General features: G+C 71.1%; 62 protein-coding genes, 1 tRNA gene, 2 pseudogenes and 2 riboswitches (2 of these 67 cut by a window edge). Of the genes and pseudogenes, 38 read left to right on the top strand and 27 right to left on the bottom strand.

Annotation, left to right across the window (positions count from 1 at the left end; genetic code table 11):
• A protein-coding gene (locus NE234_RS12000; RefSeq protein WP_252779019.1) for an ATP-dependent DNA ligase crosses the window boundary here: on the top strand, positions 1-889 show its 3' portion. The gene continues 638 nt to the left of window position 1, outside the view; only the last 889 of its 1,527 coding nucleotides appear in the window; its start codon lies off the left edge, out of view; it ends in the stop codon at positions 887-889.
• A 54-nt stretch (positions 890-943) separates the two neighbouring features.
• Positions 944-1,303 (top strand): annotated as a pseudogene (locus NE234_RS11995) (IS5 family transposase); the annotation flags it as partial.
• Here the strand turns inward: NE234_RS11995 and NE234_RS45890 are convergent.
• From NE234_RS45890 to NE234_RS11985, 3 genes are read right to left on the bottom strand one after another with little or no spacing between them, the layout of a single operon-like run.
• The gene (locus NE234_RS45890; protein WP_406566990.1) at positions 1,187-1,447 is read right to left on the bottom strand and encodes a hypothetical protein; all 261 of its coding nucleotides are present in this window, start codon (positions 1,445-1,447) and stop codon (positions 1,187-1,189) included. The pseudogene NE234_RS11995 and the gene NE234_RS45890 sit on opposite strands and share 117 nt — an antisense overlap.
• Positions 1,444-1,749, bottom strand: a complete 306-nt coding sequence (locus tag NE234_RS11990) for a DUF6192 family protein (RefSeq protein WP_256528669.1) — start codon at positions 1,747-1,749, stop codon at positions 1,444-1,446. The genes NE234_RS45890 and NE234_RS11990 overlap by 4 nt, the downstream gene beginning before the upstream one ends.
• A 58-nt stretch (positions 1,750-1,807) precedes the next feature.
• Positions 1,808-2,512 (bottom strand): GntR family transcriptional regulator, encoded by a 705-nt coding sequence (locus NE234_RS11985; protein WP_252779017.1) that lies wholly within the window; start codon positions 2,510-2,512, stop codon positions 1,808-1,810.
• Between the two features lie 134 nt (positions 2,513-2,646).
• Here NE234_RS11985 and NE234_RS11980 point away from each other — a divergent pair, with 134 nt between their 5' ends.
• The 5 genes from NE234_RS11980 (at position 2,647) to NE234_RS11960 (ending at position 7,244) form a co-directional block, all read left to right on the top strand.
• Entirely contained in the window at positions 2,647-3,069 is a 423-nt protein-coding gene (locus NE234_RS11980) for a VOC family protein (protein WP_252779016.1), read from the top strand.
• Positions 3,066-3,827, top strand: coding sequence for an SDR family NAD(P)-dependent oxidoreductase (locus NE234_RS11975; RefSeq protein WP_252779015.1), 762 nt, complete (start codon positions 3,066-3,068; stop codon positions 3,825-3,827). The genes NE234_RS11980 and NE234_RS11975 overlap by 4 nt, the downstream gene beginning before the upstream one ends.
• A gap of 12 nt (positions 3,828-3,839) precedes the next feature.
• Positions 3,840-4,541 (top strand): glutamine amidotransferase, encoded by a 702-nt coding sequence (locus NE234_RS11970; RefSeq protein ID WP_252779014.1) that lies wholly within the window; start codon positions 3,840-3,842, stop codon positions 4,539-4,541.
• Positions 4,542-4,791: 250 nt separating this feature from the next.
• Positions 4,792-6,471 carry an NAD-dependent malic enzyme gene (locus tag NE234_RS11965; protein WP_252779013.1) on the top strand — a complete coding sequence of 560 codons (1,680 nt, stop codon included), beginning with the start codon at positions 4,792-4,794 and terminating at the stop codon, positions 6,469-6,471.
• Positions 6,468-7,244 (top strand): lyase family protein, encoded by a 777-nt coding sequence (locus NE234_RS11960; protein WP_252779012.1) that lies wholly within the window; start codon positions 6,468-6,470, stop codon positions 7,242-7,244. Before NE234_RS11965 ends, NE234_RS11960 begins: the two co-directional genes overlap by 4 nt.
• A gap of 549 nt (positions 7,245-7,793) precedes the next feature.
• Here the strand turns inward: NE234_RS11960 and NE234_RS11955 are convergent.
• A complete protein-coding gene (locus tag NE234_RS11955) occupies positions 7,794-8,540 on the bottom strand; it encodes an SDR family NAD(P)-dependent oxidoreductase (protein ID WP_252779011.1) in 747 nt (248 codons plus the stop codon).
• A 92-nt stretch (positions 8,541-8,632) separates the two neighbouring features.
• Here NE234_RS11955 and NE234_RS11950 point away from each other — a divergent pair, with 92 nt between their 5' ends.
• Positions 8,633-9,241 (top strand): TetR/AcrR family transcriptional regulator, encoded by a 609-nt coding sequence (locus NE234_RS11950; protein WP_252779010.1) that lies wholly within the window; start codon positions 8,633-8,635, stop codon positions 9,239-9,241.
• 75 nt (positions 9,242-9,316) lie between these two features.
• On the opposite strand, the pseudogene NE234_RS45885 reads toward NE234_RS11950, so the two are convergent.
• Positions 9,317-9,574: pseudogene (locus tag NE234_RS45885) on the bottom strand (transposase family protein); the annotation flags it as partial.
• Between the two features lie 41 nt (positions 9,575-9,615).
• On the opposite strand from NE234_RS45885, the gene NE234_RS11945 reads away from it, so the two are divergent.
• Both NE234_RS11945 and NE234_RS11940 read left to right on the top strand, forming a co-directional pair.
• On the top strand, positions 9,616-9,813 hold the full coding sequence (locus NE234_RS11945; RefSeq protein WP_252779009.1) for a hypothetical protein: 198 nt from the start codon (positions 9,616-9,618) through the stop codon (positions 9,811-9,813).
• 9 nt (positions 9,814-9,822) lie between these two features.
• Positions 9,823-10,479 (top strand): class I SAM-dependent methyltransferase, encoded by a 657-nt coding sequence (locus tag NE234_RS11940; protein WP_252779008.1) that lies wholly within the window; start codon positions 9,823-9,825, stop codon positions 10,477-10,479.
• 610 nt (positions 10,480-11,089) lie between these two features.
• On the opposite strand, the gene NE234_RS11935 is transcribed toward NE234_RS11940, so the two are convergent.
• From NE234_RS11935 to NE234_RS11925, 3 genes are all read right to left on the bottom strand, one after another.
• The gene (locus tag NE234_RS11935; RefSeq protein WP_252779309.1) at positions 11,090-11,290 is read right to left on the bottom strand and encodes a hypothetical protein; all 201 of its coding nucleotides are present in this window, start codon (positions 11,288-11,290) and stop codon (positions 11,090-11,092) included.
• Positions 11,291-11,355: 65 nt separating this feature from the next.
• Entirely contained in the window at positions 11,356-12,192 is an 837-nt protein-coding gene (locus NE234_RS11930) for a hypothetical protein (protein WP_252779007.1), read from the bottom strand.
• A gap of 82 nt (positions 12,193-12,274) precedes the next feature.
• The gene (locus tag NE234_RS11925) at positions 12,275-13,573 is read right to left on the bottom strand and encodes a M50 family metallopeptidase (RefSeq protein ID WP_252779006.1); all 1,299 of its coding nucleotides are present in this window, start codon (positions 13,571-13,573) and stop codon (positions 12,275-12,277) included.
• A 212-nt stretch (positions 13,574-13,785) separates the two neighbouring features.
• Positions 13,786-13,883, top strand: a riboswitch (glycine riboswitch).
• A 1-nt stretch (position 13,884) separates the two neighbouring features.
• A riboswitch (glycine riboswitch) is annotated at positions 13,885-13,977 on the top strand.
• 73 nt (positions 13,978-14,050) lie between these two features.
• Here NE234_RS11925 and gcvT point away from each other — a divergent pair.
• From gcvT to NE234_RS11900, 5 genes are read left to right on the top strand one after another with little or no spacing between them, the layout of a single operon-like run.
• On the top strand, positions 14,051-15,157 hold the full coding sequence (gcvT, locus tag NE234_RS11920) for a glycine cleavage system aminomethyltransferase GcvT (RefSeq protein WP_252779005.1): 1,107 nt from the start codon (positions 14,051-14,053) through the stop codon (positions 15,155-15,157).
• The gene (gene gcvH / locus NE234_RS11915; protein ID WP_252779004.1) at positions 15,154-15,537 is read left to right on the top strand and encodes a glycine cleavage system protein GcvH; all 384 of its coding nucleotides are present in this window, start codon (positions 15,154-15,156) and stop codon (positions 15,535-15,537) included. Before gcvT ends, gcvH begins: the two co-directional genes overlap by 4 nt.
• Positions 15,537-16,793: a serine hydroxymethyltransferase gene (locus NE234_RS11910; protein ID WP_252779003.1), complete on the top strand. Its 1,257-nt coding sequence runs from the start codon at positions 15,537-15,539 to the stop codon at positions 16,791-16,793. The genes gcvH and NE234_RS11910 overlap by 1 nt, the downstream gene beginning before the upstream one ends.
• Before the next feature lie 13 nt (positions 16,794-16,806).
• Positions 16,807-17,736, top strand: coding sequence for a lipoyl synthase (gene lipA, locus NE234_RS11905; protein ID WP_252779002.1), 930 nt, complete (start codon positions 16,807-16,809; stop codon positions 17,734-17,736).
• A gap of 6 nt (positions 17,737-17,742) precedes the next feature.
• On the top strand, positions 17,743-19,116 hold the full coding sequence (locus NE234_RS11900; protein ID WP_252779001.1) for an L-serine ammonia-lyase: 1,374 nt from the start codon (positions 17,743-17,745) through the stop codon (positions 19,114-19,116).
• 25 nt (positions 19,117-19,141) lie between these two features.
• Here the strand turns inward: NE234_RS11900 and NE234_RS11895 are convergent, their stop codons facing one another.
• The 3 genes from NE234_RS11895 to purU all read right to left on the bottom strand — a co-directional run bounded on the left by NE234_RS11895 (position 19,142) and on the right by purU (position 21,880).
• A complete protein-coding gene (locus NE234_RS11895) occupies positions 19,142-19,708 on the bottom strand; it encodes a DUF4352 domain-containing protein (protein WP_252779000.1) in 567 nt (188 codons plus the stop codon).
• 108 nt (positions 19,709-19,816) lie between these two features.
• Entirely contained in the window at positions 19,817-21,004 is a 1,188-nt protein-coding gene (locus NE234_RS11890) for a M20 metallopeptidase family protein (RefSeq protein WP_252778999.1), read from the bottom strand.
• A gap of 30 nt (positions 21,005-21,034) precedes the next feature.
• Positions 21,035-21,880: a formyltetrahydrofolate deformylase gene (gene purU, locus NE234_RS11885; RefSeq protein WP_252778998.1), complete on the bottom strand. Its 846-nt coding sequence runs from the start codon at positions 21,878-21,880 to the stop codon at positions 21,035-21,037.
• A gap of 364 nt (positions 21,881-22,244) precedes the next feature.
• Between purU and NE234_RS11880 the strand changes: the two genes are divergently transcribed.
• The 9 genes from NE234_RS11880 (at position 22,245) to NE234_RS11840 (ending at position 32,873) form a co-directional block, all read left to right on the top strand.
• Complete coding sequence (locus tag NE234_RS11880) at positions 22,245-22,526, top strand: type II toxin-antitoxin system TacA family antitoxin (RefSeq protein ID WP_252779303.1); 282 nt, start codon at positions 22,245-22,247, stop codon at positions 22,524-22,526.
• 434 nt (positions 22,527-22,960) lie between these two features.
• Positions 22,961-23,734, top strand: coding sequence for an alpha/beta hydrolase family esterase (locus NE234_RS11875; RefSeq protein ID WP_252778997.1), 774 nt, complete (start codon positions 22,961-22,963; stop codon positions 23,732-23,734).
• 40 nt (positions 23,735-23,774) lie between these two features.
• Complete coding sequence (locus NE234_RS11870) at positions 23,775-24,962, top strand: amino acid deaminase/aldolase (protein WP_252778996.1); 1,188 nt, start codon at positions 23,775-23,777, stop codon at positions 24,960-24,962.
• Between the two features lie 106 nt (positions 24,963-25,068).
• Complete coding sequence (locus NE234_RS11865) at positions 25,069-26,187, top strand: carbohydrate kinase family protein (RefSeq protein ID WP_252778995.1); 1,119 nt, start codon at positions 25,069-25,071, stop codon at positions 26,185-26,187.
• Between the two features lie 75 nt (positions 26,188-26,262).
• Positions 26,263-27,606 (top strand): ABC transporter substrate-binding protein, encoded by a 1,344-nt coding sequence (locus NE234_RS11860; RefSeq protein WP_252778994.1) that lies wholly within the window; start codon positions 26,263-26,265, stop codon positions 27,604-27,606.
• Positions 27,603-28,538 (top strand): carbohydrate ABC transporter permease, encoded by a 936-nt coding sequence (locus NE234_RS45285; protein WP_252778993.1) that lies wholly within the window; start codon positions 27,603-27,605, stop codon positions 28,536-28,538. Before NE234_RS11860 ends, NE234_RS45285 begins: the two co-directional genes overlap by 4 nt.
• On the top strand, positions 28,535-29,335 hold the full coding sequence (locus NE234_RS11850) for a carbohydrate ABC transporter permease (protein ID WP_252778992.1): 801 nt from the start codon (positions 28,535-28,537) through the stop codon (positions 29,333-29,335). Before NE234_RS45285 ends, NE234_RS11850 begins: the two co-directional genes overlap by 4 nt.
• 136 nt (positions 29,336-29,471) lie before the next feature.
• Entirely contained in the window at positions 29,472-30,101 is a 630-nt protein-coding gene (locus tag NE234_RS11845) for an LUD domain-containing protein (protein WP_252778991.1), read from the top strand.
• 144 nt (positions 30,102-30,245) lie between these two features.
• Positions 30,246-32,873 carry a sugar-binding protein gene (locus NE234_RS11840; protein WP_252778990.1) on the top strand — a complete coding sequence of 876 codons (2,628 nt, stop codon included), beginning with the start codon at positions 30,246-30,248 and terminating at the stop codon, positions 32,871-32,873.
• A gap of 57 nt (positions 32,874-32,930) precedes the next feature.
• On the opposite strand, the gene NE234_RS11835 is transcribed toward NE234_RS11840, so the two are convergent.
• Positions 32,931-33,230 (bottom strand): DUF3618 domain-containing protein, encoded by a 300-nt coding sequence (locus tag NE234_RS11835; protein WP_252778989.1) that lies wholly within the window; start codon positions 33,228-33,230, stop codon positions 32,931-32,933.
• A gap of 167 nt (positions 33,231-33,397) precedes the next feature.
• On the opposite strand from NE234_RS11835, the gene bcp reads away from it, so the two are divergent.
• The 3 genes from bcp (at position 33,398) to NE234_RS11820 (ending at position 34,480) form a co-directional block, all read left to right on the top strand.
• A complete protein-coding gene (gene bcp / locus NE234_RS11830; RefSeq protein ID WP_252778988.1) occupies positions 33,398-33,868 on the top strand; it encodes a thioredoxin-dependent thiol peroxidase in 471 nt (156 codons plus the stop codon).
• Between the two features lie 47 nt (positions 33,869-33,915).
• On the top strand, positions 33,916-34,416 hold the full coding sequence (locus NE234_RS11825) for an HNH endonuclease signature motif containing protein (protein WP_252778987.1): 501 nt from the start codon (positions 33,916-33,918) through the stop codon (positions 34,414-34,416).
• Positions 34,407-34,480, top strand: a tRNA-Leu gene (locus tag NE234_RS11820). Before NE234_RS11825 ends, NE234_RS11820 begins: the two co-directional genes overlap by 10 nt.
• A gap of 48 nt (positions 34,481-34,528) precedes the next feature.
• Here NE234_RS11820 and NE234_RS11815 read toward each other — a convergent pair.
• Positions 34,529-35,047 carry a MerR family transcriptional regulator gene (locus tag NE234_RS11815; protein WP_252778986.1) on the bottom strand — a complete coding sequence of 173 codons (519 nt, stop codon included), beginning with the start codon at positions 35,045-35,047 and terminating at the stop codon, positions 34,529-34,531.
• A gap of 24 nt (positions 35,048-35,071) precedes the next feature.
• On the opposite strand from NE234_RS11815, the gene NE234_RS11810 reads away from it, so the two are divergent.
• The gene (locus NE234_RS11810; RefSeq protein WP_252778985.1) at positions 35,072-35,791 is read left to right on the top strand and encodes an SDR family NAD(P)-dependent oxidoreductase; all 720 of its coding nucleotides are present in this window, start codon (positions 35,072-35,074) and stop codon (positions 35,789-35,791) included.
• Positions 35,792-35,819: 28 nt separating this feature from the next.
• Here the strand turns inward: NE234_RS11810 and NE234_RS11805 are convergent, their stop codons facing one another.
• The 4 genes from NE234_RS11805 to NE234_RS11790 all read right to left on the bottom strand — a co-directional run bounded on the left by NE234_RS11805 (position 35,820) and on the right by NE234_RS11790 (position 39,475).
• Positions 35,820-36,656, bottom strand: coding sequence for an SAM-dependent methyltransferase (locus NE234_RS11805; protein ID WP_252778984.1), 837 nt, complete (start codon positions 36,654-36,656; stop codon positions 35,820-35,822).
• A gap of 204 nt (positions 36,657-36,860) precedes the next feature.
• Positions 36,861-38,078, bottom strand: coding sequence for a S53 family peptidase (locus NE234_RS11800; protein WP_252778983.1), 1,218 nt, complete (start codon positions 38,076-38,078; stop codon positions 36,861-36,863).
• 243 nt (positions 38,079-38,321) lie between these two features.
• On the bottom strand, positions 38,322-38,717 hold the full coding sequence (locus NE234_RS11795) for a RidA family protein (RefSeq protein ID WP_252778982.1): 396 nt from the start codon (positions 38,715-38,717) through the stop codon (positions 38,322-38,324).
• The gene (locus tag NE234_RS11790; RefSeq protein WP_252778981.1) at positions 38,714-39,475 is read right to left on the bottom strand and encodes an NAD(P)-dependent oxidoreductase; all 762 of its coding nucleotides are present in this window, start codon (positions 39,473-39,475) and stop codon (positions 38,714-38,716) included. Before NE234_RS11790 ends, NE234_RS11795 begins: the two co-directional genes overlap by 4 nt.
• A 79-nt stretch (positions 39,476-39,554) precedes the next feature.
• On the opposite strand from NE234_RS11790, the gene NE234_RS11785 reads away from it, so the two are divergent.
• The 5 genes from NE234_RS11785 (at position 39,555) to NE234_RS11765 (ending at position 44,141) form a co-directional block, all read left to right on the top strand.
• Positions 39,555-40,475, top strand: coding sequence for a LysR family transcriptional regulator (locus NE234_RS11785; RefSeq protein WP_252778980.1), 921 nt, complete (start codon positions 39,555-39,557; stop codon positions 40,473-40,475).
• 63 nt (positions 40,476-40,538) lie between these two features.
• Entirely contained in the window at positions 40,539-41,645 is a 1,107-nt protein-coding gene (locus tag NE234_RS11780) for an LLM class flavin-dependent oxidoreductase (RefSeq protein WP_252778979.1), read from the top strand.
• Positions 41,646-41,728: 83 nt separating this feature from the next.
• Complete coding sequence (locus tag NE234_RS11775; protein WP_252779302.1) at positions 41,729-42,196, top strand: NAD(P)H-dependent oxidoreductase; 468 nt, start codon at positions 41,729-41,731, stop codon at positions 42,194-42,196.
• Positions 42,197-42,345: 149 nt separating this feature from the next.
• Complete coding sequence (locus tag NE234_RS11770) at positions 42,346-43,221, top strand: MEDS domain-containing protein (RefSeq protein ID WP_252778978.1); 876 nt, start codon at positions 42,346-42,348, stop codon at positions 43,219-43,221.
• Positions 43,218-44,141, top strand: coding sequence for a sensor histidine kinase (locus NE234_RS11765; protein ID WP_252778977.1), 924 nt, complete (start codon positions 43,218-43,220; stop codon positions 44,139-44,141). Before NE234_RS11770 ends, NE234_RS11765 begins: the two co-directional genes overlap by 4 nt.
• Positions 44,142-44,167: 26 nt before the next feature.
• On the opposite strand, the gene NE234_RS11760 is transcribed toward NE234_RS11765, so the two are convergent.
• From NE234_RS11760 to NE234_RS11750, 3 genes are read right to left on the bottom strand one after another with little or no spacing between them, the layout of a single operon-like run.
• The gene (locus tag NE234_RS11760; RefSeq protein ID WP_252778976.1) at positions 44,168-44,587 is read right to left on the bottom strand and encodes a ribosomal protein L7/L12; all 420 of its coding nucleotides are present in this window, start codon (positions 44,585-44,587) and stop codon (positions 44,168-44,170) included.
• Between the two features lie 19 nt (positions 44,588-44,606).
• Entirely contained in the window at positions 44,607-45,059 is a 453-nt protein-coding gene (locus NE234_RS11755; protein WP_252778975.1) for a hypothetical protein, read from the bottom strand.
• A complete protein-coding gene (locus tag NE234_RS11750; protein WP_252778974.1) occupies positions 45,049-45,564 on the bottom strand; it encodes a SigE family RNA polymerase sigma factor in 516 nt (171 codons plus the stop codon). The genes NE234_RS11755 and NE234_RS11750 overlap by 11 nt, the downstream gene beginning before the upstream one ends.
• A gap of 32 nt (positions 45,565-45,596) precedes the next feature.
• On the opposite strand from NE234_RS11750, the gene NE234_RS11745 reads away from it, so the two are divergent.
• From NE234_RS11745 to NE234_RS11730, 4 genes are all read left to right on the top strand, one after another.
• Positions 45,597-46,142, top strand: coding sequence for a hypothetical protein (locus tag NE234_RS11745; RefSeq protein WP_252778973.1), 546 nt, complete (start codon positions 45,597-45,599; stop codon positions 46,140-46,142).
• A gap of 72 nt (positions 46,143-46,214) precedes the next feature.
• On the top strand, positions 46,215-46,949 hold the full coding sequence (locus tag NE234_RS11740; protein ID WP_252778972.1) for a maleylpyruvate isomerase family mycothiol-dependent enzyme: 735 nt from the start codon (positions 46,215-46,217) through the stop codon (positions 46,947-46,949).
• A gap of 43 nt (positions 46,950-46,992) precedes the next feature.
• Complete coding sequence (locus tag NE234_RS11735) at positions 46,993-48,195, top strand: carboxylate-amine ligase (protein WP_252778971.1); 1,203 nt, start codon at positions 46,993-46,995, stop codon at positions 48,193-48,195.
• Entirely contained in the window at positions 48,192-49,178 is a 987-nt protein-coding gene (locus NE234_RS11730) for an iron-containing redox enzyme family protein (protein ID WP_252778970.1), read from the top strand. The genes NE234_RS11735 and NE234_RS11730 overlap by 4 nt, the downstream gene beginning before the upstream one ends.
• Here the strand turns inward: NE234_RS11730 and NE234_RS11725 are convergent.
• From NE234_RS11725 to NE234_RS11715, 3 genes are all read right to left on the bottom strand, one after another.
• On the bottom strand, positions 49,175-49,399 hold the full coding sequence (locus NE234_RS11725; protein WP_252778969.1) for a CDGSH iron-sulfur domain-containing protein: 225 nt from the start codon (positions 49,397-49,399) through the stop codon (positions 49,175-49,177). The genes NE234_RS11730 and NE234_RS11725 overlap by 4 nt on opposite strands.
• Entirely contained in the window at positions 49,383-50,021 is a 639-nt protein-coding gene (locus NE234_RS11720; RefSeq protein ID WP_308206883.1) for a HemK2/MTQ2 family protein methyltransferase, read from the bottom strand. Before NE234_RS11720 ends, NE234_RS11725 begins: the two co-directional genes overlap by 17 nt.
• A gap of 331 nt (positions 50,022-50,352) precedes the next feature.
• Positions 50,353-50,922: a dihydrofolate reductase family protein gene (locus tag NE234_RS11715; RefSeq protein WP_252778967.1), complete on the bottom strand. Its 570-nt coding sequence runs from the start codon at positions 50,920-50,922 to the stop codon at positions 50,353-50,355.
• Positions 50,923-51,004: 82 nt separating this feature from the next.
• Between NE234_RS11715 and NE234_RS11710 the strand changes: the two genes are divergently transcribed.
• On the top strand, positions 51,005-51,598 hold the full coding sequence (locus NE234_RS11710; protein WP_252778966.1) for a TetR/AcrR family transcriptional regulator: 594 nt from the start codon (positions 51,005-51,007) through the stop codon (positions 51,596-51,598).
• A 100-nt stretch (positions 51,599-51,698) separates the two neighbouring features.
• Here NE234_RS11710 and rdgB read toward each other — a convergent pair whose 3' ends face one another.
• From rdgB to murI, 4 genes are all read right to left on the bottom strand, one after another.
• Positions 51,699-52,295 carry an RdgB/HAM1 family non-canonical purine NTP pyrophosphatase gene (gene rdgB / locus NE234_RS11705; protein ID WP_252778965.1) on the bottom strand — a complete coding sequence of 199 codons (597 nt, stop codon included), beginning with the start codon at positions 52,293-52,295 and terminating at the stop codon, positions 51,699-51,701.
• Positions 52,292-53,011 carry a ribonuclease PH gene (rph, locus tag NE234_RS11700; RefSeq protein WP_252778964.1) on the bottom strand — a complete coding sequence of 240 codons (720 nt, stop codon included), beginning with the start codon at positions 53,009-53,011 and terminating at the stop codon, positions 52,292-52,294. The genes rdgB and rph overlap by 4 nt, the downstream gene beginning before the upstream one ends.
• 91 nt (positions 53,012-53,102) lie before the next feature.
• A complete protein-coding gene (locus NE234_RS11695; RefSeq protein ID WP_252778963.1) occupies positions 53,103-53,852 on the bottom strand; it encodes an MBL fold metallo-hydrolase in 750 nt (249 codons plus the stop codon).
• Positions 53,853-53,863: 11 nt separating this feature from the next.
• On the bottom strand, positions 53,864-54,172 hold the 3' portion of the coding sequence (murI, locus tag NE234_RS11690) for a glutamate racemase (protein ID WP_252778962.1). 510 nt of this gene lie beyond the right edge of the window; 309 of the gene's 819 nt are visible here — the last part of the coding sequence; its start codon lies beyond the right edge, outside the window; it ends in the stop codon at positions 53,864-53,866.

Here is a 54,172-nt window from a genome sequence, read left to right as displayed (position 1 = left end):
CATCCGACTCCAGGCGCACGTGTCCGGAGGCGAGGTGCGCCTGTTCACCCGCACCCTCGACGAGATCACCGGCCGGCTGCCGGAGATCGTCACCGCGCTCGGCGCGCTGCCCGTGGACACGGCCGTCCTCGACGGGGAGCTGATCGCGCTGCGCGACGACGGCCGGCCCCACCCCTTCCAGGTCACCTCCGCCCGCGTCGCCAGCCACGGCGTGCGACCGGGCGGTGGGCAGGACGTGCCGCTGTCGGTGTTCCTGTTCGACGTGCTGCACCTCGACGGCGGGGACCTGATCGACCTGCCGGGCGCCGAGCGCAACGAGGCGCTGGTCCGGGTCGTCCCCGAGGCCCTGCGCATGCCACGGGTCGTCACCGCCTCGGTCGACGACGCCCGCGCGTTCTTCGACGACGCCCTCGCGCACGGTCACGAGGGAGTGCTGGTCAAGTCCCTGGACACGCCCTACACCGCCGGCCGGCGCGGCGCCGGGTGGATCAAGGTCAAGCCCCGTCACACGCTCGACCTGGTCGTCCTGGCCGTCGAGTGGGGGAACGGACGCCGCCGGGGCAAGCTGTCCAACCTGCACCTCGGGGCCCGCGACCCGGAGACCGGCGGGTTCGTGATGCTGGGCAAGACGTTCAAGGGCCTGACCGACGAGATGCTCGCCTGGCAGACCGAGCGCCTGCTCGCGCTGGAGACGCACCGCGACGACCACACCGTGTACGTACGGCCCGAGCTCGTCGTCGAGATCGCCTTCGACGGCGTCCAGCGCAGCCCGCGCTATCCCGGCGGGCTGGCGCTGCGGTTCGCGCGGGTCCTCCGGTACCGCCCGGACAAGACCGCCGCCGAGGCCGACACCTTCGCCAGCGTGCGCGCCGTCGCCGCCCTCACCTAGGGCCCTAGGGCGTGTCTGACAAAGCGATCACTGGCTCGGCGGCGGTTCGGTTGAATGATCGGCGTGGTGAGGCGCGGCGAGCTGACTGATTCGGCGTGGGCGCAGATCGAGCCGTTGTTGCCGCAGGTCGATGGTCGTGGCCGGCGGTAACGGGATCACCGGCAGGTGATCAACGGGATCTTGTGGCGGTTGCGGACCGGTGCGCCGTGGCGGGACATCCCCGAACGCTACGGGCCCTTGCAGACCTGTTATGAGCGCTACAAACGCTGGGACGAGGACGGCGCCTGGGCCCGGCTGCTATAGCAGATGTAGGTCAAAGACGACGCCGTCGGCAACATCGAGTGGACCTTCGGCATCGATTCCTCCATCGCCCGCGCTCACCAGCACGCCGCTGGAGCACGGAAAAAGGGGGAGCCAGGCGGGGACGATCGGACAGGCTGAGACGCAAACCGGGCAGGTTTCGTCGATCTTCCACCACAGGTCTTCGGCGAGCTTGTTCGTCGCCGTTCGCTTGCCGCAGATGGGCGGCCTTGGTCCGTTGCCGCCGGGTGTGGTCATGGCGAGTCATCGCCTTCTGAAAGCAGGCGGGCCAATTGCTCCTCCATGGTGGTGTCGCCGGTGGCGATCACGGTGTCGCACCAGTCCACGGCGGCTCGCACGCGCCGATGATTGTCTTCGATGGCCCGGCGCGCCCGGTGGGTGAGCTCGGCCACCCGCAGTTCGGGGACCAGGTCTTGCACGCCAACGTAGAAAGCGACGCCCAGGCCCAACAGCTGCAGCACCTGCCGGGAGACGATGATGTCATCGGCCAGTGGCTCACGCAGCGGGTGCGGCTGGCTCCGTGGTGCTTCCCGGCCCATCCCGCCGCTGGGCACAGGCAGGGCTCAAGGCTGTCGGCTCGGCTTCCACCGAGCACGATCAAGGTGATGTAGGCGACGCGTTCGGCAGATCCGCCAGTAGCGAGCGGCGAGCGGAGTCGACGTGTTCCTCAGCCTTTCGTGCCAAGGTCCGTACGTCGCCATCGCGCAAAAGGGCTGCCAGTTCCCGATGTTCTTCGACGACCCGGGCGCGGTAGTGGTCATAGCCGGACTCGACCCGGCGTAGCTGGAACAGATGGATCTGAGATCGGATGGCGTGCCACGCCGTAGTGAGGCGCCCGTTGCCGGCGGCCGCATAGATCTGGTCGTGAAACGCGATGTCCAGTGCCACCAGGCGACGGCTGTCGGCGGTGGCACGGGATTCAGTGTCCATTGCGTCGACGAGGCGGTCGAGCTCGGCGAAGTCGGCGGCGCCGGCCGACCGCCGCGCGGTCGTCGCGGCGAGGCGGTCGAGCGCGGCGCGCAGGGCGTAGACCTCCTCGACGTCTTCAGTTCGCACCTCGATGACGGTGGTCGCCCGGTGCCAGCCTGTGCGGATGAGGCCTTCGTGTTCCAGCTCGGCGAGGCCCTGACGGACCGAGCCGCGGCTGATGCCGAGGTGCGTTGCGAGTTCAACCTCCCGCAGCGGCGCTCCAGGCGGGAAATGGCCGGCGAGGATCGCCTCGCGGACCAGGTCGGCTGCCTCGTCGGCGAGCCCTCGGCGGGCGGCTTTCGGTAGAGCGGCCTTCGACAGAGGGGACACCATGTTCAGATGTTGACATCCGAGCGTCGATCAGGCAAGTCGCAGGTTCGCGCAATGTCGAATGTTGACATCTGAACATCTTCTGGTGAAGGTGGACAGGCTTACCCGCCCGTCCCCTCACGAGAGGAGGGACGCCCATGTCCTCCCGTCCCGCTGTGCACCTGGCCATCCCGGTCGACGACCTTGGCGCCGCCCGCACCTTCTACGGAGACGTCCTGAACCTGCCGGAAGGACGGTCCACCGACCACTGGGTCGACTGGGACCTGCACGGCCACCAGTTGGTGACCCACCTCGTTCCCACCGCACCTACTCTGGCCGGCGTCAGCGCAGTGGAACAGCACACCGTGCCCATCCCGCACTTCGGCCTGCTGCTGACCGAGGAGCGCTTCCACACCACCGCCGACCGGCTACGGACAGCCGGTGTGCACTTCGACATCGAGCCACACTGCCGATTCCCCGGCCAACCAGCGGAGCAATGGACCATGTTCTTCCGCGACCCTGCCGGCAATGCTCTGGAGTTCAAAGCATTCCGCGACGAGTCGATGGTGTTCGCGCGATGAGGGGTGTCCTGGTGACCGGCGCCTCCCGGGGCATCGGCCGGGCCATCGCAATGGCGTTCGCCGCAGGCGGTGACCGAGTAGCGGTGCAGTACGCCAGCCGACGTACAGACGCCGAAGAAACGCTGCGGCAGCTGCCCGGCACTGGGCACACGCTGATCGAAGGTGATCTCGGTGATCCTGGTACCGGCGAACGGATCGTGGCGGAGGCCGTGACGGCGCTCGGCAGCATCGACGTCCTGGTCAACAACGCCGCCGTGGCACCGGCGGCCAGCACACACCACCCGGTCGCCGATGTCCCACTGCACACCTGGCAGCAGATCTGGCGACGCATGCTGGACGTCAACGTGCTGGGCACGGCCGATGTGACCTGGGCGGTGGCCCGACACCTCATCGACCGCGGCACCGGCGGGAGCATCGTGAACGTCGGATCACGCGGCGCGTTCCGCGGCGAACCCGACTTTCCCGCCTACGGAGCGAGCAAGGCCGCGCTGCACGCCTTCGGGCAGTCGATGGCTGTCGCGCTAGCGCCACACGGCATCGCCGTCACGTCGGTGGCCCCGGGATTCGTCGCCACCGAACGCCAGTCCACCAAACTCACCGGCCCCGACGGGGATCTGGTCCGTAGCCAGAGCCCGTTCGGCCGGGTCGGCACCCCCGAGGAAATTGCCGCCACCGTGTGCTTCCTCGCGTCGCCGGCCGCAGCCTGGGCGTCGGGCACCATCGTCGACCTCAACGGCGCCTCGTACCTACGCACCTGAAGGGCCACCCGCATGCCTCCCATCGCCCTGGCTATCCGTCATCTCGGCTTCGAGGACCTCGGGCTGCTCCATCCGTTGCTGCGCGACCGGGGCTACGACGTGCGCTATCTCGACGTCACCGCCGAAGGCATCGATTCCGACGCGGTCACCGGCGCCGATCTGCTCGTCGTGCTCGGAGGTCCGGTCGGTGCCAACGACACCGACCGCTACCCGGTCCTGCACGACGAACTCACCGCACTGCGGGCACGGCTCACCACGCGGAGACCCACGATGGGAATCTGTCTCGGGGCCCAGCTTCTCGCCCGCGCGCTTGGGGCCGCAGTCGCTCCCGGCCCAGCCACAGAGATCGGATACGCCCCCCTTGCCCTCACACCCGAAGGCATGACTTCAGTCCTGCGTCACCTCGCCGATGTTCCCGTCCTGCACTGGCACAACGACTGTTTCGAACTGCCCGCCGGCGCCCGCCACCTCGCGTCCACCACGCGATGTCCGCACCAGGCGTTCGCCGTCGGAGCCCATATCCTCGGGCTCCAATTCCACCTGGAAACCGATCACCGTGACATCGAACACTGGCTCGTGGGCCACGCCGAGGCTCTCCTCGCCGCGGACATCGATCCGCGCACGCTGCGGCGTGACGCAGCCGCAGTCGGCCCCAAGCTGAGCCGGCAGGCTGCGGACGTCGTCACTGAGTGGCTGGACGAGGCCGGCTGCTGAGCACAACCCTCCGCACGTGCTGCCGCCGATAGGAATCTTCACCAAGTAACCAGCGGAGGCGTCCTTCCAGTGTTCAGCAGGTCGGTGGTTACGTGGACGTGGACACGGTTCAGCGGCAGGAGCAGTTCCGCGGGTATGTCGCGGAGCGAGGCGGCGTCCTGCCTCGTGCGGCCATGTTGATCGCGGATGACCGGGGCGAGGCCGAGGATCTGTTCCGGTCCGCGTTGGCGAAGACTTACTGCACGCGCACATGGGGAGAGTGATGATGGCCAGGCACACCGCGCGTACTCCGGCTACGCCAGGGGTCCTGACTGATCCACTGCGCAACCGGGGGGTGGGGTTCACGCATGCGGAGCGGGACGAGCTGGGCCTGACCGGGCGCCTGCCGTCCGCGGTGCTGACGCTGGAGCAGCAGGCGCAGCGCGCGTACCAGCAGCTGCAGGCTCAGGACGGTGACCTAGGCAAGAACGTGTATCTGGAGCAGCTGCACGACCGCAACGAGACTCTGTACTACAAGGTGCTCACCGATCACCTGGTGGAGTTGTTGCCGGTCGTGTACGACCCCACGGTGGGCGAGGCGATCGAGAAGTACTCCCATGAGTACCGCCGCCCGCGCGGCGTGTTCTTGTCCATCGACCGGCCCGAGGACATCGAGAAGGCCTTCGCCACGCTCGAACTCGGGCCCGAGGACGTGGACCTGATCGTGTGCAGTGACGCGGAGCAGATCCTGGGCATCGGCGACTGGGGGGTGGGCGGCATTCAGATTGCGGTCGGCAAGCTGGCGGTCTACTCTGCGGCAGCCGGCATCGACCCGGCCCGCGTCATCCCCGTGTCACTGGATGTGGGAACCGACCGTGAGGCGTTGCTGAAGGATCCGTTGTACCTGGGTAACCGGCACCCCAGGGTCCGGGGCGCCGACTACGACGCGTTCATCGAGACGTACCTGCGGACGGCTTCGGCGATGTTCCCGCGTGCGCTGCTGCATTTCGAGGACTTCGGCCCCAGCAATGCCCGGCGGATCCTGGAGACCTACGGCGGCTACCGGATCTTCAATGACGACATGCAGGGCACCGGTGCGATCACCCTGGCCGCAGCCCTGTCGGCCATCAAGGTCAGCGATGTGCCGATGCGAGAGCAGAAGGTGGTGGTCTTCGGTGCGGGCACCGCCGGGGTGGGCATCGCCGACCAACTGCGCGATGCCATGGTTCGTGACGGTAGGAGTCGCCGGCAGGCCACGGCCCGGGTCTGGCTGATCGACAAGCCGGGCCTGCTTACCCGCGGCACAAGTGACCTGCGTGACTTCCAGCAGTCCTACGCGCGCGATCCGTCGGAGGTCGCCGACTGGAGGAAGGACGACGGCGGGATTTCGCTGCTGGAAACCGTCAAGCAGGTCAAGCCGACGATCCTGCTGGGCACCTCCACCGTGCACGGGGCGTTCACCCGCGAGGTCGTCGAGGCCATGGCCGAAGGCACCGAGCGTCCGATCATCCTCCCGCTGTCCAACCCGACCTCGCGTATCGAGGCCATGCCGGCCGACGTCATCGCCTGGTCGAAGGGCAAGGCCCTGGTCGCCGTCGGCATCCCCGTCCCACCCGTCGAGCACGACGGGGTGACCTACGAGATCGCGCAGGCCAACAACGCGCTGCTGTATCCCGGGCTGGGTCTGGGGACGATCGTTTCCGGCGCATCGAGGGTGACCGATGGGATGCTGCTCGCAGCTGCCCGGGCGGTGGCCGACCAGGTCGACGTCAGCGCACCGGGCGCCTCCCTGCTGCCGCCGGTGGAGAACCTGCGCAACTCCTCCGCGATCACCGCGGCGGCGGTGGTCGAAACGGCGGTCAGCGAGGGCGTCGCCACCAGCGAGCCGGCCGATCCCGGCCAAGCCGTCCGCCAGGCCATGTGGGCGCCCGTCTACGGCACGACGGCATGACCGCGCGGCAGTCGGGCGCGGGCAAGGACGAGGACACCCCGGAGGTTCTCGACGTGCCCATTGGTCTGGATGCGACCGGAACCCGGCGGGAGACGGACTCGATGGGCGCGATCGACGTACCGGCGGACCGGTACTGGGGTGCCCAGACACAGCGGTCCCTGATCCACTTCTCCATCGGGGACGACCGGATGCCCAAAGCGGTCTACCACGCCTACGGCTACGTCAAGAAGGCGGCCGCGATCCTCAACGGGCGGGCCGGGCGGTTGGCTGCTTGGAAGGCCGACCTGATCGAAAAGGTCGCTGACGAGGTCATCGCGGGCAAGCTCGACGACCACTTCCCGCTGTATGTGTGGCAGACCGGGTCCGGGACGCAGTCCAACATGAACACCAACGAGGTGATCAGCAACCGAGCGATCCAGCTGGTCGGCGGCGAGCTGGGCAGCAAGTCCCCGATCCACCCCAACGATCACGTCAACATGGGGCAGTCCTCCAACGACACCTTCCCCACCGCCATGCACGTCGCGGCGGTCAAGGCGGTCCACGAGCACCTGCTGCCCAGCGTGCAGGCGCTTCAGCGGGCGATCGAGGTCAAGGCGGAGCAGTGGCGCGACGTGGTGAAGATCGGCCGCACCCATCTGGCGCCGCCCAGGGCGCAGGCATCGACGCGTTCGGAGTCGCTCTCGACGTCACCTCCGACGACAGCGTGGCCTGCAACCGCTCCACGGCTTCCTCGCGTCGGGCGTCGTCACGGCGCATGGCTGGGTTGGCGATGAGGTCGAAGTCCTCGGCGCTGATAGAGCCGGAGTCCAGTGCGGCCTCACGTAGGGTGGTGCCCTCCTCGTCGGCCTTGCCGCGATGGCCGAGGCTTTGTCGTAGCCGATGACTGGGGAGAGGGCGGTGACCAGCATGAGGGACCGGTCGACATAGGAGTCGATTTGGTCGCGGTGGAGCTGGGCGCCCTCGATGCAGTGGGTCTCGGACATCGACGCCGATACCGGTGCGCCACACCTATTTGACCAGCACTCAGGCATGCCTCTGGTCGGCGCCGTGCCCACCAACGGGTGACCGCATTAGCACCCCCTCGCCACCGGACTCTGCGGATGTCAACGGGGAACCAACCAGAGCTATATCGTCACCAACCTGTGTGGACAGAACACCTAGCCGTACGAGGTGACGCTGGGGGTGTTGGGCGGCCCTACCGGTCGGAGTGATCTTGCGCTCCGTGTCCAGTCTGGGCGTGCTGCGCGGATGCTCGTGTTGGCCAGGCGGAATGTCGCGGGCGACGACTCGCCCGCGACGGTTCGGGACTCCGCGTGGCGGGGTCAGAACTGGTTCTCGCCGCCGTTGACGTGCAGGGTGGTGCCGAGCATGAAGCTGCTGTCCGCGGAGGCGAGGAAGGCCACCGCGGCGGCGACCTCTTCCGGGCGCCCCCTGCGGCCGATCGGCACTCCCGCCGCGAGTTCCGCCTTGACGGCGGCCGCGTTCTCCTCGCCGATGGCAATGTCGACTCCGGGGGTGTCGATCGCTCCCGGCGCGACCGTGTTGACCCGGATGCCCCTGCCCTTCAACTCGTTGGCCCAGGTCCGCGCGAGGGACCGGATCGCGGCCTTCGACGCCGCGTACAGGCCGAAGGCCTCCCGGCCGTCGTCGGCGCGAATGGAGTCGTTAAAGATCACCGAGGCGCCGTCGTTGAGCAGCGGCAGCGCCTTCTGCACGGTGAGCAGTGTGCCCCGGACGTTGATGCCGAAGATCTGGTCGAACTGTTCCCCGGTGGCCTGCGCCAACGGTGCGAGCGTGGCCATGCCCGCGTTGGCGAAGAGCACGTCCAGGCCCCGGCCGCGGTCACGGATCGCGTCGTACAGCCGGTCCAGGTCGGTCGGCTCCGATATGTCGCCCGGCACCGCGGTGACCGCAGAACCGATCGACTCAACTGCCCTGTCAAGCGCCTCCTTGCGCCGGCCGGTGATGAACACGTGGGCGCCCTCGGACGCCAGCCGCGCGGCGGTGGCCAGGCCGATTCCTGTGCTCCCGCCGGTGACGACGGCGGTCTTGCCTTCCAGCTGTCCCATTGCTTGAACTCCCGAGACTTAGATACCGATCGGTGCGGAATGGAACCCTAGCACTTCTGCACCGATCGGTATCAAGGCCGTAGGATGGGGCCGTGGAGATCACCCGGAAAGCGCCGATCGGCCGGCCGAGAGGCTTCGACGCCGACGAGGCCCTGGAGCGGGCGATGATGGTCTTTTGGGAGCAGGGCTATGAAGGCGCCAGCCTGACCGACCTGACCCGCGCCATGGGCATCACCCGCAAGAGCATGTACGCGGCCTTCGGCAACAAAGAGGAGCTGTTCCGCAAGGCCCTGGAGCGCTACACCGAAGGTCCCGCCGCCTATGCGGCCCGCGCACTGGAGAAGCCGAGCGCCCGGGAGGTGGCCACGGCGTTCCTCGCCGGCTCGGTCAGCGCGACCACCCGCCCCGGCTGCCCCGCCGGGTGCCTGGGCGTGCAGGGCTCGCTGGCCGCCGGCGACTCCGGACGGGCGGCCCAGGGCGCCCTGATCGCCTGGCGCGACGACGGCCGTGCTCGCCTCCGCCACCGGTTCCAGCAGGCCGTCGACGAGGGTGATCTGCCCCCCGGTGCGGACCCGGAACTGCTCGCCCGATACGTCATGACCGTGGCGAACGGCATCGCCGTCCAGGCTGCCGGCGGCGCCACCCGCTCCGAACTCCAGCAGGTGGCCGACGCGGCGCTGCGGAACTGGCCACCCGTCTGACGGTAGGTGCCCATGGGAGCGTGTCGCGCCACCCGAAGCGAAGAACTGCACCCACATCAGCGACATCGCCAGCCATCAAGCCCTCCGCTTGGACAATGAAGTCAGTCGCCGCAGGTCGCAGAACCGCTCTCGGCTAACTTCGCTGTCCAGGGCACACCGGGTGACCTCGAGGTTCGTCAGGACGAGCAGGGCCCGCAGGAGCGTGGTGGCGTGCCGGATGTGCAGGCGCAGCTTGGTGAGGATCCTCCAGTTCTTCAGGTGGGCGAAGGCGTGTTCGCATACCGCGCGGACGGACGCGATCAGCTTGTTGACCTGCTTCTTCGCCGACGCGAGCGGTTTGGTGCGGGCAGGCCGCCACCCTGGAACGGCTGCGCATGGACCGGATCCTCGAAGAAGCCCTCGCCTGCGGCGGCGACCCGCTCCACCTCGCCTCGGTCTTCAGCCTCGACACCAAAACCGCCATCCGCTACGCCGAGAACGCCAAAGCCCTCCTGGCCACCACCGCGGAACAGCATGCTGCTCAGACCACACCGTCAGAAAACCACTCGGCCGACGGCCCTGCCGGCGCCTAGCCTGCCGCCATGGACACCGGCAGTGGAAGCGATCTGGTCCGAGCTGGCTACAACGCCTTGTCCCACCACTACCGCGGCGACGACGATCCAACGGAACAGTACGACGCCTGGCTGACCGACCTGCGAACTCGTCTGCCCGAACACGCAGACGTCCTCGACATCGGATGCGGATGCGGCATCCCGGTCGCCCGATTCCTCAGCATGGCCGGGCACCGGGTGACCGGCGTGGACATCAGCGACGTCCAGATCGAGCGCGCCCGTCGCCTCGTCCCGGACGCCACCTTCATCCGAGCGGACGCCACACAGCTACGTTTCCCGAACGGCTCCTTCGACGCGGTGGTCTGTCTCTACGCCCTCATCCACATGCCGCTCGACCAACAGCCGCACCTTCTCCGGCGCATCGCCCAATGGCTACGACCCGGCGGATGGCTCCTGGCGACCGTCGGCCAAGACGCCTGGACCGGCGCCGAGGACAACTGGCTCGGCGGCCCCGCCACCATGTGGTGGAGCCAGACCGACGCGGCCACCTACCGCTCATGGCTCCAACAGGCCGGCCTGCAGATCACCGACCAGGACTTCATCGCCGAAGGCGACAGCGGCCACGCACTCTTCTGGGCACGCCGACCCTCCGGTTCAACCGAACCCAAGGGACAGAATCGCCCATAGAGCCTGAAGACCCATGGGTTCATCGTGAGAACCCTTCAGTTCACTCGAACTCTGGGGAATCATCGGCAAAGGGGTCGGGATCGAGAGCAAGCCCCGGGCAAGATCTGCGGATCACCTTTACCTACGTGCCTTACATGGCTGATAGGCCACCAAGCCGCTGACCTGCAGGTTTACTCGACTACCCCAGATAACCGTGGTGGTCACCGACCGGCCCAGCCGCGCCAAGATCGCGGTCAGCCCTGGGCATACACCTAGGGCGTGTCTGGCAATTCGCGGACCAGAGGATCAGGCTGGCCAGGAACACGCCAGAGCGGTAGCGGCTGGCGAGCTTGTCGAAGCGGGTGGCGATCGCGCGGAACAGCGGATGCGCCGGGCCGAGTATCCCTTATCGGCCAGCAGCACATCCGGAGTCGTGCGCGGGTGCCCAACGCAGTGGCGGGGCACGCGCACCTAGGCCATGACCTGTTCGAAGACGACCGAGTCGTTGACGTTGCCGGCGGTGATGAACGCCGTCATCGGCAGGCCGCGTCCTTCGACCACCAGGTGCATCTTGGTGGTCAGACCGCCGCGCGAGCGGCCCAGCGCTTGGGCGGCCTGCCCGGTTTGGTGATCAGTCTGCCTGATCGTCCCGGTCAGGGTCCCCCTTTTTCCGCGCTCCAGCGGCGTGCTGGTGAGCGCGGGCGATGGAGGAATCGATGCTGAAGGTCCACTCCAGGTCGCCGACGGCGTCGTCTTTGACCTGGACGGCCTCCAGCAGTCGGGCCCAGGTGCCGTCCTCGTCCCAGCGTTTGTACCGCTCGTAACAGCTCACCACAACGCACCACAACGGTCATTCAACCCAACCACTGCGCGCCGTCGCCGCCCTCCCCTGAGGTCCTAGGGGCGCCTGCGGCGGTCGAGGCGGCGCCGGGGGCCGACGGTCCGCTCGTGGGCGATCAGGTCGTGGCGGCCCGCGATGAACTCCTGCACCCAGATCTTCGCCCGGATCAGCGGGCGGCGGATGCGCTGCTCGCGGCGGAGCGCCCGCCGGAACTTCCGCGTGCCCGGCCGGTATCTCCAGCGGGCCCACGGCGAGCCCGGCCGGGCCAGCCGGAACGCGCTGAAGACGAGCACGACCGGTAGGAACAGCCCGAGCAGCCCGGTCCAGATCTTGCCCTTGAAGAGGGTGACGATGGCCAGGGCCAGGTTGACGAGGATGTTGGCGAGGACGACGAGGAAGACCCCGAGGGAGACGGTCGCGTCCGCGCGCAGGTCGTGGACGTCGCTGAGCCAGAGCGGGCGTACGCCGACCAGGATCAGGCCGGTGATCGCGACCGCGATGAACACCGCGTCGACGGAGGCGCGCCCCTCCTCCATCCAGTAGACGTCGCGCAGGTGCAGGATGAGCGCGAACTCGTCGAGGACGAGCGCGGCCCCCACTCCGAACACCGAGGCCGCGAGGGCGTACCACTCCGTGTAGGCGTCCGGAATGCAGAACCCCGCCACCCCGCCGATCAGCATCAGCACGACGCCGAACACCACGTGGTGGATGTGCAGCTCACCGACCTCGACGTTCTTGAACCACCAGCGCACCTTGGCGCGGATCAGCCGCACGTTGATGCGCACGACGACGAACGTGACGATGAACGCCACGAAGAAGCAGAACAATGGCAGCCGTCCGCTCTGGACGACACGCTCGGTGAACAGTCCCTCCACCTTGGCCCCCGACGTCATACGTCCTCATCATGACCCATTCCGGTCTGTGATAACGCTGGGCGTCGGGGGTCACTGCCGGCTCGCGGGCCGGCAGAGATCGTCAGCCGTTCAGGCGTACCGGATTGACCAGATCCGCGTAGATCAGCAGAGCGCCCATCGTGATGATCACCGCGGCCATCGCGTACGTGAGCGGCAGCGCCTTGGCGACGTCGACGTGGCCGGGGTCGGGCCTGCGGGTCATCCGGGCGATGCCCTTCTTCACCGCCTCCCACAGCGCGCCGGCGATGTGACCGCCGTCCAGCGGCAGCAGCGGTACGAGGTTGAACATGCCGACCGCGAAGTTGACCGTGCCGAGCATCATCAGGAAGAACGCGAGCTTGTCGAGTCCCGGCTCCTTCGAGGCGGCGATCTCCCCGCCGATCCGGCTGGCGCCGACGACGCCGATCGGGCCGTTCGGGTCGCGCTTCTTGTCGCTGAAGGCGGCGTTCCAGACGCCGACCATCTTCTTCGGCATGTCGATCAGCGAGGAGAAGGTGTGCGTGGTGAGGTCGCCCATGGTGCTGACGACCACGCCCGGTCCCTGACGCTCCCGCGCGCTCATCGGGCTGATTCCGAGGAACCCGACGTTCTCGGTCTTGTCCGGGTCGGTGAGCGACGGCATCTGGTTGGTGACGACCGGAACGCTCAGCGGGACGTCCTGGCCGCCGCGGCGGACGACGACCGGGACCGTGCGCCCGCCGGACCCCCGGATGAGCTTCTGCAACTCCGTGTACGCGTGGATCCGGTGGCCCTCGTAGGAGACGATCCGGTCGCCGGGGCGCAGCCCCGCCCGTACGGCGGGGGTCGCCGGGTCGCCGGGCCGGCAGTCACGGCCCGCCTGCGCGGCCGGGATGGTGCACTTGGTCACCGAGGCGATCACCGGCTGCAGGGTCGAGACGCCGATCCCCATGACGACCACGCTGATGAACACGAACGCCAGCAGGATGTTCATGAACGGCCCGGCGAACATGATGATGACCTTCTGCCACCACTTCTTGCGGTAGAAGACGCGGTCCTCGTCGCCCGGTCCGACCTCTTCCAGGGCGGCGCCGCGCGCCGACTCGATCAGCCCCTGGAACGGGCCGGTGGACGACTGGCGGACCGTTCCGGGCGCGTCGCCCCGGCGCGGCGGCAGCATCCCGATCATCCGGATGTAGCCGCCGAGGGGGATCCACTTGACGCCGTACTCGGTCTCGCCCTTGCGCCGCGACCACAGGGTGGGCCCGAAGCCGACCATGAACTGCGGCACGCGGACGCCGAAGAGCTTGGCGAAGGACATGTGGCCCAGTTCGTGCAGGGCGATCGAGGCGAGCAGCCCGAGGAAGAAGACGACGATGCCCACCACGAAAAGCACGCTCATTGCCCGCACACGCTCCTCACCCGTCGCACCGCGGGCGCCCACCGGGCGCCGCGGTCAGGCCGCTCCGTTCGCCGTGTCGCGCACACGCTCACCGAAGGCCTCCGAGATCTCGACCGGTCAAGCGTATGCCGAAAACCCGCCCGTGAGGGCCGCTCCGGCACTCCCGCGCCGTCGATCGGCGGCCCCGTGTGCTGCTAGCCTGGCCGTGCCGATGATCCCGCGCGGGAGAGCGACCTCGCCGCCAGCGAGGTACGCCGAAGGAGCAACCCCTCCCCGGAACCTCTCAGGCCACACGAACCGTGCGGACCAGGCGACCTCTGGAAAGCGGAGCGACGCTCCCGCCGAAGGTGCAAGCCCCCGACCTGGGGGTGAAGCTCTCAGGCACCGATGACAGAGGGGGAGGGCACCGCCACCGGATTCCGCGTGCCAATGGGAGGATGGGATTCCCGGCCGCCCGCGTGATAGGAGCCTGCCCCGATGTCCACGCCGGACGCCAAGAGAACGCCACTCCACGAGGTCCACGCCGAGCTCGGCGCCATGATCACCGAGTTCGCCGGGTACCTCATGCCGCTGCGTTACGGCAGCGAGAGCGCCGAGCACCAGGCCGTCCGCACCAGCGCGGGCCTGTTCGACCTGTCCCACATGGGAGAGATCTTCGTGACCGGCCCGCAGGCCGGAGCGGCCCTCGACCACGCGCTGATCGGGCACCTGTCCATGCTCGGTGTCGGCAGGGCGCGCTACACGATGATCGTGAACTCGGCCGGGGGGGTGCTGGACGACCTGATCGTGTACCGGCTCGCCCCGGAGACCTACATGGTCGTCGCGAACGCCGCCAACGCCGCGACGGTGCGCGCCGAGCTGACCGAACGCTCGGAGGGGTTCGAGAAGGCCACCGTCGACGACCGGTCCGCCGCGTACGCGCTGATCGCCGTGCAGGGTCCCAAGGCCCAGGCCATCCTGGCGAAGCTCACCGACGCCGCGCTCGCCGACCTGAAGTACTACGCGATCCTGCCGGGCAAGGTCGCCGGAATCGACGCGCTGATCGCCCGCACCGGTTACACCGGCGAGGACGGCTTCGAGCTGTTCGTCGGGGCCGGTGACGCCGTCGCCGTCTGGAACGCCGTCGCGGAGGCCGGCGGCGACGACCTGCGGCCCGCCGGGCTGTCCGCGCGGGACACGCTGCGGCTGGAGGCGGGCATGCCGCTGTACGGCAATGAGCTGACCGCCGAGACGACGCCGTACGACGCCGGCCTCGGCCGTACCGTCAAGCTCGACAAGCCCGGTGACTTCGTCGGCCGCGCCGCGCTGGCCGCCCTCGCCGACACGCCGCCGGGCCGCACGCTCGTGGGCCTCGTCGGGCGGGGGCGTCGCGTCCCACGCCACGGGTACGACGTGGTGACGCCGGACGGCACGCCCTGCGGGGTCGTGACCAGTGGCGCGCCGTCCCCGACGCTGGGCAGGCCCATCGCCATGGCCTACATCGACGCGGGTCACGCCGACGACACCGACCTCGCGGTGGACATCCGCGGTAAACACGAGCCGGTCGACAAGGTCGCGCTGCCGTTCTACAGGAGGACTTCGTGAGCACCGTTCCCGAGACGCTGTACTACACCCAGGAGCACGAGTGGGTCACCGAGCCGTCGGACGGCGTCGTGACCGTCGGCATCACGGCCCACGCGGCCGACGCGCTGGGTGACATCGTGTACGTGTCGCTGCCCCAGGAGGGCGCGTCCGTTGAGGCCGGCGAGCCGTGTGGCGAGGCCGAGTCGACCAAGTCGGTGAGCGACGTCTTCTCGCCCGTCACCGGTGAGGTCGTCGCGGTGAACACCGCCGTGGAGGAGGACCCGGCCGCGATCAACTCCGACCCGTACGGGGAGGGGTGGCTGTTCCGGGTACGTACGGATGATGACCCGGCCGACCTGCTCGACGCGCAGGCCTACTCGAAACTGATCGAGGAGGCGTGATGAACCTCTCCAACCTGCCCTTGTCCGAGATCGACCCGGACGTCGCGGCCGCGATAGCGGACGAGCTGCGACGGCAGCAGTCGACTCTGGAGATGATCGCCTCGGAGAACTTCGCGCCCGTCGGCGTCCTGCAGGCGCAGGGCTCGGTGATGACGAACAAGTACGCCGAGGGCTACCCGGGACGGCGCTACTACGGCGGATGTGAGTACGTCGACGTCACCGAGCAGCTGGCGATCGACCGGGCCAAGGCGCTCTTCGGCGCCGAGCACGCCAACGTGCAGCCGCACTCGGGCGCCCAGGCGAACATCGCGGTGTACTTCGCGCTGCTGGAGCCGGGGGACACGATCCTCGGCCTGGATCTCGCGCACGGCGGGCACCTCACCCACGGCATGCGGATCAACTACTCCGGCAAGATGTTCAACGTGGCGGCCTACCACGTGGGCCCCGACGGTCTCGTGGACATGGACGAGGTCGCCCGGCTGGCGCACGAGTACCGGCCGAAGATGATCATCGCCGGCTGGTCCGCGTACCCGCGGCAGCTCGACTTCGCGGCGTTCCGCCAGGTCGCCGACGAGACCGGCGCGCTGCTGATGGTGGACATGGCCCACTTCGCGGGCCTGGTCGCCGCGGGCCTGCACCCCTCGCCGGTGCCGTACGCCGACGTCGTGACGTCCACGACGCACAAGACGCTGTGCGGTCCGCGCGGTGGTCTCATCCTCTGCCGCGAGGAGTACGCCAAGAAGATCAACTCGGCGGTGTTCCCCGGCACGCAGGGCGGGCCGCTGGAGCACGTCATCGCCGCCAAGGCGGTGGCCCTGAAGATCGCCGCATCGGAGGAGTTCGCCGAGCGGCAGGCCCGGACGATCGAGGGCGCCAGGATCCTCGCGGACCGGCTGCTGCGCGAGGACGCCGCCAAGGCCGGGGTCAAGGTGCTGACCGGCGGCACCGACGTCCACCTCGTCCTCGTCGACCTGGTCGACTCGGAGATCACCGGACGGGACGCCGAGGACCGCCTGCACGACATCGGCATCACGGTCAACCGCAACGCCGTGCCGAACGACCCGCGGCCGCCGATGGTGACGTCCGGCCTGCGGATCGGCACGCCCGCCCTCGCCACGCGCGGATTCGGGGCCGACGACTTCGCCGAGGTCGCCGACATCATCGCGCTGGCGCTGCAGCCGTCGTTCGACTCCGCGGCGCTGTCCGCCCGGGTCCGCGACCTGGCGGACAAGCACCCGCTCTACCCCAGCCTGTGACGGATGAGAGACGATGACGATCGCTCCTGAGGGCCGGAAGCTGCTGCGTGTCGAGGCCAGGAACGCCGCGACACCGATCGAGCGCAAACCGCCCTGGATCAAGACCCGGCTGTCGATGGGCCCGCAATACCGCGAACTCACCGACCTGGTCCGCACCGAAGGCCTGCACACCGTCTGCCAGGAAGCCGGCTGCCCCAACATCTACGAATGCTGGGAAGACCGCGAAGCCACCTTCCTCATCGGCGGCGACCAATGCACCCGCCGCTGCGACTTCTGCCAGATCGACACCGGCAAACCCGCCGCCTACGACCCCGACGAACCCCGCCGCGTCGCCGACTCCGTGGCCACCATGGGCCTGCGCTACGCCACCGTCACCGGCGTCGCCCGCGACGACCTGCCCGACGGCGGCGCCTGGCTGTACGCCGAAACCGTCCGCCAGATCCACACCGCCATCCCCGGCTGCGGCGTCGAACTGCTCATCCCCGACTTCAACAACGTCCCCCACCTGCTCGCCGAGGTCTTCTCCGCACACCCCGAAGTCCTGGCCCACAACCTCGAAACCGTCCCCCGCATCTTCAAACGCATCCGCCCCGGCTTCCGCTACGAACGCTCCCTCGCCGTCCTCACCGCCGCCCGCCAAGCCGGACTCGTCACCAAGTCCAACCTCATCCTCGGCATGGGCGAAACCCGCGACGAGATCACCGAAGCCATGCAGGACCTGCACCAGGCCGGATGCGAACTGCTCACCATCACCCAGTACCTACGCCCCTCCCCCCGCCACCACCCCGTCGAACGCTGGGTCAAACCCGAAGAATTCGTCGAACTACAGGCCGAAGCCGAGGCCATCGGCTTCGCCGGAGTCATGTCCGGGCCCCTGGTCCGCTCCAGCTACCGCGCCGGACGCCTCTACCAGCAGGCCATCACCGCCCGCCAGGCCGACTGACCCACCATGGCGATCAGCGTCTTCGACCTGTTCAAGATCGGCATCGGCCCGTCCAGCTCGCACACGGGCGGGCCGATGGCGGCGGCCCACCGGTTCGCCCGCGGTCTGCGGCACGACGGCCTCCTGGAGAAGACCGCCTCCGTGCACGTGATCCTGTACGGATCGCTCGGCCTGACCGGCAAGGGGCACGGCAGCGACAAGGCGGTCATCCTCGGCCTCGAGGGCGACAAGCCCGAGCTCGTGGACGTCGAGACGGCCGACGAGCGGGTCGCCCGGGTACGCGAGCACGGCGTCCTGCGCGTGTTCGGCGAGCAGGAGGTGCCGTTCGTCGTCGGCGAGCACCTCGTGTTCGAGCGCAAGGAGTCGCTCCCGCGCCACCCCAACGGCATGCGGTTCACCGCCCGCGACGCCGAGGGAGCCGAGCTGCGGGAGAAGGTCTACTACTCGGTCGGCGGCGGCTTCGTCGTCGACGAGGACGCCACCGGCGCCGACCGGATCAAGCCCGACGACACGGTCGTGCCCCACCCCTTCGCGACCGGCGCCGAGCTTCTCGACCGGACGCGGGAGACCGGCCTGTCGATCTCCGCGCTGATGCTGGAGAACGAACAGGCCTTCGGCCGCGGCCCCGAGGAAATCCGCGAGCTCCTGCTCCGGCTCTGGGCGGTCATGCGGGAGAGCGTGGACCGCGGCTGCTCCCGCGAGGGCCTGCTGCCCGGCGGGCTCAAGGTGCGCCGCCGCGCCCCGCACCTGCACCGCAAGCTCGTGACCGAGGCCGTCACCGACCCGTTGCACGCGATGGACTGGGTCACGCTGTTCGCCCTCGCCGTGAACGAGGAGAACGCCGCGGGCGGCCGGATCGTCACCGCGCCGACCAACGGCGCCGCCGGCATCGTCCCCGCCGTCCTGCACTACTACGACCGGTTCGTGCCCGGCGCCTCCGACGACGGGATCGTACGGTTCCTGCTGACCGCCGGGGCGATGGGCGTGATCATCAAGGAGAACGCCTCGATCTCCGGCGCGGAGGTCGGCTGCCAGGGCGAGGTCGGCTCGGCCTGCGCGATGGCGGCTGCCGGACTCACCGAGGTCCTCGGCGGCACGCCCGAGCAGGTGGAGAATGCCGCGGAGATCGGCATCGAGCACAACCTCGGCCTCACCTGCGACCCGGTCGGCGGCCTGGTGCAGGTCCCCTGCATCGAGCGGAACGCCGTCGCCTCGATCAAGGCGATCAGTGCCGCCCGGATCGCGCTGCGCGGCGACGGCCGCCACTTCGTCCCCCTCGACCGGGCGCTCAAGACGATGCGCGACACCGGCCGCGACATGTTGGACAAATACAAGGAGACCTCGCGCGGCGGCCTCGCCGTCAACGTCATCGAGTGCTGAGCGAGCCCGCCCGCCGGCCCGGGCGTCAGGGCACGCGCCACTCGGCGCGATCGGTGGCGAAACCGGCGTTCAGGGCGTAGGCCACGGCGACGACCTTCGCCTTCTTCGGCACGGCGAAGACCATGAAGCCCGACGCGGCCTGCCCCTGGCGGAGCCTGACGACCTTGGGGAAGCCGGGGCCCGCCGTCACCGCGGCCACCGTCGGGTCGTACGTCCGCCCCGCCGTGTCCACGACGTTCGCGCCGTAGGTGGGGCTGTCGTCGTACGCGGTGTCGCCGACGTTCTTCAGCACGAAACGCACGGCGACGAAGCGCTCACCCTTGCGCGGCTTCTGGAACGCGCCATGGCCGGTCGCGGTGGGAAGCACCTGCTTGACCTTGACGGCGAGGCGGAGTCTTCCCGCGCCTCCGGAGTCGTCCGCGCCGCTGAGCGTGACGGTCTGGCCGACCGTGACCTGCCGGACCCGCGGCGTCGGCGACGGGGTGGCGGTCTGGGGGTTGTTCGCCGTCCGCGCGGCGTTGCCGCAACCGGCGAGCAGCGCCGCGGTCACCGCAGCGGTCAGGGCCAGCCTCCGCACGACACCGCTCCCCATTGGACGAACTGTCAGCACACCGCTGGATCATGATAGGGGCCGCCGCGCGGCACCGGGGACCGAACGATCCGCTCGGGAGGACCGCGCGACGGGCCTTTGAGACGGGTCCTAGGCGGAGGCCAGCCGGCGGAGGGCGAGTTCGGCGAGCAGGGCGGCCCCGTCCGCCAGCACCCCGTCGTCGAAGACCGCGTCCGGCGCGTGGTTGAACGGCGCGGTCGCCGGGTCGCGGTCGGGCGGGCAGGCGCCGAGGAACACGAACGCCCCGGGCACCTCCTCCAGCACGTAGGAGAAGTCCTCCCCCGCGGTCAGGGGATCCGGCCCCCACACGAACCGCTCCGCGCCGTACAGGTCGCCGACCACGGAGGCGGCGAACTCCGCCTCGGCGGCGGTGTTGATCGTCGCCGGATAGCCCATGGGCCGGTCCACCTCGACGCCGAGGTCGTGGGCGGCCGCGATGCCGCGCACGACCCGGTCGACGCCGTCGAGGACCCGGGCGTGGGCCTCACGGGAGAAGCAGCGGATCGTCAGGGCGAACCGCGCCTCGGCCGGGATGACGTTGGCGGCGGTGCCCGCGTGGAAGCTGCCGACCGTGATGACCACCGGGTCGAAGGCGTCGAACGACCGGGTGGCGAACGTCTGCAGCGCCGTCACCATCTCACACGCCGCCGGGATCGGGTCCTTGGCGCGGAACGGCTGGGAGCCGTGGCCGCCGGCTCCGCGCACGGTGACGTGGATCTCCTCGGCGGCGGCCATCAGCGTGCCGCGCCGGGTCATGAAGAAGCCACCCGGCAGCATCGACGAGGCGACGTGCAGCCCGTACGCGGCGACGGGCCGGGTCCCCGCCGCGTCGAGCACCCCCTCCTCGATCATGTAGCGCGCTCCGGCGAAGCCCTCCTCACCGGGCTGGAACATGAAGATCACGCTGCCCGCGAACTCCGACGCCGCGAGGATCCGCGCCGCCCCGACCAGCATCGCGGTGTGCAGATCATGGCCGCAGGCGTGCATCCGGTCCTCGAACCGGCTGGCGTACTCCAGGCCCGTGCCCTCGGTCAGCGGAAGCGCGTCCATGTCGGCGCGCAGGAGCACGGCGGGGCCGGGCGACGAGCCGCGGAGCACGGCGGTCACCGAGGACACGGACCGGCCGAGCCGGATGTCGAGCGGAAGGCCGTCCAGGGCGGCCAGCACCTTCTCCTGGGTACGCGGCAGCTCCAGGCCCACCTCGGGCTCCCGGTGCAGGTCGCGGCGGAGCCGCAGAAGATCGTCCTGAAGGTCACGGGTGACGTGCGCGGAAGGCATGGCACCCCACACTACGCCGCGCCGTACGGCTCAGCGGAAGATCACGGTCCGCTCGGCGTTCAGCAGGATCCGGTGCTCGGCGTGCCAGCGCACCGCGCGGGCCAGGGCCAGGCACTCCATGTCCCGCCCCACCGCCATCAGCTCCTCCGGCCCCTGCGTGTGGTCGACGCGCGCGACCTCCTGCTCGATGATCGGCCCCTCGTCGAGCCGCGGGGTCACGTAGTGCGCGGTCGCGCCGATGAGCTTCACGCCGCGCTGGTGCGCCTGGTGGTACGGCCGGGCCCCCTTGAAGCTCGGCAGGAACGAATGGTGAATGTTGATCACACGGCCCGGCAGCTTCTCGCAGAACTCGTCGGACAGCACCTGCATGTACCGGGCCAGCACGATGAGGTCCGCCTGGTAGTGCTCGACCAGGGCGAGGATCTCCGCCTCCTGCGCCGCGCGGGTCTCGGCGGTGACGGGCAGGTGGTGGTAGTCGATGCCGTACGACTGGGTCAGCGGCCGCATGTCCGGGTGGTTCGAGGCGACCGCGACGATGTCCACGTCGAGCAGCCCGGAGCGCTGGCGGTACAGCAGGTCGTTCAGACAGTGCCCGAACTTGGAGACGAGGATGAGCACGCGGGAGCGGACGGCCCGGTCGTACAGGTGCCAGTCCAGGGCGAACTCCCCGGCCAGCGCGCCGAACGCCTCGCGCAGCGCGTCGTCCAGCCCCTCCGGCGCCTCGAACTGGATGCGCAGGAAGAAGCGTCCGGTGCTCCGGTCGCCGAACTGCTGGCTCTCCAGGATGTTGCACTCACGCTGGGCGAGCACCCCGGAGACGGCGGCCACGATGCCCGGCCGGTCGGGGCAGGAAAGCGTCAACACGTATTCGGACATGGCAGACCTTCGAGACGTTCGGATCGTACGGTGCGGCGGGCGGGGTGGGGTGCGGCCCCGCCCGTGATGCCGCTCCGAGCCTACGGCCTGAGGGACCTCGACCGGTGGCACGCACCGGTCACCGGCGAGAATCCGCCGGTACGGCGGGGGCTCGGGCGCGGGCCGGACCGTCGCCCGCCGGCACCGGAGGGGCCGGCGCGGGACCGCGACCGGGCACGGCCGTCACCGCGTCGGTACTGATACATACCGCGGCAGGCATCTGTATGGCTATAATCGCGTAGCGCACACATCAAGTAACCGTAAGAAGTCGATCCCTCGTTGTCCGCCATCCGGCGGACCCCTACCTTGAGAGGAGGTGGGAGTGATGCTGATGACCGCGAAGAAGGAGCGCCGCATCGAGCTGCGCACCGACGCCACCACGGAGCGGCTCATCGTGCGGGCCGCCGAGGCACTGGGCGAGTCGGTGTCCTCCTTCACACTGCGCGCGGCCAAGGAGGAGGCACGACGCATCCTCGCGAGCTCCGACGTCACCTGGATGCCCGCCGACCAGTTCGACGAGTTGCTCGCCACCCTGGACGAGCCGGACGATGTCCCCGCCTTGCGACGTGCGGCTGCTCGCCCTCGGCGCTACATCGACGAAACATGAGCACCTGGCGGGTCCAGCTGCTCACCCCCGCGCATCGGTTCGAGGACTTCGACTGTGGTGAGCCGGCACTCAACTCATGGCTGATCGACCAGGCATTACGAGCTCAGCGTTCCGATACCGGACGAACCTACGCGTGGGTGCGATCTGCCGTCGGCTGCCGATCTCTTAGAGCAGCCATCACCGGACACGGCAACATCAGGACACGACTCCGAGCGCGCGGAACTTGCGCTACGAGTGAGTAGTTCTTGGGGGTGCGGGTGGGTTAGACCGGTGGGATGCGACGGGTCACGGTACTCGCGGTCATCGGTCTTCTCGTCCTCGGCGGGTGCAAGTCGCCAGGATCCGGGGAGCACAGATCATCTAAGTCCGCGCACGCGCGGCACGGCGCGCCGGCGTCGGTCGGCGATGTGCCGACGGCGGCGGGCACGCATCGGATGAAGATCGATGTGGGCACGCCCGGGCACCGGGAGTACCTCGTCCACGTGCCGCCGGCCCTGGCCGCGCGGAGCTTCCGGTCGGGGCGGCCCGTGCGGCCGCTTCCCGTCGTCGTCGCGCTGCACGGCGGGGCCGACAACATGTTCGGGTTCGAGGAGAAGACCGGGTTCGACGGTCTTGCCGACCGGCACGGGTTCCTCGCGGTCTATCCGGACGGGTTCGCCTTCACCTGGAACGCCGGGGACTGCTGCGCGCCGGCCCGCCTGGCGCACATCGACGACGTCGGCTTCCTGAACAAGCTCATCGACCACCTGACCGGTACGGGGCTGGCCGATCCGAAGCGGGTCTACGTCACGGGGTTCTCCAACGGGGCGGGCATGGCCTACCGGTTCGCCTGCGAGTCCGCGGGCAAGGTCGCCGCGATCGGGGTGGTGGCCGGGGCGCTCGCCATGGCGTGTCATCCGGCCCGGCCGGTGTCGGTGATGATCTGGCACGGCACCGCGGACCACAACGTCCCCTACAACGGCGGCGGGCACCGGGATTTCAACGACTCCCGGCCGTTCCCGCCGGTCGGCCGGGCGGTGGACTTCTGGCGACGGGCCGACGGCCTGTCCTCGCTCCGGGCGGACGGCGGGCGGGGCTGCCGCTCCAGCGGGCGGGGCGACGGCGGCGTCGAGGTCGTCCTGTGCACCGTCACGGGCGGCGGGCACGCGTGGCCGTCCGGCGCGAGCGGGCGGCTCTGGGACTTCTTCGCCGCGCATCCCCGGACGTGAACTCTTTTCATATTCGGCCGGTCTGTGGCACGCTGCGGGCATGACGCTGCGCAAACGGTATGACCTCGCCACATCTCACCTGGAACCACCGTTCGCGATCGTCGACCTGGCGGCGTTCCGCTCCAACGCGGCGAACCTGACCCGGCGTGCGCACGGCAAGCCGATCCGGGTGGCCAGCAAGTCGGTGCGCTGCCGGGCGCTGCTGGAAGAGGTGCTGGCGATGGACGGGTTCGCCGGCGTCATGGCGTTCACGCTCCCCGAGGCGCTGTGGCTGGCCGAGGAGAGGGTGAGCGACGACATCCTCGTCGCCTATCCGACCGCCGACCGGCAGGCCCTCGCGCGGCTGGCCGGCGACGAGCACGCGGCGGCCACCGTCACCGTGATGGTCGACTGCGTGGAGCACCTCGACCTGATCGAGAAGGCCACCGGCGGCGCCCGTCCCGTACGGGTCTGCCTGGACATCGACGCGGCCTGGCGCGCGGCGGGCGGCCGGATCCGCATCGGCGCGCTCCGGTCACCCGTCCGTACGCCGGAGCAGGCCGCCGGGCTGGCCCGCGAGATCGGCCGGCGTCCGGGAGTGCGACTGGTCGGACTGATGGCGTACGAGTCGCAGATCGCGGGGGTCGGGGACGACCCGCCCGGCAAGCCGGTGTTCTCCCGCGCGGTGCGCCTCATCCAGGCGCAGTCCCGCGTCGAGCTGGCGCGCCGCAGGGGGATGATCGTTCAGGCGGTCCGGGAGGTCGCCGACCTGGAGTTCGTCAACGGCGGCGGTACCGGCAGCGTCGAGAAGACGGCGGCCGAGAAGGCCGTGACCGAGGTCGCCGCGGGCTCGGGCCTGTACCAGTCGGTGCTGTTCGACCACTACACGAACTTCTCCGGCAGCCCGGCCGCGCTGTTCGCCCTGCCCGTCGTACGGCGCCCCGCGCCCGGCGTGGTGACCGTGCTCGGCGGCGGGTACCTCGCGTCGGGGGTCGCGGACCGCAGCCGGCTGCCGCAGCCGTACCTGCCCTCCGGGCTGCGCTTCGACGCGCGGGAGGGCGCCGGCGAGGTGCAGACCCCGCTGCTCGGCGCCGCCGCCGACGGGCTGCGGATCGGCGACCGGGTGTGGTTCCGGCACGCGAAGGCCGGGGAGCTGTGCGAGCGCTTCGACGGCCTCCACCTGATCGACGGCGAGCGCGTCACCGCGACGGTCCCGACCTACCGTGGTGAGGGAAGGACGTTCCTCTGATTCCCCCGATGTGAGGTAGGGAATTCTCCCAACCCCTCCGGGAACGGTCCAGCAGCGCGTAATGTCGTACGACAGTGTTGGGATGCCCCTCCGGAGGGGAGGCGCCGTGGACCAAGTCAAACCGATGATCGCACCGCCGGGCCGGCCGCCGGAGCCGCGGTTGAAGGACCCCTGTGTCGAGCGCGAGACCGCCGCCGAGTTCCTGCACGGCGACGGCGGAGGGCTCGACGTGTTCCTGGCCGGCACCGTCTTCATGGACATGATCTTCACCGGCCTGCCGAGCCTGCCACCGCCCGGCACCGAGCTGATCACCGACGGCCTGGGCTCGGCGCCCGGCGGCATCGCCAACATCGCGGTCGCGATGAGCCGGCTGGGGCTCAACGTCGGCCTGGCCGCCGCGTTCGGCGACGACATGTTCGGCGCCTACCTGTGGCGGACCCTGTCGGAGCAGGAGGGCGTCGGGCTGGCCCGCTCCCGGCGGCTGCCCGGCTGGCCCACGCCGGTCACCGTGTCGCTGGCCTATGACGCCGACCGGAGCATGGTGACCTACCACCGGCCCATGCCGGTGCTGCCCGAGGCCCTCGTCGGCACCCCGCCCAAGGCCAGGACGTGCTTCCTCGACCTCGCCCACCCCGTGCCGGAGTGGACGGCGACGATGCGCGAGAAGGGCGCCGCCGTGGTCGCCGACGTCGGCTGGGACCCCACCGAGACCTGGTCCGTCGACGTGCTCGACCGCCTCGACCTGGTCGACGTGTTCCTGCCCAACGCGGTGGAGGCCATGGCCTACACCCGGACGAGCTCCCCCGAGCAGGCCCTCGACGTCCTCGCCGAGCGCGTCCCCGTCGTGGTGGTCAAGCGCGGCGGCGACGGCGCGATCGCGATCGACACGACCACGGGCGAGCGGGCCGAGGCGGCCGCGCTGCCGGTCAAGGCCCTCGACCCGACCGGCGCCGGTGACGTGTTCGCCGCCGGTTTCGTGTACGGCACGCTCGCCGGCTGGGGCCTGACCGAGCGGCTGCGGTTCGCCAACCTCTGCGCCGGGCTGTCCGTCCGGCACTTCAGCGGGTCGCTCGGCTCGCCCTGCTGGGGGGAGATCGCGGCGTTCGGCGAGTCCGGCGAGGTCCCGGACGAGATCCTGCGGGACTACGCCTTCATCGTCCCGTACATCCCCGACGCCTCGGTCGACACGGCGACGCGGGCGGAGCCGACCGTACGGCAGGCGTGACCGTAACGGACACGGCTTACGCCGAGAAGATCTTGGTGTAAGGCGCCGCCGGTCGGTTGACGAAGGAGCCCCGCCATGCGGAAACCGTTCGTGGTCCTGACAGCGGCGCTGGTCGCCGTGTCCGCCTGCGCCCCCGGATCGGGCGGCGGGAAACCGAAGACCCCCGCCCCCGGCGCCGTCAGCACGGACGTCGCCAAGGCCGGCCCGGTCACGCTCACCGTCTGGGACCAGGAGGTCCTCGGCGGCCAGAACGAGCAGATGCAGCGGCTGAACGCCGCGTTCCACGCCAAGTACCCGAACGTGACGATCAAGCGGGTGTCGCGGTCCTTCAGCGACCTGGAGAAGACGCTGCGGCTCGCGCTGTCCGGCGGCAACCCGCCCGACGTCGTCGAGGCGAACCAGGGGTACGGCATCATGGCCGCCCTCGTGAAGGCCGGCGCGCTCATGCCCCTGGACCCGTACGAGCAGGCGTACGGCTTCCGTAAGCGCTTCCCCGCCGGGCTCACCCAGCTCAACAGCGTCAGCGCCGGCGGGAAGGCGATCGGCTCCGGCAGTCTGTACGGCGTCGCGATGACCGGCGAGGCCGTCGGGATCTACTACAACACCGACAAGCTCGCCAAGCTCGGCCTGAAGCCGCCCGCGACCTGGGCGGAGTTCGAACAGGACCTCGCGACCGCCAAGGGCAGGGGCGAGACGCCGATCTACCTCGCCAACCTGGAGAAGTTCCCCGGCATCCACGAGTTCGGCGTCCTGCTCGGCCAGACGACGGGCAAGGACAAGCTGCGCGACCTCGTGTTCGGCCGGGGCGGCGCGTGGACCGACCCCTCGATCGTGCAGGCCGCCCAGAAGCTCGCCGACTGGGCGAAGAAGGGCTACTTCCCCGCCGGCGTCAACGCCGCCAAGTACAACGACTCCCCCGCGCCGTTCGCCAAGGGCGACGGCGTGTTCCTCATCGGCGGGCCGTGGTTCGCCGCGGACCTGCAGAAGAAGATGGGGGACAAGGTCCGCTACATCCTCCCGCCGCCCGCCCAGGCCGGCGGGGCGCCCGCCGCCACGCTCGGCGGCCCCGGCCTGCCCCTCGCGATCACCGCCAAGTCCAAGCACCCCGACGTCGCCGCCGCGTACCTGAACTTCATGACCGGCCCGCAGGCCATGGACGTCGTCACCCAGACCGGCGGCCTGGCCGCGCTGCCCCCGCCGAACGCACAGCCCACCTCCGCCGTCGGCCGCGACCTGTCCGCCGCGTGGCGGACCGCCAGCGACAAGGACATCCTCGTCCCCTACCTGGACTACTCCACGACGACCTTCCTCGACACGCTCGGCGGCGTCCTTCAGGAGATCATCGCGGGGAGGAAGACCGCGCAGCAGGGCATGCAGGACGCCCAGCGCGATTACGCCGCGTTCCTGGCCAAGCGGTGAAGCCCCCGGCCACCCGGACCCGGCCCGCCGCCGACCGTACGGAGAGCCGCCCGGCGGGCGCCCGGCCGCCGGGCGAGCCCCGCCGGGTCGCCTACCTCTACGTGCTCCCGGCCCTGCTGGTCTACGCGGCGTTCCTGCTCTGGCCGCTGCTGCACGGCGCGTACCTCTCGCTGTTCCACTGGGACGGGCTCTCCGTCGGCACCTGGGCCGGCCTCGGCAACTACACGCAGGCGATCAGCGACCCGCACCTGCGCGGGACGTTCTGGCACGCCGCCGTGCTGGTGTTCTTCTACGCCGTCCTGCCCTGCTGCATCGCGTTCCTGCTCGTCGCCGTCATGTCCCGGTCCCGGCCGCGCGGGCTGACGTTCTTCCGCACCGTGCTGTTCCTGCCGCAGGTCGTCGCCATGGTCGCGGTGGCGGTGGCCTGGCAGTGGATCTACTCCGAGCACGGGCCGGTCAACGGCACGCTCCGCCTCGTCGGGCTCGGCGGCCTCGCCCGCGGCTGGCTCGGCGACTTCACCTGGGCCCTGCCGTCCGTCGGCCTCATCGGCACCTGGGCCGAGATCGGGCTGGCCATGGTGCTGTTCCTCGCCGGCGTGCAGAAGATCCCCCGCGAGCTGTACGAGGCGGCGCGCGTGGACGGCGCCGGGGCCGTCCGCGAGTTCTTCGCGGTCACCCTGCCCGGGCTGCGGCGGGAGCTGTCCGTCGCGCTCACGCTCACCATCATCGCCGCGCTGCGGAACTTCGACCTGATCTACCTGACCACCGGCGGCGGGCCCGGCGACGCCACGCGCGTCCCGGCGTACGAGGTCTACAACCGGACGTTCAACACCGGGGAGGTGGGCCTGGCCTGCGCGATCGGCATCATGATCGCGGTCGTGGTGTTCGCCGTCACCGCCGGGGTCGGCCGCCTGGTGGAGGGCCGCTCGTGACGCCGGCGACCTCGCGGGCCGAGCGCGCCACCACGTACGCCGTGCTGGTCGTGTTCGCGGTGATCGCCGTGTTCCCGCTGCTGGCGGTGGCCTCCCAGGCGCTCGGCCTGCCGCACCCGTCCGCCGCCGCGTTCACCGGCGCCTGGCGGAAGGGACACTTCGCCCGCTACCTCACCAACAGCCTCATCGTGGTCACCGTGGTCGTCGTCGCGGCGTCGGCGCTGTCGATCCTCGCCGGGTACGCCCTGGGCACGATGGAGTTCCGCGGCGCGACCGTGCTGTTCTACGTGTTCCTCGCCGGGCTGATGGTGCCGACCGAGGCCATCGTTGTGCCGCTGTACTTCGACCTGCGGTCCGTCGGCCTCGACAACACCCTGCCCGGCCTCATGCTGCCGCAGATCGCCCAGTCGGTGTCGTTCGGGGTCTTCTGGATGCGCGCGTACTTCCGGTCCGCGCCGCGCGCGCTGATCGAGGCGTCCCGGATGGACGGCGCCTCCAGTTGGACGACGCTGTGGCGGGTCCTGCTGCCGGTCGGCCGCCCCGCCATCCTCACCATGATCGTGCTCATCGCCATGTGGACCTGGAACGAATTCCTGCTCGCCCTGGTGATCATGAACTCCAACGAGGACCTGCGCACCGCCCCGCTCGGCCTGTCGATCTTCCAGGGCCAGCACCAGACCGAGTACCAGATGCTCATGGCCGCCGCGCTGATCGTCGCCGCCCCCGTCGTCCTCGTGTACGTCTTCCTCCAGCGCCACTTCATCGCGGGAATGCTCTCGGGCGCCCTCAAGGACTGACGCGGGAGACGCGCCCGTGGTGGCGGACGCCGGACACCGGGACGCGTACGGCCTCGGCCCGTCCGCCGCGTCGCCTGACACTCCGAGGGGCTGTGTCGTCGTACCGATGAGACGACACGACCAGTCAGGAGACACCATGACGACTTCGGTTCCAGCGGCATCGTTCACCGACCCGGCGCCCGCGGAGACCCTGGAGCGGGTCGCCGCCGCGTTGCGGGAGAAGAACTTCGCCGTCGAGATCCTCGACGACGCCGCCGCCGCGCGCGCCCGCGTCAAAGAACTGATTCCCGAGGGCGCCAGCGTGTTCACCGGGGCCAGTGAGACCCTCCGCCTGTCCGGCATCGACGAGGACCTCAACGGCAGCGGGCGATACGACTCCGTCAAGGCGCGCAGCACGACCATGGACCGCGCCACCCAACTGGGCGAGATCTGGCGGATGATCGCCTGCCCCGACGTCATCGTGGGCAGCGTCGCCGCGGTCACCGAGACCGGCTCCCTCGTGGCCGCCTCGGCCAGCGGAAGCCAGCTGGCCGGCTATTCGGGCGCCGCGGCCCGCGTGATCTGGATCGTCGGGGCGCAGAAGGTGGTGCCCGACCTGAGCACCGCGCTGCGCCGCCTCGAGGACCACTGCGTCCCGCTGGAGAACGAACGCGCCATGAAGGCCTACGGGGTGCCCAGCGCACTCAACCGCCTTCTCGTCCTCAACGCGGAACCCCACCCCGGGCGCGGCACCGTCCTGCTGCTCCGCGAGGCCATCGGATTCTGAGCCACCCGCCGGGCGGCGGGCCCGGATCCTCCGGGCCCGCCGCGCGGCAACGTGATCTGGACCCGGCATGCCATGGCGCTTACCCTCCAGCCTGAGGACCGGAGCACAGCGGACGAACCGAACAGCGTTGAGGAGTTGACCCCCATGCGCAAGAGCCTCGCCCTCTCCCTGACGCTCGCCGCAGGCCTGCTCGGCCTCGCGCCGCCCGCCCAGGCCGCCGCGGCGGACCCGCCCCGGCCGGGCCGGCTGGACGTCCTGTTCGTCGGCGCACACCCGGACGACGAGTCCTCCAACCTCTCCACGTACGGCCAGTGGAATGAGAAGGCCCACGTGAAGACCGGCGTGCTCACCATCACCCGGGGCGAGGGCGGCGGCAACGCGGTCGGCCCCGAGGAGGGCCCGGCCCTCGGCCTGCTCCGCGAGGGCGAGGAACGCGCCGCCGTCGCCAAGGCCGGCATCACCGACGTCCACTACCTCGACAAGGTCGACTTCTACTACACCGTCAGCGACGAGCTCACCCGCTCGATCTGGGACCACGACTCGACGCTCGCCAAGGTCGTCCGCCTCGTCCGGGAGACCCGCCCCAAGGTCATCACGACCATGACGCCGTCCCCCATCCCCGGCCAGCACGGCAACCACCAGGAGGCCGGGCGCCTCGCCGTCGAGGCGTACTACCTCGCCGCCGACCCCAAGGCCTTCCCCGACCAGCTCACCAAGGAGCACCTGCGGCCCTGGCGCGCCGCCCGCCTGCTCCACCAGGAGCACCTCGTCACCAGCGGCACCGGCCCCTCCTGCGAGACGACGTTCACGCCCACCGACCCCAGCGCCGACGTCTACGGCATCTGGGACGGCCGCGCGTCCAGGAGCGGCAAGACCTGGGCACAGATCGAGGCCGAGGCCGGGCGTCTCTACGCCAGCCAGGGCTGGGCCCACAACCCCGACGCCCCGAGCGACCCGAACAAGATCGGCTGTGACTACTTCACCCAGGTCGACAGCCGGGTGCCGTTCACCCGCGGGAACCACGACCCCCTCGCCGCGCTCGAAGGCGCGACCTACCCCGCCAAGGGCGGCCTGCCCCTCGGCACCGAGTTCTCCCTGACGGTGAATCGCTTCGGCGTCGCCCCCGGCGAGCCGTTCTCCGTCACCGCGCACGCCTCCGTCCCCGGCCGCGTCGCCCTGACCGCGCCCGCCGGCTGGACCGTCACCGGTTCCGGCGCCCTGCGCCACGGCACCGCGACCTTCACCGTCACCGCCGCCGGAAAGCCGGGACGCGTACGGCTCGGCGCCACCCTGGCCACCGCGCACGGCACCGGCACCACCGGCCGCGCCGTCGAGGTCGAACCCGCCGTCACCGGCCGCCAGCAGCCGCTCCCCCGCGTCTCCGACTTCGACGCCTGGGCCACCGCCACCGGCGTCCCCCAGCTGACCGACCGCGTCAAACGGGTCCTCACCCTCGCCTCCGGCGGCTCCCGCCAGGTCCGCGTCGACCTCACCAACACCACGAAACAGGCGCAGAACGGCACGGTCGCCCTGAACCTCCCCAAGGGCTTCGCCGCCGACGCCGCGTCCAAGCCGTACACCCTCGCCGCCGGCGCGAAGGGCTCGGTCGCCTTCACCGTGCGCGACACCGACACCTCACTGCCGACCGCCAACCAGGGCGGCACCGGCGGCGACTACGACTACACCATCACCACCACGTCCACCGGCGCCCCCGACGTCGCCAAGGCCGCGCTCGAACTCGTCCCGGCCACCACGATCCCGCACGCGACCAAGGAACCCACGGTCGACGGCAAGGAGTCCGCCGCCGAGTACCCCGGCCCCATCCTCAACCTCTCCCGGCTCTGGGAGGGCACCGCCTGCGCGTCGGCCGCCGACTGCTCCGCCACCGGAAAGGTCACCTGGTACGACGACGCCCTCTACGTCCTCGTCCACGTCACCGACGACAAGCAGGGCAGCGTCCTCGACACCGCCGACTGCAAACGGCACTGGCGCACCGACTCGGTCGAGATCGCCCTCGACCCGCGCGGCGACGCCGAGAACACCTCGACCACCTTCAAGACCGGCATCATGCCCACCACCACGAGCGGCGCGCCCTGCTTCGAACGCGACGCCGACAACCACCAGGGACCCGGCGCGGACACCGCGCCCGGCATGCGGGTCGCCTCGGTCGTCGACAAGCCCTACACCGGCTACACCGTCGAAACGAAGATCCCGCTCGCCGACCTGCCCGCCGCCGTCGACCCGAGCCGCCTCGGCCTCGACATCTTCGTCTACGACTCCGACACCACCGACAAGACCGGCCAGACCCGCATCGGCTGGTCGACGCGGGGCGGAGTCCAGGGCGACCCCTACCGCTGGGGCCTGGCGACCCTTCCCGGCTACACCCCGCCGTCCGGCAGATCCACCACCGCGCCGCCCCCGGTGATCTCCAAGACCGCGGCGCTGTCCGTCAACTCCCCGCAGTCGATCCTGCAGGCCGCCAGGACCGGCGTCCCCCTCGCGGCCGGAACCACCGCGCCCCGCTCCGACACCGCCCGCGTCGTCGGGCGGCCCTCCGTCAGCGGCGGCGCGGTCACGGTACGGCTCCGCGCGACCGGCCCCGGCACCGCGTACGCCTACGTCTGGAACGGACGGATCCTCGGCCAGGCCAAGGTCGCCTTCACCGGCACGGGGACCCGTACCGTGACCGTCCCCGGCGCCGCGGGCACCCTCACCGTCGCCTTCGACGCCCAGGCGGGCGGCACCGCGAGCACCGCCGTGCCCCTTCGCTGAGACCGACGAAGCGTCCAGGTCCCCCCGTTCGGGGGCCTGGACGCTTCGCCCGCGCGGTCAGCGGCGGCGCCGGCGCAGCATCATCCGGAGCGCGAGCGTGGTCACCACGAGACCGGCCCCGATCAGCACCGGCCCGGTCAGCGGGCTCCGCGGCCGGTCCTGCTTCTCCCGCCGCATGAGGGCGCCGAGGTCCTCGGCGACGAGACCGGCCTCCTCCTTGACCTTCTCCATGCCACGCTGCGCGGCGTGCTTCGGGCTCAGCCGGTCGGCGAGCTCGTCGATGCTGCGCGCCAGCTCCTCGCGCGTCTGCTCGATGTCCCGCTCAATCGCCGCTGGATCGCGGGCTCTGTCGGCCATGAGGTTTCCTTCCTGCGGTGGTGATCGGAATCGGCGGCATGATCCCTGGACAAGTCTGTCAGGTGACACCGCCCGACATCGCTTCCTGGGCGATCTGTACCCCGATCCGGCGTCGTATGCTGCGACACGGGTACGGTGGGACTCAGCCTGACGGGAAAGGTGATCAAGTGACGGAGCAGCGACTGCAGCCCGGAGACGTGGCCCCGGAGTTCACGCTTCCCGACGCCGACGGCACTCCGGTGTCGCTGTCGTCCCACCGCGGCCGCCGCGTGATCGTCTACTTCTACCCGGCGGCCATGACGCCCGGCTGCACCAAGGAGGCGGTCGGCTTCCGCGACGCGCTCCCGGCGCTGGAGGAGGCGGGCGTCGACGTGCTCGGCATCTCGCCCGACGAGCCCGGCAAGCTCGCGAAGTTCCGCGACCGGGACGAGCTGACCTTCCCGCTGCTGTCCGACCCCGACACCAAGGTCCTCCAGGCGTACGGCGCGTACGGCGAGAAGAAGCTGTACGGCAAGACCATGGTCGGCGTCATCCGCTCGACCTTCATCGTCGACGCCGACGGCAAGATCGAGAAGGCCTTCTACAACGTGAAGGCCACCGGCCACGTCGAACGCCTATTGAAGGAACTCGGCATCTGACCCGACCAGCCCCCGGGACTGTCCGACCCTGGCGCTACGGTCACGCCATGGTCAACAGAAAGTACAGCTACAAGTACACTCCGGAGCTACTCGCCGAGGCGGCCGCCGCCTCCCACAGCATCGCCGGGGTCCTGCGCTACCTCGGTATCCCATGGTCGGGAGGAGCCCACGCCCACATCAGCCGCAGACTCAAGCACTTCAATATCGACACATCTCATTTCGGCCCTCAGGCATGGAATAGAGGCAAGCCGGCAGCCCATCGCCTGACGCCCGAGCAGGTTTTCGTCATTCGCCCCAGTGACGCGCGGCGGCAACGGCCCGAAATACTGCGGCGAACTTTAATCGAAGCCGGAGTCGCCTACCGGTGCGGTGAGTGTGATCTGGCGGCTACGTGGAACGGCAAGCCGCTGATCCTGCACGTTGATCACATCAACGGGGACTACGCCGACAATCGCAGGGAGAATCTTCGCTTCCTCTGCCCGAACTGCCACTCACAGACACCGACGTATGCCGGTAGAATGAAGAACAAGAAGAGCAAGGGGCCGTAGTCCAACGGCAGGAGACACACGCCTTAGGAGCGTGCCAGTGTGGGTTCGAATCCCACCGGCCCCACAATGGGAAAGCCTCCGGATTCGCTGGTTCGGAGGCTTTCCCATTTTCTCAACCGCCGGCCCGCTCTCGGTCTGCGGCCGGGATTTCCGATGTGGCCGTGCCGATGGGGGCCCAGAGGCGGTCGGCGTCGCCGGCGGCGAGGCTGCCCCGGTAGGTGTCGATCTTGCGGTCGATGAGCTTCAGGTTCTCCTGGGTCTCCGCCAGCCTGGCGAGCACGTCGGCGCGATGGGCCTCCAGGAGGGCCAACCGTTCCGCCTCGTTGCCCGGACCGGCCGCGACGAGTTCGGCGTACCGGCGGATGCCCCGGATCGGCATGCCGGTGGCCCGCAGCTTCGTGCAGATGACGACCCACTTCAGGTCGATTTCGTGGTACCGGCGACGGCCGCCGCTCGTACGGTCGACGGGGCTGACGACCAGACCGGCGCGCTCGTAGTACCGGAGGGTGTGCACGCTGACCCCGGTGCGACGGGCGGCCTCGGCGATGGTCACGCCGTCGGCGGGCATGGGGCCGAGGCCCCGCTTCGGGCCGGCGGGCGCGGATGCCGGCTGCCGCTTGACTTCGAGCACGCTCTAAATCCTAACGTCGCGGCCATGTCTACTTCTGATTCGTCCCACACCGCCCCCACGATCCTCATCGTGGGGGCCGGACGCGGGCTGGGGCACGCCATGGCGGAGGAGTTCCTCACGAGGGGCTGGAACGTCATCGGCACGGTCCGGTCCGGCACACCGCGAACCAGGCTCCACGATCTGGCCGAGGCCGCCGGCGGCCGGGTGGAGATCGAAACCCTCGACATCAACGAGCCGGCACAGATCACCGCCCTGCACGACCGCCTGGCGGGCAGGACGCTCGACATCCTGTTCGTCAACGCGGGCACCACCACGGCCGACCAGCACGTCAGGATCGGTGAGGTGTCGACCGAGGAGTTCACGCGCGTCATGGTCACGAACGCGCTGAGCCCGATGCGCGTCATCGAGTCGCTGCAGGACCTGGTCCCGGCCACCGGCATCATCGGCGCCATGTCGTCCGGGCAGGGCAGCATCGGCAACAACGAGACCGGGAAGCGGGAGGTCTACCGCGGCAGCAAGGCGGCGCTGAACATGTTCATGCGGAGCTTCGCGGCCCGGCAGCCCGAGCCGTCGCGCACGATGCTGGTCATGGCGCCCGGCTGGATCCGCACCGACCTGGGCGGGGCGGACGCGCCGTACACCATCGAGGAGGCGATCCCTCCCCTGGTCGACGTCATCCTCTCCCAGCAGGGGACTCCGGGCCTGCGGTTCCTCGACCGCTTCGGCAAGACCGTCCCCTGGTGAGCGCGCCCGGCCCGGCCCGGCCGCGTGTCTACGGGCGGCGGGCGACGCCGGCGTACATCCAGCGGGTGCCCTCGTCGGCGCCGGGGCCGGGGCGCCACTGCGGGACCCAGACGACACCCGGGTCGAGCAGGTCGAAGCCGTCGAACAGTGCCTCGACCTCCTTCTGGGTGCGGCTCTGCAGGCGGGCGCTGGCGTTCCGCCACGCGCCGGCGGCCTGGTCGCCGGTCTCCGGGTGCCCCTCGGTGGTGCTGTGCGAGACGATCAGGAGGCTGCCGGGGGCCATCGCCTCGCGGAAGGCCGCGATGCTCGCGCGGACCTGCTCGTCGGTGGCGAAGTGCAGCACCGCCAGCATGAGCACGGCGACCGGCTGCTCCAGGTCGATCAGGGACCGTGTCCTGGGGTGGTCGAGGATGGCCGCGGGTTCGCGGAAGTCGGCCTGGATGACGGTCGTGGTCCGGGACGGCGGCAGGAGCGCCCGCGCGTGGGCGAGCACGATCGGGTCGTTGTCCACGTAGACGACGCGGGCGTCCGGATCGAGGGACTGGGCGACCTCGTGGACGTTGCCCTGGGTGGGCAGGCCGGTGCCGAGGTCGATGAACTGCCGGATGCCGCTCTCGACGGCGAAGCGCACGGCGCGGCCGAGGAAGGCGCGGTTCTCCCGCGCGGCGCGGGGGATGTCGGGTCCGGCCTCGATGGCGACCCGGGCCGCGGCCCGATCGGCGGCGTAGTTGTCCTTGCCACCGAGGAAGACGTCGTAGATCCGGGCGGGGCTGGGGGTCCGTACGTCGATGCCCGGTGGGGCCTGCTCGTCGCCCTCGTCCGCCCGATCGGTCGCCGTGTTGTCCGCGTCGGTCACGGCCGCCACCCCCTCATCGTTCGCCGATCGACTCTGGTCGGCTCACGAAGATCATCCTACTTGCCGGTATCCGTTGCCGGGCCGGGCTTACGGACATCCCGTACCCGGTGATCCGCCCGGATCGCTCCGGGTGTGGCGGCGGTACGGTCCGGTCCCGGACGTGACGGAACGGGCCCGGCGCCGTACGCGCCGGGCCCGTCTCTCAGTTCACCGTCAGAAGGCGCCGGTGCCGTTCGGGGTGCCCAGGCCGGTGGGGCCGTCCCAGCCGGTGCGGGCGTTGCACCACTGCGACGTGCTGCAGCTGCCGTTGCTGCCCGAGGTCACGTCGAACAGCGAGCCGGAGTGGGTGTAGGGGTAGTTGTTGTCGATGCTCGCGGCGTTGCCGGCCAGGCCGTACACACCGGCGATGATCGGCGCGGCGACGCTGGTGCCGCCGAAGACCATCCAGCCGCTCTGACCCTGGTAGGAGGTGCTGTCGTAGACGGCGACGCCGGTGCTCGGGTCGGCGACCGCGGAGACGTCGGCGACGGCGCGGCGGGAGCAGCCGGTGCCGAAGCTCGACTGGCCGGACAGGGCGGTGTTGTAGGACGAGCAGCCGCTGCCCGCGCCGCTCCAGGCGGTCTCGGTCCAGCCGCGGCTGTTGCTCGCGGTCCTCAGCGAGGTGCCGCCGACGGCGGTGACGTAGTGCGAGGACGCCGGGTACTCGACGCCGTAGCCGCTGTCACCGGAGCTGACAGTGATCGCCTTGCCGGGGTGGTTGTAGTAGGAGCCGTAGCTGGAGTCCGACGCGTCGGAGCCGCCGTAGCTGTTGCTGATGACGTTGGCGAGGCGGGCCGCGGTGTTCTCGGCGGTGCCGAGGTTGGCGAACGACGCGGAGCTCGCCTCGACGAGCACGATCTTGCAGTTGGGGCAGATCGCGGAGACCATGTCGAGGTCGAGGGAGATCTCCTGCGCCCAGCCGCCGTCCGTCTTCGGGTAGGACGTGCCGCCGTTCTGGTCGACCTTCTTGAAGCAGCCGTTGGCGGTGGTGCAGGCCGGGAGCCCGTACTGGCTGCGGTAGACGGCCAGGTCGGCCTCTGCGGTGGGGGCGTTGTAGGCGTCGACGATGGCGACGGTCTGGCCGGAGCCGCCGCTGGTCGACAGCTTGTAGGCGCTCTGCAGGTTCGCCGGCGACAGGCCGGACGGGGCCGCGGCCGCGGCGCGAACGGTGGCCTCGCTGGTGGCGACGTCGTCGCGGACGAGGGCGTTGCAGCTGGCGCGGCCGGCTCGCGGTGTCGAGCAGGCGTGGTGGAACGGGTGCTGGACCGCGGAGGCCGCGGGCGCGGCCGCGCTCGTGGCGGCGGTCGGGCTGGCGGAGGCGGGGCCGGACAGGAAGGGAACCAGGGCGAGGATCAGCCCACCCACGAGGGTCCCGGTGACGCGTCGTCGCATGTGCTCTCCTTGGAGCGGCGGGGGATACGACGGACGAATCTTTACATTCACCCCAAGGACACCAAAAGACCCTAATTTCGTGGCATTTTCAGCAACAACTGCCAAAGAAGTAAAGTCAGCTGACAGCCGAGTGCCAGGCAGACGCCCCTGACTACGACAGTCAAGGAGAAGACAGTAAAGCCTTGGCAAAGACGGACACCGGGGCGGGCCCACGGAACGGCCACGCCCCGGAGCCCCGGCGCGTCAGACGATCGCGGTCACCTCGACCTCGAGCAGCGCCCCGGGAACGAACAGCCGGGACACCTCGACGGTCGTGCTGGTCGGAGGCGCGCCGCCGAACCGCGGCCCCCGCACCTCCGCGTACTCGCCGATCCGGTCCAGGTCGGTGAGGAACGTCCGGATGTTCACCACGTCGCCGAGCGTCGCGCCGTGCGCCGCCAGGATCTTCTCGATCGTGTCCAGCACGAACGCGGACTGGGCTCTCATGTCGTTCTCGCCGACGAGCCTGCCCTCGGCGTCGATCGCCACCTGGCCGGACAGGACGAGCATCGTCCGGTCGCCGAGCTCGATCCGGGCCACGTGGGAGTACCGCCCCGCCGGCGGCGCCGGGACGGTGGCGGGGTTGTCGAAGGTCGTCACGCGAGTACCTCTCTCAGGTCGGCCTCCTGGTCGGAGGCGTGCAGCAGCCTGTCCCGTACGGCCTCGAGCAGCGGGGACGCCGCGACGTCCAGCGCCAGCCGGACGTCCTTGGCGGCGAGCCGCAGCGGGAAGTCGGCCCCCTCGGCGCGGAGCCGGGCGACGGCCCCGGCGAGAGGGCCGTCGGCGAGGAGGTCGAGCGGGTCGGGGACGCCCAGCCGGACGCCGAGCCGGGTCAGGTCCGCGGCCAGCGTCACGGCGCCGACCGCGGCGTTGATCAGCAGGATCTTCCGCGCGGCGCCCGCTCCGAGGCCCCCGCACCGTACGACGGTGCCGAAGACGGCGAGGACGTCGGCGACCCGGTCGACGTCGCCGCCGGCGAGCACGGTCAGGCTGCCGTCGGCGGCGCGGTCGACGCTGCCCATCACCGGCGCGTCGACCACGGCGGGCACGCGCCCGGCCAGGGCCCGCACCGGCGCGGGCCCGACGGTGGACATCTCGATGAGGCAGGCGCCGGGCCGCATCGCCGGGGCGATCCGCGCGGCCACCGCGTCGAGGGCCGGGGCGTCCGCCAGCATCGTGATCACGATGTCGGCGGCGCGGACGGCCTCGGCGGGCGTCGCGGCGACGGCGGCTCCGGCCGCGCCCAGCGGCGCGGCGCGTTCGGCGGTGCGGTTCCAGACGGTCAGGTCGTGCCCGGCGGCCAGCAGCCGCCGGGCGAGGGGCGCTCCCATGCGCCCGAGTCCGAGGAAGGCGATCACGGGGAAGACGTTAGGAGCCGGGCATGCATTCCACCAGCGAATGTTTCGCATGATAAGCATGCGGACCTAGCATGAGTGGATGGACACCGCTCTGCTCGAGGTCTTCCAGGAGGTCGCCCGCCGGGGATCGTTCACCGGCGCGGCGGAGGCGCTCGGCTACACCCAGTCGGCCGTCTCCCGGCAGATCTCCACGCTGGAGGGCCAGGTCGGCGCGGCCCTGTTCGACCGCCTGCCCCGCGGGGTCCGCCTCACCGAGGAGGGCCGGTGCCTGCTGCCGCACGCCTCGGCGATCACCGACCGTCTCCGGACCGCCCGGGGCGATCTGCGCGCGCTGCGGGACCTGGCGGCCGGCCGGCTGCGGGTGGGGGCGTTCGCCACCGCCGACGTCGCGCTCGTGCCGCAGGCGATGGCGGCGTTCCGCGCCGCGCACCCCAGGGTCTCGGTGTCGCTGGTCGAGGGCCTGACCCGCCGGCTCCTGGCGCGGCTCGGCGCGGGGGAGCTGGACCTGGCCATCGTGGCGGCGGACGACGCCGGGGAGTTCGAGGGCCTGCGCCTGCGTCACCTGCTCGACGATCCGATGTTCGTGGCCGTGCACCCGGACCATCGCCTGGCCCGGCGGGCGGAGGTACGGCTCGCCGAGCTGGCGGACGAGGACTGGATCGCGGGCCGTTCCCGCCCCGAGGAGACGCTGATGAGCGCGGCGCCGCAGCCGGGGTTCCGGCCGCGGATCACGTATGTCGTCGGCGAGTGGATCGCCAAGCAGGGCCTCGTCGCGGCGGGTCTGGGCGTGACGCTCATCCCGTCGCTCGCCGCGGGCGCGGCCCGCCCGGACATCGTCCTGGTGCCGCTGCATCCCGATGACGCTCCGGTGCGCCGGGTGTACGCCGCGACGCCCGCGGGCGTGACGGCCCCGCCCGCGCTGACGGCGTTCCTCGGCCTCCTCGAGGAGGCGGTCGTACGGCTCCGCGAGCGCACGACACGCGCGGAGCGACCTGCCTGACCTCGCGCGAGTTTTCCTACATTATCGGTTGACTTTATCGAGATAGTCCCCGACCATGGCAACGTGACCGTTTTCCACTGGTTCCTGCCCACCAGCGGCGATGGCCGCACGCTCGTCGGCGGCGGCCACGGCTCCGCCCTGCGCGGCGTGCAGCGCGAGCCCGACATCGAGTACCTGGCGCAGATCGCCCGCACCGCCGAACAGCTCGGCTTCGAGGGCGCGCTGACGCCGACCGGCACGCAGTGCGAGGACGCCTGGCTGACCACGGCCGCGCTGACCCGCGAGACCGAACGGCTGAAGTTCCTGGTCGCCTTCCGCCCGGGCGTGCTGTCGCCGACGCTCGCCGCGCAGATGGCCGCGACCTACCAGCGGCTGTCCCGCGGGCGGCTGCTGCTGAACATCGTCACCGGCGGGGAGGCCACCGAGCAGGCGCGCTTCGGCGACCACCTCGGCCACGACGAACGCTACGCGCGCACCGACGAGTTCCTGACCATCCTGCGAGGCGCGTGGGGCGGGACGCCGTTCGACTTCTCCGGCGACTACTACGACGTCGAGGGCGCCACCGTGCGGGAGGTTCCCGACCCGGCGCCCCGCCTCTACTTCGGCGGGTCCTCCGCGGCCGCCGGACCGGTGGCGGCGCGGCACGCGGACGTCTACCTGACGTGGGGTGAACCGCCCGGTCAGGTGCGCAGGAAGATCGAGTGGGTCCGGGAGCTGGCCGCGGCGGAGGGCCGTACGCTCCGGTTCGGCATCCGGCTGCACGTGGTGACCCGTGACTCGGCGAAGGAGGCCTGGGCGGCCGCGAACCGGCTGCTCGACGACCTCGACCCGGCCGAGATCGCCGCCGCGCAGGAGGGCCTGGCGCGCAGCGAGTCGGTCGGTCAGCAGCGGATGCGTGCGCTGCACGAGTCCTTCCGCTCGGGCGGGTCCAGCCACGACCTGGAGATTCACCCGAACCTGTGGGCGGGCGTCGGCCTGGTCCGGGGCGGGGCCGGCACCGCACTGGTCGGCAGTCACGAGCAGGTCGCCGAGCGGATCGAGGAGTTCGCCGCGCTCGGCATCGACGAGTTCATCCTCTCCGGCTATCCGCACCTGGAAGAGGCGTACTGGTTCGGCGAGGGCGTCCTGCCCGAGCTCACCCGCCGCGGGCTGCGGGAGGTGGCCGCGTGAGTGATACGAGGAGCGACGGTGGGAGCGGGGGCCGGTCGGCGGCGGGCCCGGACGAGGTTCCCGTACGGGACGGCAGGAGGGTCGTGGTGCTGGTCGGCAACCCGCGCCCGGCGTCGCGCACGCACGCCGTCGCCGAGCGGGCCGCGCGGGCGGTGGCGCCGGACGCCGTGCCGGAGACGGTGGACCTGACCGGGTTCGCCGACCGGCTGCTCGGCCGGGACCCGGACCCGGTCCTGGACGAGGCGGTCTCCCGGGTCACCTCCGCGGACCTCCTCGTCGTGGCCAGCCCCACCTACAAGGGGACCTACACCGGGCTGCTCAAGGCGTTCCTCGACCGGGTGCCGTCCCTGACCGGCGTGACGGCGCTGCCGCTGCTGGTGATGGGCTCGCCCCGGCACGCGCTCGCGGTCGAGGTGCACCTGCGGCCCCTGCTCGTCGAGCTCGGCGCGACCGTCCCGACGCCGGGGCTGGCCGTGGTGGAGGCCGACATCGTACGTCTCGACGAGGTCCTGGCCGCCTGGGCCGTACGGCTCCCCGAAGCCGTACGGTGATCCCGACCGCGGGCCGACCAGCCGGGACGCACTGACCGCGACTTTCACTGAAAGTTTCAACGACAGCGGTCGGCGTGAAACCGTCGTCACGCTGTGTCGTTCGCCGTATGGTAGAGGCCACCTGCCGACGTCGATGCGGGAGGAGGCCCATGGAGTCCTGGTTCACCCGTAGGTCCGTCGGAGAGCTGCTTCCCGGAGACCACGCCTGGCTCTCCTACCACGGCCGGGAGGAGCACGACCACGTCATCGGCGCCTTCCTGCGCGACGGGCTGGCCGGCGCCGACAAGGTCATCTACATCACCGACGACGGCCGCGGCGAGGTGCCCGATCTGCGGGCGCGCTACCGGCTGGAGCCCGAGACGTACCTGCGCAGCGGGCAGCTGGCGATCCTGCCGCAGGAGGAGACCTGTCTGACCCGTGGGGTGTTCGACCCGGCGCGCATGACGACGACCCTGCGCGAGGTCCTCGACCGGGCGGAGACGGAGCGGTTCCGCGGCGTCCGGGTCACCGTCGACATGACGTCGGCGTTCCGGCGGGGAGGCGGACGCGACGGCGTCCTGGAGTGCGAGGCACGGGTGGAGGCGGCGATCTCTCCGAGCACGATGGCGATGGCGATCTGCCAGGTCGACGCCCGGTCCTGTACGCCCGAGGAGCTCACCGCGTTGAAGGAGAGGCATGAGGTGCTCGTTGGCGCCGATCCGTACTTCGACGACGGGGTGCTGAGCATCACCCCGACCTTCCACCCCCGTGGTCTCCGGCTCAGCGGCGAGCTGGACGGCGCGCGGCACGCCGTGTTCGCCGAGTCGCTGCGGAAGGTCGTCGATCGGGGCGGCGAGGTCCACCTGGACCTCGCCGGCCTGCGGTTCATCGACCTCGGCGCGCTCAGCATGATGGCCGGCGCGGCGATGCACCTCGACGCGCGGGTGGTCCTCGACAACCCATCCAATGAACTGGCGGACGTCGTCGAGCTGGTCAGCAGCCGGCTGCTGCCCTGGCTGGAGATCGGCGACGGTGAGGCCCGATGACGCGACTCATCCACCAGGTCCTGATGTACGACAACGAGAAGGACATCCTGGACACGGTCGTGCCCTTCCTCCAGGAGGGGCTCGGCGCGGGTGAGGCCGTCCTCACCATCGGCACGGCCCCGAACCTGTCCTGTCTGCGTCAGGCCCTGGGCACCGACTCCGACGCCGTCGAGTTCGCCGACTCGGCGTCCTGGTACGTCCAGCCGACGCGCACCATCGCCAACTACAGCTCCTTCATCGCCGAGAACGCCACCGCCCGGATCAGGGTGGTCGCGGAGCCGGGATGGGAGACCGGGACGCCCGCGCAGATCTCCGAGTGGACGCGGTACGAGTCGATCATCAACGAGGCGTTCGCGGAGATCAGCGCCTCGGTGCTGTGCCTGTACGACCGGCGCACCACCCACCCCGGCCTGCTCGACGGGGCGCTGCGCACCCACCCCGAGATCGTCGAGGGCGCATGTCCGCGCTGCAACGACGCCTACCTCGACCCGGCGACCGTCCGCGCCGGCATCGACCGCGATCCCCTGCCGCCCCCGCCGCCCGGTGCGGTGCGCCTGCCGGTCGACGACGACGACCTGAGCGCGTTGCGCTCCTTCCTCGCCGGGCACGCCCGCCATCACGGCATGTCCCGCCCCCGGGTGAACGATCTGCTGGTCGCGACGACGGAGGTGGCCACCAACGCCATCCGGCACGGCCGCCCGCCGATCGGCTGCCAGATGTGGCGGGAGGACGACGACCTGATCGTCCAGGTGACCGACGCGGGCCACTGGCAGCCCGACCCCGTCCCCGGTTTCGTCCCGCCCGATCCCGGGTCACTGTCGGGTTTCGGGCTGTGGGGCGTGCGCATGCTGTGCGCTCTCGTCCAGTTGCGCACCGGCCCGGCCGGAACGACGGTCCGGCTGCACGTCCCCTGCCGTTAGGACGCGTCCCCGGTGGGAGACGGGCTCTAGCCGAGAGCCGCGACGAACCGCTCCGCGTCCTCCCGGGTCATCCCCGTCTCCGCCTGAACGAGCGCGACGGCCCCGGGGACGTCCCCGCCGTCACGCATCCGCCGGGCCCGGTCGGCGAGGCTCTCGGACCCCTGGGAGGAACGGTACGGGCCCGGCTCGGGCAGGCGGCCGTCCTGGACCGCGTCGACGAGCTGCTTGGCCTGGACGAGACCGAGCCCCGTCGCCTGCCGGACCTCCTTGACCGCCTGGACGAGCCGGTCGTCGGCCAGCAGGGCCCGGACCCGGTCCTGCAGCTCACCGGCCAGCGCGATCGGCGGCACCTGTCCCGACATCTGTCGCCCCCTTCTCGGTCCCGCGGCGACGCCCACCACGGCCACGACGACGGCCACGGCGGTCACCACGAGGACAGTGATCACTTGAATGATGGTGGCATGATCACCGCCTCGACGGCCGCGGAATCGACGACGGCGTCCCCGTCGGCGCCGGTCGCGGCGTCCAGTTCCGGGTGAGCGTGGGCCTCGGCGTCGGCGGGGCCGACGGGGGCCGCGGTCCCCGCTTCGGGGGCCTCGATACCGGATGCGCCTTCGTCCGCGTCGGCGTCGGTGTCGGCAGGTGGTGCGACGGCGGCTCGGTCGTCGCGGGGAGGGGCGCGATCGGCACGCTGCGCCGGCTCGGCTCGGCGGCGTGATCCGGCCGGAGCAGCCCCCAGGCGAGCAGGGCGATCGCCGCGACCGCCGCCGCCGCGAGGAGCGCCCGCGGCCACCCGGCGACGGCTCGCGCCGGCCGCGCGGTGTTCCGGAGCCGGTCGATCAGCTCGCGGTCCGGCTGGACTCCCTCGGCCGCGCGCCGGTAGTGGTCGCGGAGCAGGGCGTCGAGGTCATCGCTCATGAGCCGCTCCTTCCTCGGCCAGCTGCCGCCGCAGCGCCGCCATCGCCCGCGACGTGTGGCTCTTCACGGTCCCCCGGGAGATGCCGAGCGCCTCGGCGATCTCATGCTCGCTGAGATCGCACCAGAAGCGCAGGACCACGACCGCCCGCTGTTTGACCGGCAGGGTCGCGAGAACGTCGTCGAGCGGGGTTCCCGCCGCGTCGTACGCCTCGCGCGCCCCGGTGAGGCGCTCCACGTCGGACGTTCCGCCGACCGGCAGGTCGGGTCGTCTCTTGCGGCGCTTGTGGTGGTCGATGGCCAGGTTGACGAGGACCTTGCGCGCGTACGCCTCCGGCTGGTGCCCGCCGCGCAGGATCCGGGTCCATCGCCGGGCGACCCGCTCGTAGGTGATCTGGAGGAGGTCCTCGGCGAGGTGGCGGTCGTAGACGAGGAACACGGCGGTGCGCAGCAGGCGACCCGCGGAGGCGATGACGAACTCGTCGAACGTGAGCTCGTCCCCACTCACTCCGCGGGCCTCCTCTCGGCTCAGGATGGACAGTGTCCCGCCTGCCTCACTGCCCTCGGGCGCAGGAGGGGGGCAGCGGCACGGGCGTCGCCGCCGGCCGGTGCGCCCTCCGGGTGATCGGGTCGCCCGCCGGGCGGGGCCTCGGGGTGCCCGTCGGGCGCGGCTTCGCGGTGGCCGTCGGACGGGGCCTCGGGTGGGTGCTCACCGTCGCCGTCGGCCGGGGCACCGGCCGGGCCGTGGACGGTTCCGCCGGGCGCGGGGCCGGCCGCGCGCTGCTCACGCACGTCGGCCGCGGATGCGGCGCCGTCGGAACGGGCCGGGGTTCGCCGGGCGCGGTCGGCCGGGTGGAGGGCGTCGCCGAGGCGGTCGGCCTGGGCACCGGCGCCGCGGTCGGCGGCACCCGCGAGGAGTCGGCGGCGTTCCTCACCCCCTGCCCGGAACCTCCGGCGAAGGCGGCACCGCCCGCCCACACACCGGCGAGCACGGCGACGGCCGCGCCGGCCCCCGCGAGGGTCATGGTGGTCCGGCGGCGTCTGCGGTCGGTCATGGAAGATCCCTTCGTTTCCGTACACCCCTGACAACCCCGCCTCCGGGCCGATCGGTTGTCACGGACTTTGACGGAGTCGGCCCGACCGGCCAGGCTTAATCCGATGGAGCCCTCCGACTTCCTCGCCCGGCTGCGGGCCGAGAGCGCGCACATCGCCGCGTTCGCCGCCGACCGCGACCTCGGCGCGCCCGTTCCGACCTGCCCCGGCATGAACGTCGGCGACCTCGTCCGACACCTCGGCAGCGTGTACCTCGCGGTGATCGACTGGGTGCACGCGCAGAGCCGGCCCGACGACTGGGACCGGACGCCGCCCGACGGCGACGTGATCCGCTGGTTCCGCGCCTGCGCCGCCGAGCTGCACGACGAGCTGAGCCGCCGGCCCGTGGACGAGCCCTGCGACACGTGGTCCCCCGACGACCGCACCATCGGGTTCTGGTGGCGGCGGATGGCCCACGAGACGACCGTGCACCGGGTCGACGTCGAGGCGGCGTACGGCCCGATCGGCCCGGTCGACGCGGAGTTCGCCGCCGACGGCGCCGACGAGGTCCTGTCGCTCTACCTCGTCCGGCGGTTCGGCCGCCGTGACCGGGGGCGGCCCGCCGCCGTCCGTACCGTCGGGGTCGCCGCCGGATCGCGGGTGTGGCGGGTGACGATCGGCCCTGCCTCTGCCGAGGTGATCTCCGAGCTCCCGGACGACGCGGACGCCGTGGTGATCGGCGACCCGGTCCCCGTCTACCTGTGGCTGTGGGGACGCCGGGGCGACGACGCGGTCCGCGTGCGCGGCGACCGCGCGGCGGCGGACGACCTCCGCGCCGCCCTGGCCGCTGCCACGGACTGAGCCCGAGCCGTTAGGGCGACGCCCCGCCGGGAATGGCTTCGGCATGGGGGACGGGCCGGTTCACGGCCTCGACGACGGGGTGACCGTGGGCGTGGAGGAGGAGTTCCTCCTCGTGGACGCGGAGACGCGGCGGACCGTGCCGCGGGCGGCGGCCGTGCTCGCGCGGGTCCCGAAGCCCCGGGTCGCGCCCACTCCCGGCGGTGGGCTGTACGAGGAGCTGCTCACCGCGCAGGTCGAGGCCGCGACCGGGATCTGCACCACGCTGGACGCCCTGCGCGATCACCTGTGCGACGGCCGGCGCCGGCTCGCCGCCGCCGCGAGCGGCGAGGACGCGCGCCTGATCTCCTCGGGAACCGCGGTGCTGCCCGGGTCCTCCATCCCGGTCACTCCGGGGGAACGGTTCGCGGAGATCGCCGACCGGTACGCCGGCGTGGTGACCGACTACCAGACGTGCGGCTGTCACGTCCACACCGGCGTCGCCGACCGGGAGACGGCGGTCGCGGTGGTGAACCACCTGCGGCCCTGGCTGCCGACACTGGTCGCGTTGGCGGCGAACTCGCCGTTCGATCACGGCCGGGACTCGGGGTACGCGAGCTGGCGGATGCTGGAGCAGGCGCGCTTCCCCGGATCCGGGGTGCCGCCGTCGTTCCCCTCCGCCGCGGCCTACGACCGCCAGGTCGCCCTGCTGGTCGAGGCCGGTGCGCTCATCGACGAGCGCATGTCCTTCTGGCTCGCCCGGCCGTCGCCCCGGCTGCCGACCGTCGAGGTACGGGCGGGGGACGCCGCGGCCACCGTGGACGAGGCGATCCTGCAGGCGGCCCTCGTCCGCGCCCTGGTCCGTACGGCCCTGACCGACCTCGCGCGGGGCCGCGAGGCGCCCGCCGTCGGTGACCAGCTCTGCGCGGCCGCGACGTGGACGGCGGCGCGGTACGGCCTGGACGGCCCCGGGGTGCATCCGATCGAGGAGCGCGCGGTACCGGCGGCACGGTTGCTACGGGAGATGCTCGACCGGGTCCGGCCGGCGCTGGAGGCGTCGGGGGATCTGGCCCGCGTCCACGCCGTCCTGGCCTGGCTGTCGCGTCACGGCGGCGGCGCCTCCCGTCAGCGCGCCGCCGCCGCGCACGGTTCGGAGGCCGTGGTGGACCTGCTCGCCGAGCAGACGATCGCCGCCGCCGAGGCCCCTGCCGGCCTTTCCAGCCGGTCCGGCCGCCACCGGGAGGACGAAGACCTGACGGAGTCGTCATGATCGCGAATCCCACGCTGCCCGAGGCTCGGGGCCCCTTGTCGGAGGCCGTGATCACGGCGCTCGCCCGTGGCTCGCCGCCCGAGGAGGCGCCGCGGGAGGTCCGCGACGCGGAGCCTCTCGGCGAGGACCTGCAGCTGGCCCTGTACGTCTGCTACGAGCTGCACTATCGCGGGTTCGACGGGGTGGACCCGTGCCGGGAGTGGGATCCGGAGCTGCTGCGGCTGCGCGGACGGTTGGAGGACCGCTTCCTGCCGGCGCTGCGCGCGGAGTCGCCCGGCGGCACCGACACGGCGGCCGCGCTGGGAGAGCTCCTCGTCGAGGACCCCGGCGCCTACGGCGTCTCGCACCACCTGCTCGACACGGGACAGTGGTGGGAGATGCGCGAGTACCTGGCACATCGCTCGATCTACCACCTGAAGGAGGCCGACCCGCACGCGTGGGTGATCCCGCGCCTGCAGGGCGAGAGCAAGGCGGCGCTGGTCGCCGTCGAGTTCGACGAGTTCGGCGGCGGGCGTGGCGAGCGGATGCACGCGAAACTGTTCGCGGACCTCCTGGACGGCGCCGGGCTGGACTCCCGGTACGGCCACTACCTCGACCACGTGCCCGCCCAGACGCTGGCCACCGTGAACCTCATGTCGCTGTTCGGCCTGCATCGGGCGCTGCGCGGCGCCCTCGTCGGGCACTTCGCCGCCGCGGAGATCACCACCCCGCCCGGCGCGGACCGGCTCGCGCGGGCCCTGACCCGGCTGGGGGCGGGGGCGGAGTGCACGCGGTTCTTCACCGAGCACATCGAGGCCGACGCCGTGCACGAGCAGGTGATGCGCCGGGACGTCATCGGCGACCTGCTCGCGCGGGAGCCGGAGCTGGCGGCCGACGTCGTGCTCGGGATCCAGGCCACCACGTTCCTGGAGGATCGCCTCGCCGCCCACCTGCTGGGAAGCTGGCGGGCGGGCCGCACCTCCCTGCGCCGCCCGCTCCCCTAGTCCTTACGCTTGCGGCGATGGCTGGTGTCGCACAGCGGGTACCGGCGGCTGCGCCGGCACGCGCACACGGCGACCATGAAGCGATCACAGCGCACGATCCCGCCGTCGTCGGTGACCAGCTCCACCGGTCCCTCCACGAGCACCGGCCCACCCGGCACGACGACCACGCGCCGCGGTTCCCGCCCCGCCGGGCCGTCCGGGCGCTCAGTTCCGATCGGCACGGACCACCACCAGCTCCTCATGTCGCTGACCCGGATGGATCAGCCCCTGTGCCTCCAGGAACGCCGCCCGCGACCGCATCACCGGCCCGAACGGCTGCCTCCGCCGCGCCACGACCGACGCCTTGAGCCCGGCCCGGCGCAGCGAGTTCAGCGTCGTCTCCACCCCGCACAGCACGGACTGGACCATCAGCAGGGTCCCTCCGACGGCCAGCGCCCCCGGTGCGTGCGCGCAGATCCGGTCGATCATCGCCCGGCCCTGCCGGCCCGCGTCCCAGGCCCGGCCGCGCACGCGGCGTGGCGCGTCCGCGCTGGGCACGTACGGCGGGTTGGCCACGATGACGTCGAACACCTCGTCCGCGATGGGCTCGAACAGGTCGCCGCGGAGCACTCGCACCGGCACCCGCCGCAGGCGCGTGTTCATCCACGCCGTGAGCACCGCGCGCCCCTCGAGATCCACCGCCGTCACGGACTCGGCGCCGGCGTAGGCGGCGATGATCGCCAGCAGACCGGTCCCGGTGCACAGGTCGAGCACCCGGGAACCTCGAATCCCATCGCAACACAGCTCTCTGGCCAGCAGAAACGTGTCGCTTTGCGGCCGGTATACCCCGAGGGGCCGGAACATCCACATCGGCGTCGCCTATCAGGTTGATCGATGTCTCGGGCCGCCCGCCTCCGGCACCATCGCCGGCCGGCGGGCGCTCCGTGCGCGAGAGATCGGGGGGCTCTCCCCGGCCGCCCCGTCCAGATCGTCCCTCCAGTGACGGGCGAGGCCCGGTCCGCGGTGACGGGTCGCCCGGCTGGAAACGGGGTTCCTCCGTATCGCAGGCCCCCTTCGCCGTCGGTCCGCAACCTCCGGCGTCCTATTCGCGGGCCTCATGCCGGTTTGTTCCCAGCACGACGCTCCGCCTCACCTACCCCGCCCCGCGAACCCCCAGCCCGTGGACCACCGCCCCCTACTTCTTGGTGTAGGTCAGGAGCAGGGTGCCGTTCGCGAAGGTGCGGGTGTCGACCAGGTCGAACAGGTGTGGCTGGAAGTCCCCCGCGAAGACCGGGATGCCCGCGCCGGCGACCACCGGGTAGTACTTGATGATCATTTCGTCGATCTCGGGGAGCAGCTCGCCGGCCAGCTTTCCGCCGCCGCAGAGCCAGATGTCGCCGCCCTCCTCCTTCTTCAGCCGCCGTACCAGCTCCAGGGGATCACCGGACACGATGGTCACCGCCGGGTCGTCGCTCGCGGGCAGCGTGCTCGACACGACGTACTGGCGCAGGTGCGCGTACGGGCTGGTCACTCCGATGTCGAGACCGGGCTGGTAGGTGCCCCGGCCCATCAGAACGGTGCCGAACCGTTCGACCGGCGCGTCCAGGCCGAACTGGGAACGGACGTGCGTGGGCAGAGAGTCCGGGAGCCGCGTGGTGATGAACTCCAGCAGATCGTCCTCCAGCGGGTAGAAGTCGAACTCGCCGGCGGGTCCCGCGATGCGGCCGTCGATGGAGAGGCCGATGTAGTAGACGAGCTTTCGCATCCCGCAACCTCCACAGTCATAGTACTTCGCTTGTAGTGGTCAGAACATAGTACTATGTCCGTAGTGGTGTCAAGGAGGTGTGATGCGGCAGAATCCAGAGCGGCGGGCGGCGCTCATCGACGCGGCCATCGAGGTGCTCGCACGCGAGGGGGCGCGCGGGCTGACCTTTCGCGCGGTCGACAAGCAGGCGGCGGTGCCGGTCGGCACGGCGTCGAACTACTTCGCCAGCCGGGACGACCTGATGACGCAGATCGGCGGACGCGTCTACGAACGGCTGCAGCCGGACGCCGCCACGATCGCACGGTCGCTGCAGGGCCCCCGGGACCGGCGGCGGGTCACCGAGTTCATGCAGGAGCTGGTCGGCCGGGCCGGCGCCTTCCGGTCGGGCTATCTGGCCCTGTTCGAACTACGTCTGGAGGCCACCCGCCGCCCCGATCTGCGCGAGGTGCTGACCCGCACCATCCGCGCCGACGTCGAGGCCAACATCGCCTACCACCTGGACTCCGGGCTGCCCGGGGACGCCACGACGGTGGTCACGCTCTACCTGGCGATGAACTGGCTGATCGCAGAGCGGCTGACCCTGCCGGAGGTGTTCCCCGAGACGGACGTCGAGGCGCTGATCGCCAGTGTCGTGGAGCGCGTGCTGCCGCCCGATGAGGGGGCTGCGAGCCGGTAGCCCTCAGCCCGCGCGCGGATACGCGCCCGCACGGGCCGGTGGCCCTCAGCCCACGTGCCCGCTCCGGCGCGGGTACGTGCCCGTGCGGGGGCGGTGGCCCTCAGCCCGCGTGATCGACCCGCGCGAGGATACGGGCAGCGAGGGCGGTGAACGCCTTGCCGCGGTGACTGATGGCGTCCTTCTCCTCGGCGCTCAGCTCGGAGTTCGTACGCGTGTCGCCCTCGGGCACGAAGATCGGGTCGTAGCCGAAGCCGTTCGTGCCGCGCGGCGCGTCGATGACGACGCCGTCCATGGTGCCCTCGACGGTGTCCTCCTCGCCGGACGGCCAGGCGATGGCGGCCGCGCACACGAAGCGGGCGCCCCGGTGCTCGGGCGCCACGTCGGCGAGCTGGCCGAGGAGCAGGTCGAGGTTGGCCTGGTCGTCGCCGTGCCGGCCGGCCCAGCGGGCGGAGAAGATCCCGGGCATGCCGTTCATCGCGTCGACGCACAGGCCGGAATCGTCCGCGACGGCGGGCAGCCCGGTGTGCGCCGCGATCGCGCGGGCCTTGAGCAGCGCGTTGCCGGCGAACGTCAGCTCGGTCTCGGGGACCTCCGGCGCGTCCGGGAACTCGTCGAGCCCGACGACGTCGATGCCGTCGAGGATCCGGCGCAGCTCGGCGACCTTGCCCTGGTTGCGGGTGGCGAGCACGACCTTCATTGCGCGAGTGCCTCCTGCTGGATGCGGGTGAGCTCGGCGCAGCCGCCGGCCGCCAGGTCGACGAGGGCGTCGAGCTCGGAGCGGTCGAACGGCTGACCCTCCGCGGTGCCCTGCACCTCGACGAAGCGGCCGTCACCGGTGCAGACGACGTTCATGTCGGTCTCGGCGGCGACGTCCTCCTCGTAGCACAGGTCGAGTCGGGGCTCGCCGTCGATGACGCCGACGCTGACCGCCGCGACGGAGCCGACCAGCGGGCTGGACTTGACCAGCTTGCGGTCGCGCATCCAGGCGACCGCGTCGGCGAGGGCGACGTACGCGCCGGTGATCGCGGCGGTGCGGGTGCCGCCGTCGGCCTCCAGCACGTCGCAGTCGAGGATGATGGTGTTCTCCCCCAGCGCCTTGTAGTCGACGCAGGCCCGCAGCGACCGGCCGACGAGACGCGAGATCTCGTGCGTGCGACCGCCGATCTTGCCCCGGACCGACTCGCGGTCGTTCCGGGTGTTCGTCGCGCGCGGCAGCATGGCGTACTCCGCCGTCACCCAGCCGAGCCCCGAGTCACGGCGCCAGCGCGGCACGCTGGTCTGGACGGACGCGGCGCACAGCACGCGCGTGCGGCCGAACTCCACCAGCACGGAACCCTCGGCGTGGGAGAGCCAGCCGCGCTGGATGCGGACGGGACGTAGCTGGTCGGCTGACCGACCGTCGGGGCGAGCCATGAGCCCAACCCTATCCAGCGCCCGGACCGATGACGCTCGAAGTTCGCACACCGTGCCCTGGCGGGCGGCCGGGCCGGCCCGCCCGCACCCGTCAGAGTTCGTACACCGCGTCCGGGCTGGCCAGCTCGATCGGGCCGCCGTACCCGCTGGACTTGGCCTCGGCGAGGATGCTCGCCGAGTCGTTCCAGGGCACGAGGTGCGTGAGCACGAGCCGCCCGGCGCCCGCGCGGTTCGCGTGCTCCCCCGCCTGCCGTGCCGTGAGGTGCAGGTCGGGCGGCAGGTCCGGCCGGTCGAGGAAGGACGCCTCCGCGAGCAGGAGGTCGACTCCGCGGGCCAGCCGGACGAGTTCCTCGCACTCCCCGGTGTCGCCGGAGTAGGCGATCGCCGTGCCCTCGTGCTCGACGCGGAAACCGAACGCCTCGACGGGGTGGCTCATCGGCGCCGTCGTGATGGTGAACGGCCCGAGCCGGAACGTCCCGGTGCGCAGCGTCTGGAAGTCGAACGCCTGCCGCATGCCCGGATCCAGCTCCAGGTCGTACGCGCGCGCCATCCGGTCGGCGACGCCCTCGGGTCCGTAGACCGGGATCCGCGGCTTCGGCCCCTCCGGCGCGTACGTCCGGGCGACCCAGTATCCGCACAGGTCGAGGCAGTGGTCGGCGTGGAGATGCGACAGCAGGACGGCCTCGATGTCGTACAGCCCGATGTGGCGCTGGAGTGGACCGAGGGCTCCGCTGCCGAGATCGAGGAGGATCGCGAAGCCGTCGGCTTCGACGAGATAGCAGGACGCCGGACTGTCCGGGCCGGGGAAGCTCCCCGAACAGCCGATCACCGTGAGCCGCACGGGCCGACCTCCTAACGAGCCGTGAACGGAATGCCGACGATCGCGGGTTCGACGAGCCCGATCTCCGGGCCGAGGAAGCGGCGGCCGAGGACGCCGAACGGCGTCGGGTCTCCGGTCGCCCGGAACCGGTGCCGGGGCTCCGGGGAGCCCTCCGCGCGGGCCAGGCGGCTGTCGTGCAAGACCCGGTAGACGTCCTTGGCGGTCTCGTCGGCGCTTGACACGAGGGTTACCCCGTCACCGGCGACGTATGAGATGACGCCGGTCAGCAACGGGTAATGCGTGCAGCCGAGGATGAGGGTGTCGCACCCCGCGTCGAGGAT

It is taken from the genome of Actinoallomurus rhizosphaericola, from assembly GCF_024055675.1.
GTDB classification, from domain to species: Bacteria; Actinomycetota; Actinomycetes; order Streptosporangiales; family Streptosporangiaceae; genus Actinoallomurus; species Actinoallomurus soli.
Note: the sequence above shows the minus strand (reverse complement) of the source record. Positions and strands in the feature narration are given on the sequence as shown.

Coding starts and splice junctions, on each gene's coding strand:
- NE234_RS45890 (WP_406566990.1), bottom strand. CDS start 1,447: ATGACCACACCCGGCGGCAACGGACCAAGGCCGCCCATCTGCGGCAAG.
- NE234_RS11990 (WP_256528669.1), bottom strand. CDS start 1,749: ATGGGCCGGGAAGCACCACGGAGCCAGCCGCACCCGCTGCGTGAGCCA.
- NE234_RS11985 (WP_252779017.1), bottom strand. CDS start 2,512: ATGGTGTCCCCTCTGTCGAAGGCCGCTCTACCGAAAGCCGCCCGCCGA.
- NE234_RS11980 (WP_252779016.1), top strand. CDS start 2,647: ATGTCCTCCCGTCCCGCTGTGCACCTGGCCATCCCGGTCGACGACCTT.
- NE234_RS11975 (WP_252779015.1), top strand. CDS start 3,066: ATGAGGGGTGTCCTGGTGACCGGCGCCTCCCGGGGCATCGGCCGGGCC.
- NE234_RS11970 (WP_252779014.1), top strand. CDS start 3,840: ATGCCTCCCATCGCCCTGGCTATCCGTCATCTCGGCTTCGAGGACCTC.
- NE234_RS11965 (WP_252779013.1), top strand. CDS start 4,792: ATGGGGAGAGTGATGATGGCCAGGCACACCGCGCGTACTCCGGCTACG.
- NE234_RS11960 (WP_252779012.1), top strand. CDS start 6,468: ATGACCGCGCGGCAGTCGGGCGCGGGCAAGGACGAGGACACCCCGGAG.
- NE234_RS11955 (WP_252779011.1), bottom strand. CDS start 8,540: ATGGGACAGCTGGAAGGCAAGACCGCCGTCGTCACCGGCGGGAGCACA.
- NE234_RS11945 (WP_252779009.1), top strand. CDS start 9,616: ATGGACCGGATCCTCGAAGAAGCCCTCGCCTGCGGCGGCGACCCGCTC.
- NE234_RS11940 (WP_252779008.1), top strand. CDS start 9,823: ATGGACACCGGCAGTGGAAGCGATCTGGTCCGAGCTGGCTACAACGCC.
- NE234_RS11930 (WP_252779007.1), bottom strand. CDS start 12,192: ATGACGTCGGGGGCCAAGGTGGAGGGACTGTTCACCGAGCGTGTCGTC.
- NE234_RS11925 (WP_252779006.1), bottom strand. CDS start 13,573: ATGAGCGTGCTTTTCGTGGTGGGCATCGTCGTCTTCTTCCTCGGGCTG.
- gcvT (WP_252779005.1), top strand. CDS start 14,051: ATGTCCACGCCGGACGCCAAGAGAACGCCACTCCACGAGGTCCACGCC.
- NE234_RS11910 (WP_252779003.1), top strand. CDS start 15,537: ATGAACCTCTCCAACCTGCCCTTGTCCGAGATCGACCCGGACGTCGCG.
- lipA (WP_252779002.1), top strand. CDS start 16,807: ATGACGATCGCTCCTGAGGGCCGGAAGCTGCTGCGTGTCGAGGCCAGG.
- NE234_RS11900 (WP_252779001.1), top strand. CDS start 17,743: ATGGCGATCAGCGTCTTCGACCTGTTCAAGATCGGCATCGGCCCGTCC.
- NE234_RS11895 (WP_252779000.1), bottom strand. CDS start 19,708: ATGGGGAGCGGTGTCGTGCGGAGGCTGGCCCTGACCGCTGCGGTGACC.
- NE234_RS11890 (WP_252778999.1), bottom strand. CDS start 21,004: ATGCCTTCCGCGCACGTCACCCGTGACCTTCAGGACGATCTTCTGCGG.
- purU (WP_252778998.1), bottom strand. CDS start 21,880: ATGTCCGAATACGTGTTGACGCTTTCCTGCCCCGACCGGCCGGGCATC.
- NE234_RS11880 (WP_252779303.1), top strand. CDS start 22,245: ATGCTGATGACCGCGAAGAAGGAGCGCCGCATCGAGCTGCGCACCGAC.
- NE234_RS11875 (WP_252778997.1), top strand. CDS start 22,961: ATGAAGATCGATGTGGGCACGCCCGGGCACCGGGAGTACCTCGTCCAC.
- NE234_RS11870 (WP_252778996.1), top strand. CDS start 23,775: ATGACGCTGCGCAAACGGTATGACCTCGCCACATCTCACCTGGAACCA.
- NE234_RS11860 (WP_252778994.1), top strand. CDS start 26,263: ATGCGGAAACCGTTCGTGGTCCTGACAGCGGCGCTGGTCGCCGTGTCC.
- NE234_RS11845 (WP_252778991.1), top strand. CDS start 29,472: ATGACGACTTCGGTTCCAGCGGCATCGTTCACCGACCCGGCGCCCGCG.
- NE234_RS11840 (WP_252778990.1), top strand. CDS start 30,246: ATGCGCAAGAGCCTCGCCCTCTCCCTGACGCTCGCCGCAGGCCTGCTC.
- NE234_RS11835 (WP_252778989.1), bottom strand. CDS start 33,230: ATGGCCGACAGAGCCCGCGATCCAGCGGCGATTGAGCGGGACATCGAG.
- NE234_RS11825 (WP_252778987.1), top strand. CDS start 33,916: ATGGTCAACAGAAAGTACAGCTACAAGTACACTCCGGAGCTACTCGCC.
- NE234_RS11810 (WP_252778985.1), top strand. CDS start 35,072: ATGTCTACTTCTGATTCGTCCCACACCGCCCCCACGATCCTCATCGTG.
- NE234_RS11800 (WP_252778983.1), bottom strand. CDS start 38,078: ATGCGACGACGCGTCACCGGGACCCTCGTGGGTGGGCTGATCCTCGCC.
- NE234_RS11785 (WP_252778980.1), top strand. CDS start 39,555: ATGGACACCGCTCTGCTCGAGGTCTTCCAGGAGGTCGCCCGCCGGGGA.
- NE234_RS11770 (WP_252778978.1), top strand. CDS start 42,346: ATGGAGTCCTGGTTCACCCGTAGGTCCGTCGGAGAGCTGCTTCCCGGA.
- NE234_RS11765 (WP_252778977.1), top strand. CDS start 43,218: ATGACGCGACTCATCCACCAGGTCCTGATGTACGACAACGAGAAGGAC.
- NE234_RS11755 (WP_252778975.1), bottom strand. CDS start 45,059: ATGAGCGATGACCTCGACGCCCTGCTCCGCGACCACTACCGGCGCGCG.
- NE234_RS11740 (WP_252778972.1), top strand. CDS start 46,215: ATGGAGCCCTCCGACTTCCTCGCCCGGCTGCGGGCCGAGAGCGCGCAC.
- NE234_RS11735 (WP_252778971.1), top strand. CDS start 46,993: ATGGGGGACGGGCCGGTTCACGGCCTCGACGACGGGGTGACCGTGGGC.
- NE234_RS11730 (WP_252778970.1), top strand. CDS start 48,192: ATGATCGCGAATCCCACGCTGCCCGAGGCTCGGGGCCCCTTGTCGGAG.
- NE234_RS11720 (WP_308206883.1), bottom strand. CDS start 50,021: ATGTTCCGGCCCCTCGGGGTATACCGGCCGCAAAGCGACACGTTTCTG.
- NE234_RS11715 (WP_252778967.1), bottom strand. CDS start 50,922: ATGCGAAAGCTCGTCTACTACATCGGCCTCTCCATCGACGGCCGCATC.
- NE234_RS11710 (WP_252778966.1), top strand. CDS start 51,005: ATGCGGCAGAATCCAGAGCGGCGGGCGGCGCTCATCGACGCGGCCATC.
- rdgB (WP_252778965.1), bottom strand. CDS start 52,295: ATGAAGGTCGTGCTCGCCACCCGCAACCAGGGCAAGGTCGCCGAGCTG.
- rph (WP_252778964.1), bottom strand. CDS start 53,011: ATGGCTCGCCCCGACGGTCGGTCAGCCGACCAGCTACGTCCCGTCCGC.